Origin of the sequence: Flavobacterium adhaerens (genome assembly GCF_040045115.1) — a bacterium.
GTDB lineage: Bacteria > Bacteroidota > Bacteroidia > Flavobacteriales > Flavobacteriaceae > Flavobacterium > Flavobacterium adhaerens.
Genome location: NZ_JBDLZX010000005.1, coordinates 57,672 through 115,342 on the forward strand (window position 1 = coordinate 57,672; position 57,671 = coordinate 115,342).

At 33.8% G+C, this 57,671-nt stretch carries 48 protein-coding genes (2 of these 48 cut by a window edge); 19 read left to right on the forward strand and 29 right to left on the reverse strand.

Annotation, left to right across the window (positions count from 1 at the left end; all coding sequences use genetic code 11):
- Positions 1-683, reverse strand: the 5' portion of a protein-coding gene (locus tag ABEB18_RS08260) for a Nif3-like dinuclear metal center hexameric protein (RefSeq protein WP_348798782.1). Its footprint begins 415 nt before the window's first position; only the first 683 of its 1,098 coding nucleotides appear in the window; its start codon is at positions 681-683; its stop codon lies beyond the left edge, outside the window.
- Between the two features lie 364 nt (positions 684-1,047).
- On the opposite strand from ABEB18_RS08260, the gene lpxK reads away from it, so the two are divergent.
- Positions 1,048-2,064 (forward strand): tetraacyldisaccharide 4'-kinase, encoded by a 1,017-nt coding sequence (gene lpxK / locus ABEB18_RS08265; protein WP_348798783.1) that lies wholly within the window; start codon positions 1,048-1,050, stop codon positions 2,062-2,064.
- A 15-nt stretch (positions 2,065-2,079) separates the two neighbouring features.
- On the opposite strand, the gene ABEB18_RS08270 is transcribed toward lpxK, so the two are convergent.
- The 12 genes from ABEB18_RS08270 to ABEB18_RS08325 all read right to left on the reverse strand — a co-directional run bounded on the left by ABEB18_RS08270 (position 2,080) and on the right by ABEB18_RS08325 (position 14,153).
- Positions 2,080-4,251, reverse strand: coding sequence for a tetratricopeptide repeat-containing hybrid sensor histidine kinase/response regulator (locus tag ABEB18_RS08270; RefSeq protein WP_348798784.1), 2,172 nt, complete (start codon positions 4,249-4,251; stop codon positions 2,080-2,082).
- A gap of 251 nt (positions 4,252-4,502) precedes the next feature.
- Positions 4,503-5,510: a type I glyceraldehyde-3-phosphate dehydrogenase gene (gap, locus tag ABEB18_RS08275; RefSeq protein WP_348798785.1), complete on the reverse strand. Its 1,008-nt coding sequence runs from the start codon at positions 5,508-5,510 to the stop codon at positions 4,503-4,505.
- Positions 5,511-5,571: 61 nt separating this feature from the next.
- Entirely contained in the window at positions 5,572-6,471 is a 900-nt protein-coding gene (gene lipA / locus ABEB18_RS08280; RefSeq protein ID WP_348798786.1) for a lipoyl synthase, read from the reverse strand.
- A gap of 153 nt (positions 6,472-6,624) precedes the next feature.
- The gene (locus tag ABEB18_RS08285) at positions 6,625-7,455 is read right to left on the reverse strand and encodes an energy transducer TonB (protein ID WP_348798787.1); all 831 of its coding nucleotides are present in this window, start codon (positions 7,453-7,455) and stop codon (positions 6,625-6,627) included.
- Between the two features lie 254 nt (positions 7,456-7,709).
- Positions 7,710-8,261: an RNA polymerase sigma factor gene (locus ABEB18_RS08290; RefSeq protein ID WP_348798788.1), complete on the reverse strand. Its 552-nt coding sequence runs from the start codon at positions 8,259-8,261 to the stop codon at positions 7,710-7,712.
- The gene (locus ABEB18_RS08295; protein ID WP_348798789.1) at positions 8,252-9,358 is read right to left on the reverse strand and encodes a glycosyltransferase; all 1,107 of its coding nucleotides are present in this window, start codon (positions 9,356-9,358) and stop codon (positions 8,252-8,254) included. Before ABEB18_RS08295 ends, ABEB18_RS08290 begins: the two co-directional genes overlap by 10 nt.
- Before the next feature lie 205 nt (positions 9,359-9,563).
- Entirely contained in the window at positions 9,564-10,577 is a 1,014-nt protein-coding gene (murB, locus tag ABEB18_RS08300) for a UDP-N-acetylmuramate dehydrogenase (protein WP_348798790.1), read from the reverse strand.
- Positions 10,578-10,611: 34 nt separating this feature from the next.
- Positions 10,612-11,283: a DUF2461 domain-containing protein gene (locus ABEB18_RS08305; protein WP_348798791.1), complete on the reverse strand. Its 672-nt coding sequence runs from the start codon at positions 11,281-11,283 to the stop codon at positions 10,612-10,614.
- 10 nt (positions 11,284-11,293) lie between these two features.
- Positions 11,294-11,986 (reverse strand): thioredoxin domain-containing protein, encoded by a 693-nt coding sequence (locus ABEB18_RS08310; RefSeq protein WP_348798792.1) that lies wholly within the window; start codon positions 11,984-11,986, stop codon positions 11,294-11,296.
- Between the two features lie 76 nt (positions 11,987-12,062).
- Entirely contained in the window at positions 12,063-13,142 is a 1,080-nt protein-coding gene (recF, locus tag ABEB18_RS08315; protein ID WP_348798794.1) for a DNA replication/repair protein RecF, read from the reverse strand.
- Between the two features lie 155 nt (positions 13,143-13,297).
- On the reverse strand, positions 13,298-13,747 hold the full coding sequence (locus ABEB18_RS08320) for a hypothetical protein (protein WP_348798795.1): 450 nt from the start codon (positions 13,745-13,747) through the stop codon (positions 13,298-13,300).
- A 58-nt stretch (positions 13,748-13,805) separates the two neighbouring features.
- Entirely contained in the window at positions 13,806-14,153 is a 348-nt protein-coding gene (locus ABEB18_RS08325; RefSeq protein ID WP_348798797.1) for a heavy-metal-associated domain-containing protein, read from the reverse strand.
- Positions 14,154-14,692: 539 nt separating this feature from the next.
- Between ABEB18_RS08325 and ABEB18_RS08330 the strand changes: the two genes are divergently transcribed.
- The 6 genes from ABEB18_RS08330 (at position 14,693) to ABEB18_RS08355 (ending at position 21,126) form a co-directional block, all read left to right on the forward strand.
- Entirely contained in the window at positions 14,693-15,469 is a 777-nt protein-coding gene (locus ABEB18_RS08330; protein ID WP_348798798.1) for a tetratricopeptide repeat protein, read from the forward strand.
- A gap of 69 nt (positions 15,470-15,538) precedes the next feature.
- The gene (gene ribH, locus ABEB18_RS08335; RefSeq protein WP_348798799.1) at positions 15,539-16,111 is read left to right on the forward strand and encodes a 6,7-dimethyl-8-ribityllumazine synthase; all 573 of its coding nucleotides are present in this window, start codon (positions 15,539-15,541) and stop codon (positions 16,109-16,111) included.
- Between the two features lie 339 nt (positions 16,112-16,450).
- Positions 16,451-18,349 carry a DNA mismatch repair endonuclease MutL gene (gene mutL / locus ABEB18_RS08340; protein ID WP_348798800.1) on the forward strand — a complete coding sequence of 633 codons (1,899 nt, stop codon included), beginning with the start codon at positions 16,451-16,453 and terminating at the stop codon, positions 18,347-18,349.
- On the forward strand, positions 18,346-19,107 hold the full coding sequence (locus ABEB18_RS08345) for a rhomboid family intramembrane serine protease (RefSeq protein WP_348798802.1): 762 nt from the start codon (positions 18,346-18,348) through the stop codon (positions 19,105-19,107). The genes mutL and ABEB18_RS08345 overlap by 4 nt, the downstream gene beginning before the upstream one ends.
- A 40-nt stretch (positions 19,108-19,147) precedes the next feature.
- Entirely contained in the window at positions 19,148-20,008 is an 861-nt protein-coding gene (locus ABEB18_RS08350) for a rhomboid family intramembrane serine protease (protein WP_348798803.1), read from the forward strand.
- 71 nt (positions 20,009-20,079) lie between these two features.
- Complete coding sequence (locus tag ABEB18_RS08355) at positions 20,080-21,126, forward strand: endonuclease/exonuclease/phosphatase family protein (protein ID WP_348798804.1); 1,047 nt, start codon at positions 20,080-20,082, stop codon at positions 21,124-21,126.
- Positions 21,127-21,159: 33 nt separating this feature from the next.
- Here ABEB18_RS08355 and ABEB18_RS08360 read toward each other — a convergent pair whose 3' ends face one another.
- The 11 genes from ABEB18_RS08360 to dnaA all read right to left on the reverse strand — a co-directional run bounded on the left by ABEB18_RS08360 (position 21,160) and on the right by dnaA (position 31,679).
- The gene (locus ABEB18_RS08360; protein WP_348798805.1) at positions 21,160-21,783 is read right to left on the reverse strand and encodes a WbqC family protein; all 624 of its coding nucleotides are present in this window, start codon (positions 21,781-21,783) and stop codon (positions 21,160-21,162) included.
- Between the two features lie 73 nt (positions 21,784-21,856).
- A complete protein-coding gene (gene lepB / locus ABEB18_RS08365; protein ID WP_348798807.1) occupies positions 21,857-23,419 on the reverse strand; it encodes a signal peptidase I in 1,563 nt (520 codons plus the stop codon).
- 67 nt (positions 23,420-23,486) lie between these two features.
- Positions 23,487-24,194, reverse strand: a complete 708-nt coding sequence (dapB, locus tag ABEB18_RS08370; RefSeq protein ID WP_348798808.1) for a 4-hydroxy-tetrahydrodipicolinate reductase — start codon at positions 24,192-24,194, stop codon at positions 23,487-23,489.
- 45 nt (positions 24,195-24,239) lie between these two features.
- Entirely contained in the window at positions 24,240-24,800 is a 561-nt protein-coding gene (locus ABEB18_RS08375; protein WP_348798809.1) for a DUF5683 domain-containing protein, read from the reverse strand.
- Positions 24,800-25,699 carry a ParB/RepB/Spo0J family partition protein gene (locus ABEB18_RS08380; RefSeq protein ID WP_348798810.1) on the reverse strand — a complete coding sequence of 300 codons (900 nt, stop codon included), beginning with the start codon at positions 25,697-25,699 and terminating at the stop codon, positions 24,800-24,802. Before ABEB18_RS08380 ends, ABEB18_RS08375 begins: the two co-directional genes overlap by 1 nt.
- Before the next feature lie 4 nt (positions 25,700-25,703).
- Positions 25,704-26,471, reverse strand: a complete 768-nt coding sequence (locus tag ABEB18_RS08385; protein ID WP_348798812.1) for a ParA family protein — start codon at positions 26,469-26,471, stop codon at positions 25,704-25,706.
- Between the two features lie 237 nt (positions 26,472-26,708).
- Positions 26,709-27,590 (reverse strand): SDR family oxidoreductase, encoded by an 882-nt coding sequence (locus ABEB18_RS08390; RefSeq protein WP_348798814.1) that lies wholly within the window; start codon positions 27,588-27,590, stop codon positions 26,709-26,711.
- Between the two features lie 156 nt (positions 27,591-27,746).
- A complete protein-coding gene (locus ABEB18_RS08395; protein WP_348798816.1) occupies positions 27,747-28,874 on the reverse strand; it encodes a methionine aminotransferase in 1,128 nt (375 codons plus the stop codon).
- A gap of 78 nt (positions 28,875-28,952) precedes the next feature.
- Positions 28,953-29,675: an SAM-dependent methyltransferase gene (locus tag ABEB18_RS08400; RefSeq protein ID WP_348798817.1), complete on the reverse strand. Its 723-nt coding sequence runs from the start codon at positions 29,673-29,675 to the stop codon at positions 28,953-28,955.
- A gap of 104 nt (positions 29,676-29,779) precedes the next feature.
- Positions 29,780-30,247 carry a low molecular weight protein-tyrosine-phosphatase gene (locus ABEB18_RS08405; RefSeq protein ID WP_348798818.1) on the reverse strand — a complete coding sequence of 156 codons (468 nt, stop codon included), beginning with the start codon at positions 30,245-30,247 and terminating at the stop codon, positions 29,780-29,782.
- Between the two features lie 4 nt (positions 30,248-30,251).
- The gene (gene dnaA / locus ABEB18_RS08410; protein ID WP_348798819.1) at positions 30,252-31,679 is read right to left on the reverse strand and encodes a chromosomal replication initiator protein DnaA; all 1,428 of its coding nucleotides are present in this window, start codon (positions 31,677-31,679) and stop codon (positions 30,252-30,254) included.
- 183 nt (positions 31,680-31,862) lie between these two features.
- Between dnaA and ABEB18_RS08415 the strand changes: the two genes are divergently transcribed.
- Positions 31,863-32,267, forward strand: coding sequence for an acyl-CoA thioesterase (locus ABEB18_RS08415; protein WP_348798821.1), 405 nt, complete (start codon positions 31,863-31,865; stop codon positions 32,265-32,267).
- A gap of 30 nt (positions 32,268-32,297) precedes the next feature.
- Here ABEB18_RS08415 and ABEB18_RS08420 read toward each other — a convergent pair whose 3' ends face one another.
- From ABEB18_RS08420 to ribD, 3 genes are all read right to left on the reverse strand, one after another.
- Positions 32,298-32,921: an IMPACT family protein gene (locus tag ABEB18_RS08420; RefSeq protein WP_348798822.1), complete on the reverse strand. Its 624-nt coding sequence runs from the start codon at positions 32,919-32,921 to the stop codon at positions 32,298-32,300.
- A gap of 67 nt (positions 32,922-32,988) precedes the next feature.
- Positions 32,989-33,591, reverse strand: a complete 603-nt coding sequence (locus ABEB18_RS08425; RefSeq protein WP_348798823.1) for an HAD family hydrolase — start codon at positions 33,589-33,591, stop codon at positions 32,989-32,991.
- Positions 33,584-34,627, reverse strand: a complete 1,044-nt coding sequence (ribD, locus tag ABEB18_RS08430; protein ID WP_348798825.1) for a bifunctional diaminohydroxyphosphoribosylaminopyrimidine deaminase/5-amino-6-(5-phosphoribosylamino)uracil reductase RibD — start codon at positions 34,625-34,627, stop codon at positions 33,584-33,586. Before ribD ends, ABEB18_RS08425 begins: the two co-directional genes overlap by 8 nt.
- Positions 34,628-34,736: 109 nt before the next feature.
- Between ribD and ABEB18_RS08435 the strand changes: the two genes are divergently transcribed.
- Together ABEB18_RS08435 and prmC are read left to right on the forward strand one after the other, a co-directional pair.
- The gene (locus ABEB18_RS08435) at positions 34,737-35,228 is read left to right on the forward strand and encodes a GNAT family N-acetyltransferase (protein WP_348798827.1); all 492 of its coding nucleotides are present in this window, start codon (positions 34,737-34,739) and stop codon (positions 35,226-35,228) included.
- Between the two features lie 6 nt (positions 35,229-35,234).
- Positions 35,235-36,089: a peptide chain release factor N(5)-glutamine methyltransferase gene (gene prmC / locus ABEB18_RS08440; protein WP_348798828.1), complete on the forward strand. Its 855-nt coding sequence runs from the start codon at positions 35,235-35,237 to the stop codon at positions 36,087-36,089.
- Positions 36,090-36,224: 135 nt separating this feature from the next.
- Here prmC and ABEB18_RS08445 read toward each other — a convergent pair whose 3' ends face one another.
- The gene (locus ABEB18_RS08445; protein ID WP_348798829.1) at positions 36,225-37,469 is read right to left on the reverse strand and encodes an ABC transporter permease; all 1,245 of its coding nucleotides are present in this window, start codon (positions 37,467-37,469) and stop codon (positions 36,225-36,227) included.
- Positions 37,470-37,771: 302 nt separating this feature from the next.
- Between ABEB18_RS08445 and hisS the strand changes: the two genes are divergently transcribed.
- Positions 37,772-39,142, forward strand: a complete 1,371-nt coding sequence (gene hisS / locus ABEB18_RS08450) for a histidine--tRNA ligase (RefSeq protein ID WP_348798830.1) — start codon at positions 37,772-37,774, stop codon at positions 39,140-39,142.
- Between the two features lie 32 nt (positions 39,143-39,174).
- Here hisS and ABEB18_RS08455 read toward each other — a convergent pair whose 3' ends face one another.
- On the reverse strand, positions 39,175-39,867 hold the full coding sequence (locus tag ABEB18_RS08455; RefSeq protein WP_348798831.1) for a carboxylesterase family protein: 693 nt from the start codon (positions 39,865-39,867) through the stop codon (positions 39,175-39,177).
- A gap of 505 nt (positions 39,868-40,372) precedes the next feature.
- On the opposite strand from ABEB18_RS08455, the gene ABEB18_RS08460 reads away from it, so the two are divergent.
- The 8 genes from ABEB18_RS08460 to ABEB18_RS08495 all read left to right on the forward strand — a co-directional run.
- Positions 40,373-43,408, forward strand: coding sequence for a SusC/RagA family TonB-linked outer membrane protein (locus ABEB18_RS08460; protein ID WP_348798832.1), 3,036 nt, complete (start codon positions 40,373-40,375; stop codon positions 43,406-43,408).
- Positions 43,409-43,495: 87 nt separating this feature from the next.
- Positions 43,496-43,672, forward strand: a complete 177-nt coding sequence (locus ABEB18_RS08465; protein WP_348798833.1) for a hypothetical protein — start codon at positions 43,496-43,498, stop codon at positions 43,670-43,672.
- An 11-nt stretch (positions 43,673-43,683) separates the two neighbouring features.
- Positions 43,684-45,672: a RagB/SusD family nutrient uptake outer membrane protein gene (locus tag ABEB18_RS08470; RefSeq protein WP_348798834.1), complete on the forward strand. Its 1,989-nt coding sequence runs from the start codon at positions 43,684-43,686 to the stop codon at positions 45,670-45,672.
- A gap of 298 nt (positions 45,673-45,970) precedes the next feature.
- Positions 45,971-50,011 (forward strand): hybrid sensor histidine kinase/response regulator transcription factor, encoded by a 4,041-nt coding sequence (locus ABEB18_RS08475; RefSeq protein ID WP_348798835.1) that lies wholly within the window; start codon positions 45,971-45,973, stop codon positions 50,009-50,011.
- 368 nt (positions 50,012-50,379) lie between these two features.
- Positions 50,380-52,356: a DUF2264 domain-containing protein gene (locus ABEB18_RS08480; RefSeq protein ID WP_348798836.1), complete on the forward strand. Its 1,977-nt coding sequence runs from the start codon at positions 50,380-50,382 to the stop codon at positions 52,354-52,356.
- A 44-nt stretch (positions 52,357-52,400) separates the two neighbouring features.
- Positions 52,401-53,603 carry a glycoside hydrolase gene (locus ABEB18_RS08485; RefSeq protein WP_348798837.1) on the forward strand — a complete coding sequence of 401 codons (1,203 nt, stop codon included), beginning with the start codon at positions 52,401-52,403 and terminating at the stop codon, positions 53,601-53,603.
- Positions 53,604-53,634: 31 nt separating this feature from the next.
- The gene (gene lacZ / locus ABEB18_RS08490; RefSeq protein WP_348798838.1) at positions 53,635-56,718 is read left to right on the forward strand and encodes a beta-galactosidase, LacZ type; all 3,084 of its coding nucleotides are present in this window, start codon (positions 53,635-53,637) and stop codon (positions 56,716-56,718) included.
- Between the two features lie 513 nt (positions 56,719-57,231).
- Positions 57,232-57,671, forward strand: the beginning of a protein-coding gene (locus ABEB18_RS08495; protein WP_348798839.1) for a glycoside hydrolase family 43 protein. 697 nt of this gene lie beyond the right edge of the window; the window shows 440 of its 1,137 coding nt (coding positions 1-440); it begins with the start codon at positions 57,232-57,234; its stop codon lies off the right edge, out of view.

The following is a 57,671-nucleotide window of genomic DNA, read 5'->3' on the forward strand; positions in this document are numbered from 1 at the left end:
TCGGTAGCAACTTCTTCATAAATATGATTTTCGCGAAGTGCTTTTATAATAGCTGTTTCTAAGTGTTTGGCATAAACTACTTCTATTTTGGTTTCGGTACCTCTAGATAGAACACCTCTTTCTCCAATAGTTGGTTCGCTTTTTTCGTTTCCTTGATACGTAAAAGTCCCTTCGGAGTTAAAACTGCATTTGTCATAATTTCCAATGCTTCCTGCACCGGCATCGAATAGTGCATTTCTAACTTTCTCGGCATTATCGCGAATAGTATAGGTGACTAATTTTCGAATATGATTTTGTTTCGGAATTAAAATTTTGGTATTGATGAGTCCTAAAGTATCACAGAAAATTTTGTTGACTCCTTCTGGATGATTGTCTAAGGCTGTATGAACTGCATAAATAGCAATATTGTTTTTTATCGCTTTAAGTACGGCGCGCTCGACATAGTTTTTTCCAGTTATTTTTTTTATGCCAGAAAACAAAATAGGGTGAAAGCTAACAATTAAATTGCATTTTTTGGCTATAGCTTCGTCTATAACATTTTCTAAAGCGTCATGACAAACTAAGACACCCGTTGCGTTGGTGTTTTCATCTCCAATAATTAATCCAACATTATCAAAATCTTCGGCATAGGCTAATGGAGCCATTTCTTCAAGAATAGATATAATTTCTTTTATTGTACGCATCTTTTTTTTCTTTATTGGGATACTTTATTCTAAAATTTAACGATACAAATCTTTGGTTATTGTTTTGTATAATTAGTATTAGTGGTTTTTAAAATTTTCGTTCAAAGATAAAATATTATATTCTCGAATTGTCAATTTAAGCTGAAAAATTATAGTTAGAATTGGTGGTTTTTGTGCTTGTTTGAAACCAATTGATTTGTATTGTTTTAGTCTTAATTTTTAAATTATATTGCTACTTATTTTAGCAGTAAATCTCAAACCATAAAATTAGATTTTAAAGGGAACTGTTTTTTTGTTTGCAATGGATCCTTTTTTAGATTTGAGTTGTCTTTTTCTATTATTCTAAAATGTTTACTTTCGTGAAATGAATTTAATTCGAAAAATACTATTTCCGTTTGCTGTTTTATATGGCTTTATTACGAGTGTTCGCAATTTTCTTTTTGATATTAAAGTCCTAAAATCTTATTCGTTTGATGTTCCTGTGATTGCGGTGGGAAACCTTAGTGTGGGTGGAACGGGCAAAACACCACAGATAGAATATTTGATTCGGTTACTTTCGGATAAATATAAGGTAGCTACTTTGAGTCGAGGCTATAAGCGACAAAGTGAAGGTTTTGTTTTGGCTAATCAGAATTCGAGCGCACAAGAACTTGGTGACGAACCATTTCAATTTTATAAAAAATTCAAAAATATACTTGTTGCGGTTGATGCTAATAGAAAAAACGGAATCGAACAACTGCTTTCAGGATCGGTAAAACCAGACGTTGTGCTATTGGATGATGCTTTTCAGCACCGTAAAGTTAAGGCTGGTTTTTATGTAATGCTTACTGCTTATGGCGATTTGTACTGTGACGATTTTATGTTGCCGACAGGTAATTTGCGAGAGGGTAGAAGCGGTGCAAAAAGAGCGAATGCTGTTATTGTTACCAAGTGTCCGTCAAATTTGTCTTTGGAGGAACAAAATTCGATCAGGGAAAAATTGAGGCTTTCGGCAAGTCAAAGTTTGTTTTTTACTTTTATTGAATATGATAATATTGTTTATTCAGAAAATAATGAAAGAAAAGAGGCCGAGGTGAAATCAATAAATAAACTTCTGTTGGCTGGAATTGCAAAACCAGAGCCCTTTTTTGATTATTTAAAGTGTGATAATGATATCTGTTTGGCTTTTTCGGATCATCACAATTTTACCGAAAACGAGTTGTTGCAAATTAAAGAAAAAGCAAAAGGTAAAATTATTGTGACCACTGAGAAAGATTATGTTCGTTTAAAAGGAAGTCTTTTGAGTGAACAGCTTTATTATTTGCCAATAAAAAGTTCTTTTCTCTCTAAAGGGAAAAGTTTTGATGAGATGATTTTAAATTATATCCAAAAAGACAACTAAGTTTTTTGATTACGGCTATGATTTGCTAAAGTTCTGTGCGATTGTAGTGTAGAAATCTTCAGGGATAAACGGTTTTGTGATTACATCTGTCATACCAAAAGAAATTAACATTTCACGGTTTTCATTAAGAGAGATTGCTGTCAATGCAATGATAGGTGTTGTGACGTCAAATTCTCTAATTTGTTGTGTAGCTGTTGTCCCGTTAATACCTAATAAATGCACATCCATCAAAACCAAATCGTAAGTATTGGTTTTTAAAATTTGTATGGCTTCCTCTCCATTGTCTAAAATGGTACATTCCATTTCTTTTCTGGAAAGCATTTTTTGGGTAATCATTTGGTTGATTTTGTTATCTTCAACCAATAATATTTTTTTGTTTTTGAAAATATCCGAATTGTAATTTTTGCCTTTTTCGTTTATTTGAATAGGTTTTGTATCGGTTTTAAAATTCAATTCAAATGAAAAAGTAGAGCCTTTACCTACGACACTTTTTAATCGGATACGACCACCAAGCATGCGAACAAGTTTTTTTACAATGGTTAATCCTAATCCTGTACCTCCAAATTTTCGGTTAATCTCTACAGAACCTTGCGAAAAACTCTCGAATACTGTTTTTAGTTTGTCTTCGGGAATCCCTATTCCGGTATCAATAATTTGAAAATAAATCGCAACATTTTCGGCTGTTTGATTTCTTAATCTGGCAATCACGCTTATGGTACCATTATCGGTAAATTTTAATGCATTATTGATTAAGTTCATGAAAATTTGAGACAACTTGGTTGGGTCTCCAATTAGATTTTCTGGAATTGATGAGTCAACTTTAAGAACAAATTGATTGTTGTTTACAATAGCAATTTCTTTAAGCGAATTTTGAATGTCGCTCAATAGTTGTTTGAGGTTGAATGATATGTATTCAATCTCCATTTTATTAGATTCTATTTTGTTTATTTCTAATATGTCATTAATAAAATTAGTCAGATAGTTTCCTGAAAACTTTAGCGAAGTTAGGTAGTGCATCTGAGTTTTTTTTGGGTTTTCTTCTAGTAAAAGATGTGTAATCCCGTTAATAGCATTAAGTGGTGTTCTAAGCTCATGACTTACCGTTGATAAGAATTCGGCTCTGGCTTTTGAAGCTTCTTCGGCTTTGTTTTTGGCGGTTATCAATTCGTTGTTTTTCTCTTTTAATAACGAATTGGTTTGATTTCGAATAATATTGTTTTTGTATAATGATAAACTTAATAAGGAAAGAATAGAAATGATGGCAATTGCCAAAATGCTTATAAGTCTGGAGAATTTATCATCTTTTTCTTTTTCTTCTTTTTCTTTTAGGATTTTTTCCTGAATTCGTTGCGATTCCTTAAAGGCTTCATAGTCATTGATACCTAGTTTTTCATCATTTAATAAGGTAATGTGTTCTTTTAAATTCGAATATTTTTTCAAAAAAGTATAAGCTGTGGTTTTATCCAAAAGCTTGTCGTATATGACACTTAAGGCAAATAAAATGTTCGATTGTTGTTCTAGGTCTTTGGTTTTACTGTTGAGTTCGAATGCTTTGTTGTAATAGTTTAAAGCCAAGTTGTAACGCTTGTTTTTTTCTTCGATGTTTCCTATTTGATAAAAAGCTTCGGCTTTTGTATTTGGATAGGCATAGTTTTCTGGTTTGGCAGCAATTGAACTAAAGAGCGTTATTGCGGAGGATTCTTTTCCTTTTTTCTTCAAAAGAATCCCTTTTTGCAAGTTGATTTGGTCAAGGTTCTTGTAAAGATTTGAGCTTTTTTGGATTTCTTCGGCTTTGTTTATAGCTGTTTCGGCCAAATCATATTTCTTTTTTCCGATATAGACCAGGCCAATGTAGTAATAAGCATCGGCGACTTTTTCATTGGGTTTTTTTAAAACAACGTCGAATAGCGCTACACTATTACTGAAAACTTCGATTGCGTCATTTTCAAATTTTAGTTCGTAATATATTTTGGCTAAGTTGAAGGTTTGGTAGGCTTCTTCTAAGATATTGTTTTTCTTTTTGCAATAATTTATAGATTTCTGCGTGTATATTAAGACATTCTTATAATTGTTGTTTTTTTTGTTTTCGGCAGCTAGTTTTGTGTAATAGGCAACACTGTCTATAGCGCTCTTTTGAGGATATAGTACCGCAGGAAGGAATAACAGAAAAAAGATAAAATATTTCATATGTTGCTATTTGGGGATATGCTTTATCTTTCGATAGTAACTGTGAAGATTAGGTCTTTAATTCGGATTTATTTGTTTTTATTGTTCAAATATAGGTTAAAACTATGTATTTTAGAGTGTTTTGCTGTTGTTTGTGCAAAATGATTGTGAAAATTTTAAATAACAATGATTTTTTTAAGACAAATGTTCTGTGGTTACAGGGTTTAATCGTTTGTTCTCTGGGAGGTACTATTTTAGCGTTGGATTTATTTTTAACTTGTTTGTTTTGAGTTTAATAATAAAATTAAATCAATGATTCTTGATGAATACCCGATTTCGTTATCATACCAGCCTACTACTTTTACCATTTTGTCTATTACCGATGTAAGTTGAGAATCGAAAACACAAGAATTTTTATTGCCAATAATATCAATCGATACAATTGGGTCTTCGGTATATTCTAAAATTCCTTTCAAATGGGTTTCGGATGCTTTTTTGAAAGCGTTGTTAATTTCTTCAATAGTCACCGATTTTTTTACGTTGAATGTGATATCGGTCAATGAGCCATCTGGAACGGGTACACGAATACCACATCCACCCATTTTGTCATTAAGTGAAGTGAAAATTTTGGTCAATGCTTTTGCAGCTCCAGTAGTTGTAGGGACAATAGATTGGCTGGCTCCTCTGGCTCTTCGCAAATCTTTATGAGGCTGATCGTGTAAGCTTTGATCTGTTGTAAAAGAGTGTATAGTAGTAATGTAAGCTTGTTCGATACCGCAAAGTTCTTCGATTACTTTGATCATTGGTGCGGCATTATTTGTGGTGCAACTTGCATTGGATACTATTGTTTCGGTTCCGTCAAGAATCGAGTCATTGACACCTAGTACTACAGTTTTGATGTTATCTACTTCTGCAGGAGCAGACAAGATAACTCTTTTGGCACCAGCTAAAATATGGGTATTGATATCTTCAAAAGTTTTGAACTTTCCTGTAGATTCAATTGCAAAATCAATATGGATGCTTTTCCAATCTAAATTAGAAATATTTTTTTCGTGAAAAAATAAAAAATGCTTTCCATCAACAATAATTCCTTTGTCGTCATGACTTACAGTATAAGGCAAAACTCCGTGAATACTATCGTATTTTACCAAATGAGACATGGTTTTTTTGTCGGCAATGTCATTTATGGCAACGACTTCTATAGTTGGATGATTGAGTAGAAGACGAAATAAATTTCTTCCAATTCTTCCAAAACCGTTAATGGCGATTCTTGTTTTCAAAGTTCTTTATTTAATTCAGTTAATCGGTTAAACTAGTAAACGATTAACCGAATTAACTTTTTTAGAGTATATGTTTTTGCGCTTTATATGAAGAACGAACCAATGGACCGCTTTCGACATGACGAAAACCAAGTTCTAAGCCGTATTTTTCATATTTCTCAAATTGTTCAGGGGTGATGAACTCTTTTACTGGCAGGTGTTTTTTACTTGGTTGTAAATATTGTCCAATTGTAACAACATCTACATTGGCTGCTTTTAAATCTCGCATGGTTTGAAAAACTTCTTCTTCTTGCTCACCAAGACCTAACATAATTCCAGATTTGGTTCTGTTGATTCCTTTTTCTTTTAGGTATCTCAAAACTTCCATACTTCGATCGTATTTGGCTTGTATGCGGACTTCGCGAGTCAATCGGCGAACTGTTTCAATGTTGTGAGAAACAACTTCTGGATTGGCTTCTACAATTCTATCGATGTTTCTTTCGATTCCTTGGAAATCAGGAATAAGAGTTTCAAGGGTTGTGTTTGGATTCATTCTGCGAATTGCTTTTACAGTTTCAATCCAAATAATAGAACCTCCATCTTTCAAATCATCTCTGTCAACGCTTGTAATTACAGCATGTTTAATGTTCATGATTTTTATTGAACGAGCTACTTTTTCAGGTTCGTCCCAGTCAACCGTTTCGGGTCTTCCAGTTTTTACACCACAAAAACCGCAAGAACGAGTACAGATGTTTCCTAAAATCATAAAAGTTGCTGTTCCTTCTCCCCAGCATTCTCCCATATTAGGGCAACTTCCAGAGGTGCAAATAGTGTTCAGGCTATATTTATCAACAAGGCCTCTAAGTTCGGTATATTTTTGTCCTATTGGAAGTTTTACTTTTAACCATTTTGGTTTGGTTACATTCGTTTCTGCTCCACTTTGAGTTCCAATAGGTAATGTATTATCTAAAACAGTTTCCATATTCTAATTTTCAGATTGCAAAGATAAGCAATGTTGTTTTAGAATTTGGGTTGCATTTTTGTGAATTTTGATAAAAAGTGATTTGTTTATTGCTGAAAAAAAGCGAAAGTCGATTTAGCTAAACTGACTTTCGCTTTTTGGTTGTATTAAAAGTTAATTTGCTTGAATTGCTATGGGTAGATTGTATGAGGTTCTAACGGGCTTACCTTGATAAATACCAGGGCTCCATTTGGTTTTTAATGATTTTAAAACACGAATGGCTTCAGCTCCTAAGCCATGACCAGGATCTTTCAGTACTCTAATATCAGTCATACTTCCGTCTTTTTCAACAACAAAAGATACAGTAATACGTATCATGCTGTCCATTTCTAATTCTGGTTTTTCAAAATTAGTTCCAACATAATTATAAAATTTTTGAATTCCTCCAGGAAATTCTGGTTTTTTGTCTAGCGAAACACTAGGTAATATAGCGTTTGCGGGTAGGCTTGGTGCGCTTACTGCAGTTCCAGTACTTCCTGTTGTTTCAGTTCCTAACTCAGTACCTGATGTTCCAATAGTGTTTGAAACAGGATTGTCTTTGAGTTCGGTGTTCGTAGCTATAGGCTCAGTAGTAGCGGCAGTTGCTTGAACAATTTCAGGATTTGTGAGTTGTAATTTTGGTATTTCATTTTCTGTAACAGGCCTTTCGATGGCTGGTAAAGTAGCTTCTTCAGGTTTTGTGTCATTAAAAATGATTGGTTCATAGGGGGTTACTACCAGTATCTCATCATCGGGAATAATTGCGGGAATTTGATGATTTGGATTTAGGGCGTTATAAACCATTGGAATACTAATTGCAACTGTCAAAAGGGATACCCCTATGAAGAGTGCAAAAAAAGAGGTTTTGGTGTTTTCTTGACGTAAAGGATACGCTCCATATTCTTGATTGCGGTTTTCGAAAACTAGATTAATCCAAGTGGTTTCGAAGATGTTTAATTTTGACATAATTAATAGATTTAATGGTTAATAAGTAAGATTAAATCATAGGCTGAAAATATTTAATAGTGCAAACAAAATAGGAAGAACGTGTGTTTTTGAAAAATTTTGATAAAGATGTTAAAATAATATCAGTATGGTTAAATTTAATAAATAATATTGAATAAAACAATAGCTATTTAACAAATAAATTGTTTGATTTTAGAATTGAGTTTTATCAGTTGATACTGCTAAAAGAAGCGAAATTGGTTGGATGAATAAAGTTACCTTCTGTTTTGTATAATTTCTGAAAGTAGTTTTTTGGCTCGTAGTAGTTTGATTTTAACGTTGCTCAAAGGCTCGTCTATTTTGTTGGCTATTTCTTGATAACTCATCTCTTGAAAATAACGCAGTTGAATTACCTCTTGATAATGAGGTTTTAATTCTTTGATGTATCGCAGTAATTGAGAGAGATTTTGCTCTGTAATCAATACATCTTCTGCCGATGGAGCTGTGTCGGCCACATTATAAGCTGTTTGGTCTTGTTCGTCAGTAATTTCGATGAATAGACTCGATTTTTTTTTCCGAATTAAATCAATATGTACATTCTTGGCAATAGAAATTAGCCAAGTATTAAATTGATATTCTGGATTGTAAGTGGCAATTTTGTCAAATGCTTTAGAAAAAGTTTCTATAGTAATATCCTCGGCAGTGGTTTCGTTTTCAGTTCGTTTTAACATGAAACCGTAAACCTCATTCCAGTAATAATCCAACAGAAAAGTAAAGGCAATTTGGTTCCCGTTCTTGGCTTTTTCTATTTGTTCACTTATTTCCAATGTGCAGGTTTTGAAATGATATTGGTAAAAAAGACATTAATTTGAGTGAATATAAGTATAATTTCTATAATAGGATACCAATACATCACATCTTTTTCTTTTAATTTCCCTGCGGCAAAACCAAGTGTTAACCAAGTGAATAAATATCTAAACCCAATTAGGCTTACTACTATTATCCATTGATGCTGAAATGCTAATAAAACAATAGGTAATAATAAAAATAGCAATTGAGAACTAAAGAATAATCCTAATTGTATTTTGTCAAATGTCTTGTAATGTTTTGCGGTAGCGATGTGTCTTCTTTTTTGGATAAACCATTCTTTGTAAGAGGTTTTTGGTGCTGAATATGTAAAGCTGTCCACCGAGTAGCTAATGGTTGTGTTTTTAGAATTGGATGCTTGATTGATAAATAAATCATCATCACCCGAACGAATTTGAATATGATCTATAAAGCCATTTACGTTAAAAAATTCTTCTTTTTTGTAAGCCAAATTGCGTCCAACTCCCATATAAGGTTTGCCTGTTTTTGCCCAAGAAAAATATTGAACCGCAGTTAGCAAAGTTTCATATCGAATTATTTTGTTAAGGAATGAATTGGCAATTTTTTCATATTTTCCATATCCTAAAACAATTGTTTTTTCTCTTGTAAATTGCGCACTCATGTTGGTTATCCAATCTTTTGAAGTTGGATAACAATCAGCATCGGTAAATAATAAGTACTCTTTTTTGGCAGATTTAATTCCCAATGTTAGAGCATATTTTTTGTTACCCCAAAAGGCTTCGTTGTTTTTTACTTTTACCAAACGAATATTTGGATATTGTTTTTCGAATTCTTCAAAAATTTCCAAAGTATTGTCGCTTGAGGCATCGTCAATCAAAACGATTTCAAAGTCTGGATAATTCTGTTCTGCCAATAAAGGAACGTATTTTTTTACATTTTCTTCTTCATTTTTTGCACAAACGATAACCGAAATAGGAACGTTTTTTGGATTGACTACTTGTTTTTTTGCAAAAGAAAATTTGGCAAAAATAATTAGATAATAAAAAAGTTGTACAACAACTATAGCAATAAAAAAGTATAAAGTAATGTTTAGCATCTTTTATTTTTTGGCTTTAAAAACGATTACAAATGTACTTAGCAAATGTCAATTTTCAACACAAAAACGATAATTACTTTGAACAATTATTCATTTCTTTTGCTATTGCTTGAGATAGTGTTTTTTTGATTTTTTTTTACTTCTTTGATAATAGATTTCTAATTTTTATAAAAAAAACTACTGATTTGTTTTTATTATTTTTACTTTAAATCACATTTACTTCAGCTTCTATTTGTATTCCAAAAGTATCAAAAACGGTTTTCTGAACTGTCTTGGAAACAGCCAAGATTTCTTGTCCAGTTGCTCCTCCATAATTGACTAAAACCAAAGCTTGATTTTTGTGTACGCCAGCATTACCAAAACGTTTTCCTTTTAGACCAGCATGCTCGATAAGCCATCCTGCAGGTACTTTGACTTCGGTTTCCGAAATATCGAAGAATTTCATTTCGGGAAATTTTTGGTGAATAGGCTCAAAATCGGTCTTTAATAATATTGGGTTTTTAAAGAAACTACCGCTATTTCCCAATTCGGCGGGATCTGGTAATTTACTTTTTCGAATTGCAATTACTGCGTTGCTTACGTCTTTTAAGGTAGGAACTGTCACATTGTTTTTGGCTAATTCGGCTAGAATGTCTCCGTATTTGGTGTTTATTTTGTGATTGCGTTTGGTTAGTTTGAAAACCACTGAGGTAATAATATATTGGTCTTTTACTTCATTCTTAAAAATACTTTCGCGGTAACCAAAATTACATTCTTCATTGGTAAAAGTTCTCGTTTCTTGAGTTGCAATATTTACTGCTTCGCAAGAAACAAAAGTATCTTTGATTTCGGCACCATACGCACCAATATTTTGAACAGGAGTTGTTCCAACGTTTCCAGGAATTAATGACATGTTTTCTAATCCACCATAATTTTGTTCGATGTTCCAAAGTACAAATTGGTGCCAGTTTTCGCCTGCTTCACATTCAATCCAAACAAAATCATCATCTTCGTTTATGATTGTTTTTCCTTTTAGATCAACATGAATGACCAATGCATCTATATCTTTTGTCAACAACATATTGCTTCCGCCACCTAGGATGAATTTTTTTTCGCTTGGGTTTTCGACTAAGACGGTTTTCAGTTCAGCAACAGTATGTACAGCAACAAATCGTTTAGCTTTGGCTTCAATGCCAAAAGTATTGTAGTTTTTTAAAGAAAAATTGGACTGGATTTCCATGTGGAATTATGATTTATATATGTGTTTTTTAAAATTATTCGGTGTACAAAGCCCTTTCGATAAAATCATTAAAAGGTTTTAGAATCAACATTTTTTCGATAATTGTAGGAACAAAGTCTTTTTGAGTTACTAATTTAGAGTCAATCTTTTGAGTTGCGATAAAGCTTTTCAATTTTAAATGTTCAATTGCAGGATCTTCTTTGTCGTATCCTTTCGGAGGATTTTTTAGTGTTGTGGCTTCGTTTCTATCTAAATCTCCAAAGGTTGACTGAAACTTTTTGTCATTCAAAATATTGGTTAAATCATCGTAGAAAAAGTGAATTTCTTTTCTGATTTTCTGAATCTGTTCAGGTTCTGGACAATATATTCCTCCGCCAATGAAGCAATTTTCATTTTCGATATGCAAATAATAACCCGGAGCTTCTGTGTGTTTTGCTCCACCAGAAATCCAAATTCCTAAATTAGTTTTATAAGGAGATTTATCTTTAGAGAAACGAACATCACGATTGATTCTAAAAGTGCAATTTTTAACTTCCAGCATTTCGATTGAGGGGTCGTGAGGTTTTAAGGCATCAAGCAAAGATGCTATCAGTTGATGATAGTCTTTCTTTACGATTTCGTATCTTTTTTTATTGTCTAAAAACCATTCTCTATTATTGTTGGTTTTTAAATCTGCCAAAAAATCTAAGGTGTCTTTTGAGAGCATAGGCTGATGGTTATAACAGTTGTTTTTTTAAGTCTTTTTCGCTTACAAATCCTGATTGTTGCCATTTTACGGCTTTGTTTTCGTAGAGCACAAATGTTGGTAGTTCACTGATTTTTAATTCTTGCATTATGGTTTTGTTTTCGTCAGCATTTAGCCGAATAATAGTGACATTATTCGCCATTTCTTTTTGCATTTTCAAAACATAAGGTTCCATTTTTTTGCAAGGAGCACACCAAGGCGCATAAAAGCTAACCAATATTTTTTTGTCAGTATTTAATAATTTGTCGTATTCCTGCTTGTTGATTCCAATGATTTTGTTGTTTGGTTTTGCCAGTCCTGCAGCTTCCCATTTGAGCATTCCGCCGTCAAGATTGTAAACAGTTGTAAAGCCTAATTCGACTAATTTTTCAGAAGCTTTTAGACTTCGGCCGCCGCTTTTGCAATACACAAAAACGGGTTTGGTTTTGTCGTATTTGTCGGTTCTTACAACAAAGCTTTCGCTGAGCCAATTCACGTTATCGGAATTGTCGATATGTCCTGTAGCGTATTCTTCGGGTGTGCGAACATCTAGGATTTGGGCATTTGAATTGGTTTTTATTTTTTCAGAATAGGACTTAACATCAATAGTTTGAACCGCATTTTGGGAATGACAACCAAATGTTACTAATGTTATAAAAAATAAAAAAAAAGATTTTAATTGCATTGGGGTATATTTTTTTAATTGTTGTAAAAGTAAGCAATTTTTGCTGTCTGAATTTGGAACCAATCTTAAATAAAAATCACAAATTAAAAATAGTATAACTCTGTAAGGTGGCTTTTACAATGGTTTCGGTGCGTTCTGGGTGTGTGTCTGAAATAAAGAGTTGGCCAAAGGTATCGTTGTTAACCATTTCGATTATTTTAGAAACTCGGTTTTCGTCTAATTTATCAAAGATATCATCAAATAGAAGAATGGGTTTTACACCGCTCTGTTTTTTTAAGAACTCAAATTGAGCTAATTTCAGGGCTATTAAAAACGATTTTTGCTGTCCTTGTGAACCAAATTTCTTGATAGGATAATTGTCTATTTCAAAAGAAAGATCGTCTTTGTGGATACCAACACTGGTGTATTGCAACATTCTGTCTTTGTTGATGTTTTGTTGTAAAAGTGTCAGTAAATCATTTTCGAATAAATGACTTTCATAAATGATTTGAACGGATTCTTCTGATCCCGTGATATTATGGTGATGAAGGTTGAAAATAGGGACGAACTCTGCGATGAAAGCTTTTCTTTTTTCAAATATAAACTGTCCGTACTCGGTGAGTTGTTCGTTGTAAATAGATAACGTGTCATTGTCGTAAGTATGATTCAAAGCAAAATATTTTAACAAAGCATTGCGTTGACTCATTACTTTTTGGTACTGAATGAGATGTTGTAAGTAGTTTGCATCTAGTTGCGAAATCACGCTATCCATAAATTTTCTGCGGGTTTCGCTTCCATCAATAATTAAATCCCTATCGGCAGGCGAAATAATTACCAAGGGTATAAAACCAATGTGATCGGAGAATTTATCGTAGGCTTTTCCGTTGCGTTTCAAGACTTTTTTTTGACCTTTTTTTAGGCTGCAAATAATTTGCTCGGTTCTTTCGTTTTTGTCAAATTCGGCATCAATGACAAAGAATTCTTCTCCGTGTTTGATGTTTTGTACAGCCAACGGATTGAAGTAGCTTTTTCCGTACGACAAATGATAAATAGCATCCAAAACATTGGTTTTTCCGATGCCGTTTTTGCCTACAAAACAATTGATTTTGTTGTCGAATTCGAAATTGGCTTCGGAAAAATTCTTGTAATTGAATAAGGATATTTTTTTTAAATACATCGGAACGTCTTTCTGGAATTGCTGTTTTGAAGGGTTTTTGTGGCTGTTCAAAACGGCTGCAAATTATTGAAAAATATCGATATATTGGGAAAAGTGTTGCCGAAAATAATTGAATTTCTGAGGCAATCTGGAAGTTTTGTTTGTGTAAGTGAGGTTTATTTTTCGGTCCAATATTTTTCCTTCAAATGTGTCGTTGGCTGAATGTCACAACCTGATACAAATATCCTGAAAACGGGTTTGTCGATTCCGTAATAAGGAATCTGGTCTTCAAAATAAGTAATATTCATTTTTAGCAAGATATTTTTTAATTCTGTGATTTTGTCTTGATCGCTAGAAAAACCTATGCAATGTATTTCGGCCCATTTGTCTGAACTAATTTGGCCAAAAGCATATGCAACTATTTCGCTTTCTGTTTTAAAGTGTCTTATTTTTTGCTTTTTACCACGTTCTGTGAAGTACCAAATATAGAAGTCTTCTTTTTTTTGAATCTCATAACCTTCATAAATACTATTACCATTTATCGAGTAACTGTCAAAATTATAACAATTTTCTTTCATCCAGTTTTCTAGTTCGATTCTTGTTTTGGGCAAATAATTGTTTTTCATTTAGAAGTTTATAGGGTAAGTGCTTTTTTGGGTTATTTAAGATTTAATCGAAAGTTTTTTAGGCTTTTTTGCAGCAATCGTCCAGTTTTTCATAAGCTTGGCTGTCTGCTTTGATATCGTCTGCATCATACCCTAATTTTGAAATTGTAGTTTTGATGGTTTGTAAATCGGTTTTTTCAGCGTTGTAGTAAACAGTAATGGTCATGTTTTTTTCGTCTAGTTCGTACATTTTTACGCCCTTTATTTTGTAAAGACTCTTTTGAAAGTTTTTTCCGCAGGTTTCGCAAATTTTGCAATGATCACAGTTTAAAACAGTTTTTATGACTGCTTTTTGGTTTTTTTTGGATTGAGCCGAAACAGAAAAAGTTAGTAAGCCAAATAGGAGTGTATATAATATGTGTTTCATTTTTTTCTTTTTTTCAAATATAAAAAAAAATTGACTATAGATTTCTAGGGAGATAAAAGTTAAGAGTGAATCGGTGTGACAACTCATAAACAGAGTTTGTTTTTTATAGAATAAATTCTTCGTCAGTCATCTTTGCTGTTTTTGGAACGCCTTGAACATATTTATCAAAACCATTAATACGACCATGATTTAGGTCGAAATTCTGGAGGACTTGTTCCTGTTTTTCTTCGAAAATTTAAGATGTTGGTGTTTTTTTTGTTTTAGAAATTCAGGCTCAGACGACTATTTGTAAAGAATACTATAAAGGTTTGTGATGTCTTAAACCATTGTTTAAAATGATAGCAAGCATTTGGTTTTAATTGCTAAAAAAGCTCTTTTTGTCCAATCTTTGATGGTTTTAGAACAAAAACCTCGTGCTTGTTTTCGTAGTAAAAATGGGGGCTGATGAATATTTTTCTAAAAATTAAGATAAAATTCAAATTTTTTACGTGCATTAGAATAAAAATTTTATTTTTGCCGTTCACTAAATTAAATTTTAAATGGCTACTTACAATAAGAGAGGATATAAAACACCAAAAGAAAAGGAAGTTAAAGACGATGCGATTGAAGATGTAATGATTGATGAAAAAGACAGCGCTACAGCTGAGGTTTTTTCTAAATTAGATGAAACAGCTTCTAGAACTGAGGATTGGGTTGCTAAAAATCAAAAAATCATAATCGGAGTTGTTGGAGCTATTACGTTGATAACTGTTGGTTATTTTGCTTATCAAAAATTTATTGTTAACCCAAAAGAGGATGATGCTGCTAATGAAATGTTTGTTGCTCAATCTAATTTTGAAAAAGCAACTAATGGTGTTGCAAGTGATTCGTTGTATAAATTAGCATTAAATGGATCTGAAGGTAAATTTGGTTTTATAAAAATTGCCGAAGAATATTCAGGAACTGCTGCTGGAAATTTAGCAAATTATTATGCAGGTATTGCTTTCTTAAATACTGGTAAATTTGATGAAGCTATTACAGCTTTAGGTAAATTTAGTTCAAGTGATATTATTTTGAATGCTTTGGCTAAAGGAGCTATTGGCGATGCTTATTCTGAGAAAAATCAGCCAAAAGAAGCTTTAGAATATTATGTAAAAGCAGTTGAGGCTAGCAAAAATAATTTTACTACTCCTCGTTTCTTAATGAAAGCAGGAAAAGTGGCTTTGACTTTAGGAAATAAAGAAGACGCTTTGAAATATTTTACAGATATTAAAGATAATTTTGAAAACACACCTGAAGCTGCTGCAGTAGATGGTTTGATTGGATTGGCACAGTAATCTTGTTGGCAGAAGGTAGATAGCAGTTTTCTGCAATCTAAAATCTGCGATCTAAAACCTAAAATAAAGATGGCTACCGAAAATAAAAATTTATCTGAGTATGATAAAACAACAATCCCAAATGCGAAAGATTTTCGCTTTGGGATTGTTGTTTCTGAGTGGAATGATGTAATTACCGAAGGACTATACAATGGAGCCCACGCAGCTTTATTGGATAATGAAGTACTTCCTAATAATATTATTCGTTGGAATGTTCCTGGAAGTTTTGAACTGATTTATGGTTCAAAGAAGATGCTTCAAACTCAAAACGTTGATGCTGTAATTGCTATTGGATGTGTGATTCAAGGACAAACCAAGCATTTTGATTTTGTATGCGAAGGGGTAACGCAAGGAATAAAGGATTTAAACGTGCAAACGGATATTCCAGTTATTTTTTGTGTATTGACTGATAATACAATGCAACAGTCAATTGATAGGAGCGGTGGAATTCACGGAAACAAAGGAACCGAAGCAGCTATAGCAGCTATAAAAATGGCATATATACGCCAACAAGCTTCATTGACCCATGTTATCGATAGTCAACATTTGTTGTCATCTGGTGCATTACAAATAGAGAATTTACCTTTACAAATAGAAGAGTAAAAAACATTTTTTAAAATATTTTAGACCTATACTGTTCTTGAATAGTATAGGTTTTTTTATGTTTTTTTTGTGATGAGTTCTATTTTAATAGACTCTCTTAATTACTATATTTGATATTATTTGAGTTAAAAAAATAAACCATAAGAGTTGTTTCTAGTGCTGAGAAATGATTTTGATGTTAGTTTTTAAAGGGTTAGCACAACTAGTGAATTTGCTTATTTGTGAATAACAAACTGAGAAAAAACAACAGAAATTGTTTAAATTTGTATTCTTTGGTTTTAAATGGAAATTTAGAAATCAGCAATCAAAAAACGTTAATCTACAATCATAAATTTTTCAATGTCGAGTATAATTCAATTGCTTCCAGATCATGTTGCGAACCAAATAGCTGCTGGTGAAGTAGTACAAAGACCAGCTTCGGTTGTAAAAGAGCTGCTGGAAAATGCTGTTGATGCTAAGGCTACTGATATTAAATTGATTATCAAAGATGCCGGGAAGTCATTGGTACAAGTGATTGATAATGGTTGCGGAATGAATGTTACCGATGCTCGTATGTGTTTTGAGCGACATGCTACTTCAAAGATTCGTCAAGCCGAAGATTTGTTTTCTTTGCATACCAAAGGGTTTCGAGGTGAAGCATTAGCCTCTATTGCAGCGATTGCTCACATGGAAATGAAAACCAAATTGGACCAAGAAGAATTAGGGACACATATTGTGATAGAAGGGAGTAAATTTATATCACAAGATGTGGCAGTTTTACCTAAAGGAACTTCATTTGCGGTTAAAAATTTATTTTTTAATATTCCGGCTCGTCGTAATTTCTTAAAATCAGATACAGTAGAATATCGTCATATTATTGATGAGTTTCAAAGAGTAGCATTGGCTCACCCCAAAATACATTTTACCTTTTATCATAACGGAAATGATATGTATAATCTGCCTCCGTCGAGTTTAAGACAACGTATTGTTAATTTTTTTGGAGGTAAAACCAACGAAAAATTGGTTCCCGTTACCGAAGAAACCGAGATGATGACTATTCAAGGTTTTGTGAGTAAACCCGAATTTGCAAAGAAAAATAGAGGAGAACAATTTTTCTTTGTCAATGATCGATTTATAAAAAGTCCGTATTTACATCATGCTGTAATGGCTGCTTATGAAGGGATTTTGAAAGATGGTTCTCAACCGAGTTATTATTTGTATCTAACGGTTCCGCCAAATACGATTGATATTAACATTCATCCAACAAAAACCGAAATCAAGTTTGATAACGAAAGTGCGATGTATGCTATTTTAAGGGCTTCTATTAAGCACAGTTTGGGACAGTTTAACGTCGCTCCTGTTTTGGATTTTGATCGAGATGCAAATCTCGATACTCCTTATCATTATAAAAATATGGAGGTTGAAGTTCCTACAATTCAAATTGATAGGAATTTTAACCCTTTTTCCGAAGAAAAAACTGCGCCTGCAAAAAGTTATCCATCGTATAAAAAAACAGAATTATCTGTTGGTTGGGAAAGTTTGTATTCTGAAGTAAAAAATGATACTAGTATTGTTTCCAGAGGAAATGATTTTACTGTAGAAACTAATGAATTAACTTTCGAGAACAATGAATTTGCTTTTGAGAATGAAGAAGTAACTTCGTCATTATTTGATGAAGAAGAAGTAGAGCAAGCGGTTCAAAAAACATATCAAATTCATAAAAAATATATTGTTTCTCCTATAAAATCAGGAATGGTGATTGTAGATCAAAATAGAGCACATCAACGTATTTTGTACGAACAATTTTTATTGAATATGACTGTTCAGCATGCTTCGAGTCAGCAATTGTTATTCCCAATCAATTTGTTTTATTCGACTACCGAAATGGAGCTCATTGCTGAATTGCAACAATCGTTGGTGAATACAGGTTTTGTTTTTGAAGAATCAAATTCAGATCATATCGTAATTTCTGGTATTCCTGTAAATAGCACCGAGAGCGAAGTGGCTGCAGTATTAGAACAATTATTGAGTGATTTGCATAACGGAATCCCAGAAAATAGCTTTAGTCAAAATGATACTATTGCTAAATCAATGGCCAAAAGTTTGGCCGTCAAAACAGGAGAGTATTTAACCGAAAAAGAACAAGAGAATATTGTAAACGGACTTTTTGCTTGCAAAGATCCTAATGTTTCACCATTTCAAAAACCTACTTTCATCACCATGCGTGTGGAAGATTTAGATAAAAAATTTGCTTTATGATGAATATCACACCTACCGTAAAACAGCTGTTAATCATTAATATCCTTTTTTATATTGGATCAATGATTGTTGGCGAACCAGCTTATAAAATGCTTTCTTTGCATTTTTTTGAGAATCCTGATTTTCATGTTTGGCAGATTTTTACACATATGTTTATGCATGCTTCTTTGCCAAATATCATGCATATTGCTTTTAATATGTTTGCCTTGTATTCTTTTGGTTCGGCATTAGAACATTTTTGGGGTGGTCGAAAATTTGTGTTTTTTTATATTTCCTGCGGGTTGGGAGCTGCATTATTACATACAGGGGTTAACTATTATTTCTTTGAAAATGCCATCAATATTTTGGTAGAAAATGGGTATGCTAAAAATGAAATTTTAAAAGTTTTGGCTGATGGAAATTTTAATCCTCATTGGCAACAATTGTTGTCTGAGTCTGATTTTCAAGAATTTATAGGAACCTATATTGGAACTGTAGTTGGGGCATCTGGAGCTATTTATGGATTATTAGTTGCTTTTGCTTTTATGTTTCCTAATGCCGAATTGGCTTTGATGTTTATTCCAATTCCTATAAAAGCAAAATATTTTGTACCAGGAATTTTGCTTATTGATTTATTTTTAGGATTCAAAGGACAGTCCATTTTTGGTGCAGGAAGTACAGGAATAGCTCATTTCGCTCATATTGGTGGTGCTGTAACAGGATATTTGATGATGTGGTACTGGAAAAAAACACAGTTTAATAATAATCGTTGGAACTAGTTTTTGGCAAAATGTTTAATTGTTTGAAAAATTTAAGAGTATGAATATTCTAGATGATTTGAAAATGCAATATAGATCTGGAGGCATTGCCCTAAAAATGATCTATTGGAATATAGGTTGTTTTTTAGGATCCTTAATTTTCTTTTATCAATATTCTGTTGGGCAATTTGCTTTTCCTAGTTGGGTAGCATTGTCATCTGATGTGTCTTCATTGGTCTTTAAGCCTTGGACTCTTTTGACTTATGCTTTTTTTCATGATGGATTTTTACACATATTCTTTAATATGATAGTGTTGAATTTTGCGAGTTATTTATTTCTGACTTTTTTTACGACTAAACAATATTTAGGACTTTATTTTTTGAGTGCAATTTTTGCAGGATTAATTTTTGTTTTGGGATTTAATTTGATGCAATTAAGCGGTTCAATTGTAGGAGCATCAGCAGCAATAATGGCTATCTTGGTTGCAGCCACCACTTACAGTCCACTGATGCAGGTGCGATTATTATTGGTGGGTAACGTCAAATTGTGGCATGTTACAGCCGTAATTTTAATTTTAGATTTAATGCAGTTTCGTTTAGGGAATTCAGGGGGACATTTGTCACATTTGGCCGGTGCTTTTTTTGGATTTGTTTATGTGAAATTGCTTCAAAACGGAGTTGATTTAAGCAAAGGAGTTACTACTGTTTTTGATTTTTTTGCCAATCTTTTTAGAAAACCCAAAACACCTTTTAAAAAAGTCCATAAAAACTATCAAAAGCCAATCGAAAGACCTGTTTCTAAAATAGTTGTCAAAGATAAAAAACAACAACAAATCGATGAGATTTTAGATAAAATTAGCCAGTCTGGATACGATAGCTTGAACCAAGAGGAAAAAGAATTCTTGTTTCATGCAGGAAAATAGGTTAATTTTATAATAATATTATACTGTAAATCGAGAGCTTTTGAAGCTAAAAGTTCTAAATACATTAAAAAATGAAGAACCTTTCATGGTTTAATAAAGGAATGTATCTTTTGAATTTGGTACTTATAGTGCTAACATTCATTGCTTATTTACTCCCTTTTTTGGCACCCAAAATTTTCCCCTCTTTATCTGTACTAACCCTGTTTATGCCTGCCTTTTTTTTAGGTAATGGGTTGTTTTTTCTTTATTGGATGCTACAGCTAAAAAAAAGAATGATTTTATCAGGATTGGTTCTGTTGGTTGGAATTACTTTTTTTAACAAATTTTATAAGTTCTCTGCCAAACAACATACTGAAAGCGATAAAGATTTTACTGTGATGAGTTATAACGTGCGATTATTTAATGTGTTTAAATGGTTGGATCGAGACGATATTCCCGATGTAATTTTAGAATTTATCAATACACAGAATCCTGATATATTGTGTATTCAGGAGTTTTCTAACTCAGCCAAAATAGATCTTAAAGTTTACCCTTATAAATATGTTTTAATGGAGGGCAATCAAATTAAAACAGGACAAGCTATTTTTTCTAAATTTCCTATTATAGAGCAAGGAAATATTGTATTCCCTCATTCTAATAATAATGTTGTTTATGCCGATATAAAGAAAGGGAAAGATATTATTAGGGTTTATAATATGCATTTACAATCAATCAAAATTTCTCCTGATGTGAATGAAATTTCAGAGAATATTGATGCTATGGATCAACAAAAATCCAAATATCTTTATACTAGAATTAGTAAGGCCTTTAAACAGCAACAAGAACAAGCGGCTATTTTTAAGGAACATGAAAAAAATTGTAAATACCCCATAATTATTTGTGGAGATATGAATAACAGTGCTTTTTCGTATGTATATCGCAATATCAAAGGAAAACTTAAAGATAGCTTTGAAGAGGCTGGTGTTGGTTTTGGGGCCACATATAAGTTTAGATATTATCCTGCCAGAATCGATTATATTTTTGCCGATGAAACTATGGAAGTGAAACAATTTGAAAGTTTTTCTGAATTTCAAAACTCAGATCATTATCCTATAATGGCAAAGCTATCTATGGAATAGTATGAAATTTTTTTGTGTTTGGTGGCGCTTGTTTTATCTAACGAGCGTTTGATTTTTTAAATAATCCATTGCAAATTTTCCTTCATTAAACAACAAATCAAGAACACTTAAGTTGTTCAGGAATCCATGTTTGTCATCAAAAACTTGAGGGTAGGGTTCAAAAACACATTTGTCTTTTTTTCCATTTATCAAATAACGAAAATCAACAATTTCTGGATTTGAAATTTCGTGAAAGTATTCGTTTGTAGTGTTGAAATCAAGTTTTATTCTCAGGCATTTACACACAATTTCAAGAACTTCCATGTTAAGATCCATTAAGAAGGTGTGTTTTTTTTGGAAAATAGGAAGCAAATCGTCTTCAAAATATTCAAAAAAAGGAGAGCTTCTGTATGCGGCTTCTAAGGATTTGAAATGCTGTTTTTGCCAGTCAAATTCTTGTTCTATTTTGATCTCTTTTGTTTTTTGGTGATGTGTATTGGAGTGTTTGATTGGGATGTTCAATAACTGAACTCCGTTTGGACTATAGATATAAGTACGATTACGGTTAGTTTGTTTTTGAAAATTATCCTCCATTTCAAACGTAATGTTATCAGCTTGCGCCATAGCTGCAAATTGACTTATAGATGGGAAATAGGAGGGGTGTAGTATAATATCCATTTTTTAAAATGTTTAAAGTTTAAAGTTTGGGATGTTTTGTTAACTTTTATTCTCAAACTTTAAACTTTTTAACTTAAATATTTTGTTTGGCTTTTCTTTTTTTCCAAAAATACTCTCCTACAAAGAATGCAGCAAGTGCAATTAGAAAATATTTAAAATAAGATTGTGGTTGTCCTTCACCGTCAACAGTGGTAAACACCCTATCCCATCTTATTTTGTTAAGACCAGCTCCGTTTGTATCCCAACTTAGCCAGATAAAGATTGGTTTTCCTACAATATGGTTTTCAGGAACATATCCCCAATAACGACTGTCTTCAGAGTTATGGCGATTGTCTCCCATCATCCAATAGTAATCTTGCTTAAAAGTGTAGGTCGTGGCTACTTGGCCATTAATCAAAATTTTGTTACCCTCTACTTCTAAAGTGTTGTTCTCGTAATCTGTAATGATTGTTTGGTAAAAAGGTAAAGATTGCAAGTTTATGGTTACTGTTTTTCCTTTTTGTGGAATATAAATTGGTCCGTAATTGTCGCGATTCCATAATTTAGTATGTGGAAAAACACCATATTGTCCCGTTTCTGGAGTATGAGAAACATTGCGAATTACATTAACTATTCCTGGAACATTTTTTAATCTTTCAGCATTTGCAAATGTCAAGGCAGCAATTCCAATTGTGTCTTTTTGTTGACTGATATAGTTGATACCATCGGTAATATCCATGTCTCTAAATAATGCTTCAAAATTGATAGGTGTTTTGCCATCTAAAACAATTTTGTATGAAAACTGAGGTTTTGCACGTTCTGGCAAAATTAATTCTTTACCATTGATGAATATTATCCCGTCTTTTATAGCTAAACTATCGCCAGGGATTCCCACACAACGTTTTACATAATTTGATTTTTTATCAATTGGTTTGTCAACTCTAAGTCCAGAATGATCTCTAAATTTATAAACGGTATCAGTAGGCCAATTGAATACAACAATGTCTGTTCTTTCTATAGTTTGAAAACCTGGAAATCTCAAATAAGGCAATTGAGGCCAATTCAAATACGATTTTTTCTTTGTCAATGGGATAGTGTCGTGTACCATTGGCATTGCTACAGTTGTCATTGGAACCCTTGCTCCATAATTCATTTTGCTTACAAATAAAAAATCTCCAACTAATAATGATTTTTCTAATGATGAAGTTGGAATGGTGTAAGGTTGGATAAAATAGGTGTGTACAATTGTTGCTACAATAATCGCAAAAAGTAAAGAACTTATAGTGTCAGAAGTTTTGTTTTCAGGGTTTAAATCTCTGTCTTTTATGTAGTTAATCGGTTGTGAGTAGTTGATGTAAAAAACGTAAAAGCCTAAAGTTACTATTGCCAAGAAGCTATCTAAAGTTGTTTTTTTTCCAAAACTACGAACGGTTTCTACCCAAATTACGGGGAACATGATCAAATTGATTATTGGGATAAAAAGCAAGAAAGTCCACCAAGTAGGGCGACCAATTATTTTCATCAATACGATAGCGTTGTAAACAGGTATTGCAGCTTCCCAACTTTTTCGTCCAGCACTTTCGTATAGTTTCCATGTTCCTAAGAAGTGAATTACTTGTACTGCTAAGAAAAAAACAAACCAAAAATATAAAGTCATAATTTTAAATATTTGATGTTAAAAAATTGAAGTTAGAAAATCTTGAAATCAATTTTATTTTTTATGATTATTTTGAATTTATATTCAATACATCTTTCATAGAATAAATCCCTTGTTTGCCCGCAAGCCATTCGGCAGCAATCACAGCTCCTAATGCAAAACCTTCACGATTATGAGCCGTGTGTTTAATCTCTATAGAATCTATTTCAGAATTATAAGTCACAATGTGAGTCCCAGGAACAGTTCCAGTTCTTACAGCTTCTATATGAATTTCATTCTCTTTTGCTTGTTCTAATGTCCAGCTTTTGTAATTACTGTTTTCAATAATTCCATTTGCTAGAGAAATAGCTGTACCGCTCGGAGCATCAAGTTTTTGGTCATGGTGTATTTCTTCCATATCTACTTTGTAATGCTCAAATGGAGCCATGATTTTGGCAAGATATTCATTGAATTCGAAGAAAAGGTTTACTCCAAGACTAAAATTTGAACTCGAAATAAAACCACCGTTGGTAGCTTTGCAAAGCGCAATCATTTCGTCATAATGTTCTAACCAACCTGTTGTTCCAGAAACTACAGGGACATTTGTATTAAAACAACTTGAAATATTACTTACGGCTGCTGAAGGGACGCTGAAATCGATAGCAACATCGGCTGTTTCAAGTCCATCATAAGTGTTGAATTCGTCTTTTTTTAAAACAATTTCGTGTCCTCTTTCTAAAGCAATTCTTTCGATTACTTTACCCATTTTTCCGTATCCTAAAAGCGCAATTTTCATTATGTATATTTTTGATTTTTTAAAAAGAATCGAATATTATCGAATCTAAAAACGATAGTTAAGTGTTAGTCCAAAGTTTGACTTTAATGTTACAACATCTGGGGTAATTTCTGGTTTTACCGATAAAGTTTGATTGACGTTGAATTGTAATAATGCCGCATCTACATTGGCATCTATAATGTTTAGAACATAAAAACCAATTACAAAAAGTCCAGATAGAGATGCGTTTCTTTGGTAAAATTCTTGTGCAGAAATTAATTGAGTGTCTGTAAGATAGTCGTATTTTGGATCAGGATTCCCCGCTAAGCGACCTTTGTAAGCATCTCGGTATTCGTGGTATTTCTTTTTATTGTCAACATAAAAATACAAACTGGTTCCAATTGCTCCGTAAACAATTGGAATTTTCCAGTATCTTTTGTTGTATGCTTGACCTAAACCCGGTAAAATAGCCGAATAAAATGCTGCTTTTGCGGGAGTCAAAGGGTCTATTTCTACAAGTTTTAATGTGTCTTGTGGTTGTGCAACGCTTTCTTTTTTTGCTTGTGCAAAAATGGTTGCGTTTCCAAAAAGAAAAAGCAATAGACCTATGAATATGATTTTATTCACTACCCTTCAATTAGTTTTATAATTCTGTTGAAGTCTTCTTTTGAATGAAAAGGAATGGTTATTTTTCCTTTGCCATTTCCTGCAACTTTAACATCTATTTTGGTTCCGAAATAGTTGTTAAAAGTGCTAATGTCTTCAGTGTTAATTTCAAAAGAAGCACTCTTTGTTGGAGTTACGGGTTTTGGTTTAAGACTCTCATGATAGTTTTTTACCAAAGTTTCAGTCTCTCTAACCGAAAGGTTTTGGCTTACTATTTTTTGATAAATATCGGTTTGAACGTCATGATCTTCAATATTGATGATAGCACGACCATGTCCCATGCTAATAAAACCGTCTCGTATTCCTGTTTGAATAATTGGATCTAGTTTTAAAAGTCTTAGGTAATTAGAAATAGTTGAACGTTTTTTTCCAACTCTTTCACTCATTTGTTCTTGTGTCAACTGAATTTCATCAATTAGACGTTGGTACGAAAGTGCAATTTCTATAGGGTCTAAGTCATGACGTTGAATATTTTCTACCAAAGCCATTACTAATGATTCGTTGTCGTTTGCAATACGAATATAAGCAGGAACTGTAGTAAGTCCTATTAGTTTTGAAGCACGTAAACGACGCTCTCCAGAAATTAACTGGTACTTATTAAAGTCTAATTTGCGAACGGTAATGGGTTGAATTACCCCTAATTCCTTGATAGAGGTGGCAAGTTCACGTAGTGATTCCTCGTTGAAATTACTACGGGGCTGAAATGGATTTATTTCGATAGCATCAATTTCAAGCTCTATAATATTTCCGACAACTTTATCAGCGTTTTTATCTTCAACCGATTGGATATCGTTTTCTGGATCTTTTAATAATGCTGATAAACCTCTACCTAAGGCTTGTTTTTTTATTGCTTTTGACATACAACTATTTACTATTTTTCTTTATAATTTCTTGGGCCAAATGAATGTAGTTAACAGCTCCTTTGCTAGTTGCATCATAGTTGATAATGCTTTCTCCAAAACTAGGAGCTTCACTTAATTTTACATTACGTTGAATTACAGTTTCAAAAACCATATCATTAAAGTGTTTTTGAACCTCTTCAACCACTTGGTTCGATAAACGCAATCTCGAATCAAACATTGTTAATAATAAACCTTCAATGTCCAAATCGGGATTGTGAATTTTTTGAATACTTTTAATCGTATTCAATAATTTACCCAATCCTTCTAATGCAAAATATTCACACTGAATTGGAATAACAACTGAGTCCGAAGCGGTCAAGGCGTTTAGGGTTAATAAACCCAGAGATGGTGCGCAATCAATCAAGATGTAATCGTATTGATCTTTTACGCTTTCTAATGCTTTTTTAAGCATGTATTCTCTATTCTCTTTGTCAACTAATTCAATCTCAATTGCAACAAGGTCAATGTGTGCCGGTATCAAATCAACATTTGGAGAAGAACACTTAATCGCCGCCTCTGTAGGTGTATTGGTATGTTCTAAAATTTGATATGTTCCAATCTCAACAGATTCAACATCAATACCTAAACCTGATGTGGCATTTGCCTGTGGATCAGCGTCTATTAGTAATACTTTTTTCTCTAAAACACCAAGTGAAGCAGCTAAGTTGATAGAAGTCGTTGTTTTTCCAACTCCACCTTTCTGATTCGCAATCGCTATGATTTTGCCCATTTATTTTCTAAATTTTGAATGGTAAAAATACAATTATTTATGGGTTTTGAAAATGTATTTTGTTAACAAAAACAAATAGTTTTAAGTTATGACCTTATATTTTGATGAATATCTACGTTTGTGTCTGTTTTTATACGGGATAGCATAAAAAAGAGAACCAAATAGGTTCTCTTTTTGAGTGTTTTTTATCTGAATTATTTGTTTTTTTTATGTTGTTTATCGATTTATTTAGTTGTTTTAACGATTCTTTTTGGCTTTAATCATCATCTCTAATTGGTCCCAAAGTTCTTCTGGAATTGCTTCCAGTAAATTGAATTGTCCAGCTCCTTTTAACCATTCGCCTCCATCGATTACGATAACTTCCCCGTTGATGTAGGCCGAAAAATCCGAAACTAAATAAGCTGCTAAATTGGCTAATTCTTGATGGTCTCCAACTCTTTTTAAAGGCACTTTTTTTGACATATCAAATTTTTCCGAAAGATCTCCTGGAAGTAGTCGATCCCAAGCTCCCTTAGTAGGGAACGGACCTGGAGCTATTGCATTAGTTCGAATTCCGTATTTTGCCCATTCTACTGCAAGACTTCTGGTCATGGCTAAAACTCCAGCTTTTGCAGTGGCGCTTGGAACAACGTAGGCAGAACCTGTCCATGCATAAGTAGTTACTATATTTAAAACTGTTGCTGAAGATTGTTTGGTGTCTATCCAGTGTTTACCAAATGCTAGGGTACAATTTTTAGTTCCTTTTAGAACAATATCGATTACGGTGTCAAAGGCATTTGCTGATAAACGCTCTGTGGGTGAAATGAAATTTCCAGCTGCATTGTTTAGTAATACATCGACTTTGCCAAAGTTTTTGAAAACTTCTTGCAACATGTTTTCGACTTCTTCATAATGACGAACATCGCATTGTATTGGTAAGCAGATGCCTCCAGTTTCGGTTTCAAGCTCTTCAGCTGTTTTTTTTAATTTATCCAAATCCCTTGAAGTGATGGCCACCTTGGCTCCTAACTCTAGAAAATATTTAGTCATAGCTTTGCCTAATCCGCTTCCGCCTCCAGTAACTACAATGGTTTTACCTTGTAATGCGTTTTCTCTTAACATTTTATCGGTATAATTCATATCTTTTTTGTTTTGAATTGTAAATGTACTAAAATTAAAAATTATGCACGCATACTAAATTTAATTTATGGAGGTAGGACTTCAAAACCAGAATTTTTGTGAGTTCTTAATTGAAAGAAGTTGTGTGGGGTGGGGAGAGAAGGGGGTTGAATAGGCTTAAACTGAGCAGAGTCTTTTGGCTGCTTCTTCTAAAGTTGTATTGTCTTTGGCAAAACAAAATCGGATTAACTTTAAATCTTTTCCATCAGCATAAAAATTTGAAATAGGAATAGCTGCTACACCGTAATCTGTAATTAAGCGTTTGCAGAAATCAACATCGTTTTCATTTGAAATACCTGCGTATGAAACTACTTGAAAATAGGTTCCTTTGCACGGCATCAATTCAAATCTGCTGTTTTTTAATAACTCTCTGAAATAATCTCTTTTTTCTTGATAGAAACTACCTAAGTCTTTTACATTAACAATGTCTAAATATTCGCTTATTACTGCTTGTGAAATACTATTGACACTGAAAACTAAAAACTGATGCACTTTTTTGATTTCTGTCATTAAGTGTTCTGGAGCTATGAGATAGCCAATTTTCCAGCCGGTTATATGAAAAGATTTGCCAAATGAAGATGCTGTTATACAACGATTTTGCAATATAATTCGGGTATGAGCAGAAATGTGTTTTTCTTCAAAAGTGATATACTCATAAACTTCATCAGACAAAACGATGATGTCGGGATATTTGGAAAGGATTTTTTCTAATTGAAGAAAATCACTTTCAGATAATATCTTTCCAGTTGGATTATGCGGATTATTGATGATAATCATTCGAGTTTTCTCAGAGCAAGCCTTTTCTATAGTTCCCCAATTTGGAGTGTAATCATTATTTAATGCTACTCGAATAGGTTTAGCGTTGCAGAGTAAAACAGGAGATTCGTACGAATCATAACTTGGATCAAGGATAATTACTTCGTTATTTTCTTTGATTAATGCTAAAATTGAAGTGAAAATTCCCTGAGTGGCACCAGTAGTTATGAGAAGTTCGGTTTCAGGATTTATTATCCTGTTATAAGAATCCTGGGTAAGCTTTGCAATTTTGTTCATCAACGGAGGATAGCCTGCCATTGGTGTATATTGATGTACATTTTTCTTTGCTAATTTTGATATGATATTGGTTAGTCTATCATCGACAGGAAAATTTGGGAATCCTTGTGAAAGATTGATTGCGTTGTATTCAGTCGCCATTTTGGACATTACCGTAAAGATGCTTGTGGTTATTTTAGGTAGTTTGCTCATGCATGAATGAATTTAAAAGAGATTGTAAAAATAACTGCTTTATGTTTTCTCTTGAAGTTTCTGCTGAAGCAATTGTTTTTACATTTTATGAATAATAAAAATCGCAGGACGTTTATCAATATCAATTTTTAATTTTTTCCAATCTGAAACTTTTAATGTTTTGATGAATTCTGTTGGTAATGTAATATCGGCAGCAATGCACAGGTGGGTTGAAGGATTTAAAATCTGCAAAAGATCTTCGACTAATTTGTTATTTCGATAAGGGGTTTCAATGAAAAGTTGGGATTGATTTTTGTCATAAGATAATTTCTCAAAATGACGAATTGCTGATTTTTTTTCATCTTTATCAATCGGTAAATAGCCATTGAAAGTAAAACTTTGGCCATTCATTCCAGATGCCATCATGGCTAATAGGATAGAAGAAGGGCCAACCAAAGGAACTACCTGAATTCCTTTTTCGTGAGCCAATTTTACAATCACAGCACCAGGATCGGCAACACCTGGGCAACCAGCTTCACTCATTAATCCCATATTTTTTCCTTCTAATAAAGGTTTGATAAAGTCTAAATGTTCGCTGGTCTCTGTGCGTTTATTTAGGGTGAAAAGGATTAACTCGGATTGTTTTTTTTCTGGACTTACTAGTTTAATCGATTTTCGAGCTGTTTTTTCGTTCTCGACAATATAATGATTTATAAAATCTACGCTTCTTTTTATAGTTTGAGGAAAGACATCCATTGGGTCACAATCGCCCATTGTTGTCGGAATTAAATATAATTTTCCAAAAGGAGGCGTTGATTTCATAAGAGCTTTTCGATTTTTATAATGAGAAGTTTAATTTTTTTGTTTGAAAAATTGGACTTGGCTTCTTTTGGATTATTTAAAAATAATATAAGCGATACTTAATTTTAGGGGTGTTTGGTGATAAGTTTATCGGCAATTATATCGCATGCTTCGTCAAGCATTTTGTAAACTTGATTGAAGCCATTAGCCATTCCGTAATAAGGATCTGGAACGTCCACTTTTTCATTTGGGAAAACAGCATCCAGAATTAATTGAACTTTGTTTTTTTGGGTGTCATTTTGAGCTAAATGAATCACATCGTTGTAATTGCTGTTGTCCATTACATAGATGTAGTCAAATTCTTCAAAATCAATTTTCGAAAATTGTCTGCCTCTTTGGTTGCTGATGTCTAGACCATTCTTTTGTGCTGTTTCTATCGAGCGTTTGTCGGGAGCGTGACCAATATGCCATGAACCTGTTCCGGCAGAATCTACAATGAATTTGTTTTTTGGAAGTTTAGAGGCTAAAATTCCTTCGGCTAATGGTGAACGGCAAATATTGCCTAGACAAACCATTAAAATTTTAATTGGCATTGTTTTATAAAGTTAATTTTGAATTGATATCCTCGACGTATTTTTTAAATTGTTTGTCGGTTGTAACTAAATTATCAACTGTTTTGCAAGCGTGCAATACGGTAGCGTGATCCCGGTCTCCAATTTGAGAACCAATGTTGGCTAAGGATGCTTTGGTGAATTTTTTGGCAAAAAACATAGCGAGTTGTCTTGCTTGAACAACATGTCTTTTCCTTGTTTTAGATTGTAATGTCTCAATGTCCAGTTGGAAATAATCGGAAACAATTTTTTGAATGTAATCGATAGAGATTTCTCTTTTTACGTTTTTAACAAATTTCTCTACAACACTTTTGGCTAACTCTATAGTTACTTCTTTTTTGTTGAAAGAAGATTGTGCGATCAATGAGATAATAGCCCCTTCTAATTCACGTACATTGGTTTTGATGTTTCGAGCTACGTATTCTATGATTTCTTCAGGCATTTCAACACCGTCACGGTATAGAATATTTTTTAAGATCGAAATTCTAGTTTCGTAATCCGGTTGGTGTAACTCGGCAGACAATCCCCATTTGAAACGTGATAATAAACGTTGCTCGATATCTTGCATGTCAACAGGAGCCTTGTCCGAAGTTAAAATTACCTGTTTTCCGTTTTGGTGTAAGTAATTGAAAATATGGAAAAATACATCTTGAGTTCCTGATTTTCCAGAAAGGAACTGAACATCATCAATGATTAAAACATCGATCAATTGGTAAAAATGAATAAAATCATTTCGGTTGTTTTTCTTAACCGAATCAATATATTGTTGTGTGAAAATTTCTGCAGAAATATACAAAACCGTTTTTTCTGGATATTTGTCTTTAATTTCAACTCCAATAGCGTGTGCCAAGTGAGTTTTTCCTAAACCCACTCCACCAAAAATCAGTAAAGGATTGAATGAAGTTCCTCCGGGTTTGTTGGCAACAGCCATGCCTGCAGAACGTGCCAATCTATTAGAATCTCCTTCTAAGAAATTGTCAAAACTGTAATTAGCATTGAGCTGTGATTCGATTTTTAAATTTCGAATACCTGGAATGACAAATGGATTTTTTAATTCAGGTGAAAGGTTTTTGAAAGGAGCATCAACCTCTTGTGGTTTTACAGGTCCTCTGTTAGCACTTGGTAATTGTTCTGTAAAGGGTTGTTTGTTGCCATAAGTGTTCTCCATTTTGATTTTATAGAGTAACTTTGCATTTTTACCAAGTTCTTTTGTTAAGGCTACTTTTAATAATTTTACATAGTGTTCTTCTAACCATTCGTAAAAGAATTTACTTGGTACTTGAATATATAGCGCATTATCGGTAAGCTCAACTGACTTGATTGGTTCAAACCAAGTTTTGTATGCTTGATCTTGAATATTGTCCTTTATAAAGGACAGACAGTTTTCCCATACTGATTGTGCGGTCTTGTTCATATATCTAGTTAAATTATTGTATTATAGTGCTTATTGTCTTATAAAAAGGAGGTGAAAAATTTCCTTTTATCGGGATAACAAATATGTGAACAATTATCTGTAAAAAAAAATAATTTCGGTTATAATTTTTGAAAAAAATGTTGTAAGAAGCTTTTTTAAATTTAAATTTTTAATGCAAAATTAATGAAGGATCATCAAATTCAAGTAAGAGTTCGATACTCTGAAACGGACCAAATGGGAGTAGTATATCACGGAAATTATATTCCTTATTTTGAGATTGGAAGGGTCGAATGGCTTAGAAACAAAGGGATTTCATATAAAAAGATGGAAGAAAGTGGTATTGGGCTTCCAATAGTAAACATGAATATTAATTACAAAAAATCGGCAGTTTATGATGAGCTTTTAACGGTGCATACAGTTTTTAAAAGTCAGACGTCGGTGAAGATTGAATTTGATTGCGCCATTTATAACGAAGCGAAAGAGTTATTAACAACTGCCCAATTTTTACTGGTTTTTGTGTCGTTAAAAACGGGTAAACCAACTGCTCCTCCAGATTACATTTTAGAACTACTAAAATCTTTTGAATAATTGTCAAAATGAGTTCTTTTTAGTGAGAATTTAGAGTTTTTTTATGTCAATTTCAAATAAAGAACTAAAAGTGTCGAATACCAATTCGGCATTTTTTTTTCTGGTTTTTATTACAATTTTTCCAATTGGTAAGTTGGTGTCTTTGTTTATTTCCATTTCTTGATTAACGATTTCAAGCTTTTTTTCCTTGATAACGCGCATCACTTTATTCATGTTTAGGTAATCGAAAGTGATTTGAAAAGTAACATCAACTGTTTTTTCGATAATTTCACAAGTTTCCAAAGTAATTTGAGCCGATGTTTTGTATGCGGATATTAGACCGCCAACTCCTAATTTGATTCCGCCAAAAATCCTTACCACAACAACAAGGATATTGGTTAATCCAAACGATTGTATTTGCCCATATATTGGTGTGCCTGCTGTATTGCTTGGTTCTCCATCGTCGTTGGCTCTATACTGAATGGTTTCGGCTCCTATTTGATAGGCATAGCAATAATGAACTGCGTGAGGATGCTTTTTTTTTAAGTTTTCGATAATGGGTTTTACTTCGTTTTCGGACTCGATTGGAAAAGCATAACCAAAGAATTTACTGTTTTTTTCTTTAAATACTGTTTCTTCCGAAGCGAAAGCAATGGTGTTATAGGTGTCTTTCATTTTTCAAAAAGCAATATCAATAATACTATCAAATTTTAATAGAGGAATTTTATTTTTTCAATTGCTATTAAAGTATTTTTTTCTCAAACAAATCTACCACATCTTCTTGGCCAACTTGCAAATTCCAAACGTGAAGCCCTAAAGCTTCGGCAGCGTCTGTGTTTTCTTTTTTGTCATCTACAAATAAGACTTGTTCGGCTTGTAAACCGTTTTGTTCAAGGACAAAGTGGTAAATCTCGGCATTGGGTTTTCGCATTCCAATTTCAAACGAAAAATAAACTTTTTCGAAGCATTTGTAAAAAGCATTGTAAAATGCAGGTCCTACTTTTTGTTCAAAAGTAGCGATATGAATGGCGTCTGTATTGCTCAATAAAAACAAACGATATTTTTTAGAAAGCTTCTGGAGAAATTCTAATCTGTACATTGGGAAATCTGCTAATATGGCGTTCCAGGCTTTTAGAATATCTTCGCTAGAGGCATTGTCAGTGTGTTTTTGAATTCCAGATACAAAGTTTTCATCAGTTATTGCTCCTACTTCATATTGAAGATTTAATTGATTCAAATCCTCATTCCATTCCGAGACACCAAGTTTTTTCAAGCCATCTGCAGTGGCTTGTTTGTCTAAATTGATGAACACATCTCCAAAATCAAAAATAATCGCATTAATCATGGTTTCTATGTATTATAAGTTCGTCGTTTTGAATAAAGTGTTTTTCAGGATTGATTCTAGGAAGAGTTGGAGCTTTTATTCCTTCGGATAAAGTTGCTTTTCCTGTAAAAATTCGTGCTTCATCCCAAAGATTGGCATCAATAAAAGTTTGTAATGTTTGAAGTCCACCTTCAATAATAACCGATTGGATATTGTGTTTGTATAACGAAGTAAGAATCTGCTCAGAAATATTCTCTTTGAAATTAATTTTCTCAAAGACAATATTCTCCTTAAGTGCTAGTTTTTCGGAATTAGTAAAAACAATGGTATGGGTTGCATTGTCAAATACAGCGCTTTCTTTTGGGATTCTGTTTTTAGCGTCCAATATAATTCTAATAGGATTTTTCCCGAACCAATCTCTAGTATTTAATTTAGGATTGTCATCGATAACGGTTTGGGTTCCTACCAAGATTGCTTGTTCTTGAGTTCGCCATTTATGAGTTAGTTGTCTAGAGTAGGAGTTACTGATCCAGACAGGTTTTTTTTCATTTTTCGTCAAAGGAGCTATAAAACCATCTTGGCTTTGTGCCCATTTTAATATAATATAAGGTCTTTTCTTTTGGTGAAAAGTAAAGAAGCGTTTGTTGAGTTCGTTACATTCGTTTTCCAAAATTCCAACCGTAACATGAATGCCAGCTTCGATCAATTTTTTGATTCCGTTTCCTGATACTTTAGCAAACGGGTCAATGGTTCCAATAACAACTCTTGGAATCTTGTGTTTTATAATTAAGTCTGAACACGGTGGGGTTTTCCCAAAATGGCTACAAGGTTCTAGGCTTACATATATTGTAGCATTTTTTAATAATGATTTGTCTTTTACCGAGTTTATGGCATTAACTTCGGCATGAGCTTCGCCTGCTTTTTGGTGCCAACCTTCTCCAATGATTTTACCTTTATAAACGATGACACTTCCTACTAAAGGGTTGGGATAGGTAGTGCCGAGACCGTTCTTGGCAAGAACGATACAGCGGTTGATGTATTTTTCATGTAATTTCACTCTGCAAAAATAGTAATTTAGAAATTAGAATTTAGTTTTGAAACTTCGGATGTTTTACCATAGACATTAGTTATTTTTGTATTCTTTAAAATGTAAAATAAATCGTAAAATGAATAATTGGAGCATTAGAAAAATACAAAAAGAAGACAATCAGCAGGTTGCTCAATTGATAAGAAGTGTTTTTGATGAGTTAAATATTCCAAAAGTGGGAACTGCCTATGAGGATCCTTGTCTAGATTTGATGTATGAAGAATATGAAAAACCAAAATCGATTTATTATGTGGTAGAAAAAGAGGGGAAAATTGTTGGAGGTGCAGGCATTTCACCTTTAGCAAATGAAGCTGATATTTATTGTGAATTGCAAAAGTTTTTTTTCTCTCCTGAAATTCGAGGTATGGGAATTGGGGGCAAAATGATCGAAAAATGCCTACAGAGTGCACGTGATTTTGGTTTCGAAAAATGCTATTTAGAAACAATGCCCTTTATGCACGACGCCCAAAAGTTGTATAAAAAGTGGGGTTTCGAAAATATTTGTAGCCCAATGGGAAGCACAGGCCATACGAGTTGTCCTGTCTGGATGTTGAAAGATTTAAAACTATAATTTCGAATGAAGATAAGAGAATACAGAACTCATTTCATACAAACACTTTTACCTATTTATGGTCAAGAGGAAGCAGAGAGTTTTTTCTATTTAATTTTGGAAGCCAAATTAGGTTTGAAGAGAGTCGATTTGGCTCTGCAAGTCGATTTGGCTTTGTCCAAAAACGAATTGCTGATTTGGAATTCGATTTTAGAACAATTAAAGAAAGAGATTCCTGTTCAATATTTATTAGGTAAAACCAATTTTTATGGATTGGAATTTGAAGTCAATCCGAATGTTTTGATCCCGAGACCCGAAACCGAAGAATTGGTTGATTGGATTATTCATGATAATTTAAAAATTGAAAGATTGAAAGATTTAAAGATTCTGGATATCGGAACAGGAAGTGGTTGTATTGCTATTTCTTTGGCCAAAAATATTCCGAGTGCTCAGGTTTTTGCTCTTGATGTTTCCGAAAAAGCTTTGGCAACCGCCCAAAAAAATGCAGAACTCAACAGCGTAAATATTACTTTTTTACATCAGAGTATTTTAGAAACAGAAGATTTAGGTCAACAATTTGATATAATAGTTTCGAATCCTCCGTATGTTCGAAATCTCGAAAAAGAAGAAATCAAAAAAAATGTTTTAGATTACGAACCTCATTTAGCCCTTTTTGTAGAAGATCACGATGCATTATTGTTTTATCGAAAAATAGCCGAATTGGCTCAAAAGAACCTTTCGAATTCAGGACAATTGTATTTTGAAATCAACCAGTATTTAAGCAAGGAAATGATAGATTTACTTGAGAAAATGAATTTCAAGAATGTCGAACTTAGAAAGGATATTTACGGAAACGATAGGATGATGAGAAGTACGAATTAGGAATTACGAATTAGGAATTACGAAATTTCAGTCAGAAAAGATTAGTTTTAGTACAGCTTAAATTTTCTGAATATGGAGTACATCAAAATAATATTATACTTCGTAATTCGTAATTTTTAATTCGTAATTAATAAATCACTCATATCTCAGCGCCTCAATAGGATCTAGATTTGCCGATTTTATAGAAGGGTAGAGTCCTGAAACAATTGCAACGATAAAACTTGTTGTAAATGCTGCGATGATAGCCCCCCAAGGAATTACGAAGGCTAAATTCATTGCTGTTGAAATGGCAAAACCAATTAAGATTCCGAAAATAATTCCGACCAAACCACCAATTTGCCCAATCAGTAAAGTTTCGATAAAGAATTGAAATGCAATGGTAGATTTTTTGGCTCCTAATGCTTTGCGAACACCAATTTCTCTAGTACGTTCTGTTACCGAAACCACCATAATATTCATTAAAGCAATAGAAGACCCCAGAATAGTAATGATTCCAATGAGCCATGCCGCAAGATCCAGATAACCAGTTATTCCCATGATTGTATTGATCAAGTCGTCACTTCGAACAATACCAAAATTATTATCTTTTACAGGGCTTAGTTTTCGAACCCTGCGCATAGTGCTAATAGCATAATCTGTAGCTTGATCGAGCAATTCTTTTTTCTCGACCATCACACTCAAATTGTAGTTGATGTTTGGAGCTGTAAATAAAGATCGAGCCACTTGTATCGGAATGAAAACCCTTAAATCTTGACTGTTTCCAAAGGTAGAACCCTTCTCTTTCAATACCCCAATCACTTTAAATCGCGCACCACGTATAGAAAGTGTCTTCCCAATAGGGTTAACATCTTTCAGAATTCCTTTTAGAAAATCAGAACCAATTACACAAGAATACGTGTTGTTCGAAATATCAAAAGAGGTAAAATTTCTCCCTAAATTGGTTTCAAGGCCCGAATTCTTAAAATAATATTCGTCAACACCCAAAACACTAATTTCGGGATCCGTTTTCAAAGCTTCATATTTTACTTCGGCAGTTGTGGTAGCTGTAAAAGACAATGACGTTTCGGTCATTGGGTAATTGTACTTATTTTTGAATGCAACAGCTTGTGGGTATGAAATAATCGGATTTATGATTTCGCGTTCACCACCACCAACTCGACGACTAGTATTTTCGTATTGATTAATGTTAAAGGTATTAGCTCCCATCGAAGCAAAATCGGACGAAAGCGTATTGCCAAGAGCAGAAACAATGGTAAGAATCCCAACCAGTGCAGTGATTCCAATCGCAATAATCATCACGGTCAGTATGGTTCGCAACAATTGAGTTCGAACAGAGCCAAAAGCAATACGGATATTTTCTTTAAGTAATTTTAACATCATGGTAGTTTGACACGAAAATACACTTTTTGTTACAAAACAGATTTTGATATTTTTACAAATTTGTATAAGGAGCTATTACCAGCTGTCCACTGTATCTCTTGTGGCGAACACCGCCACAAGAGGATGCCGTTTAACTTCGTTGAATCTTCGATTTCCATCTGGGCTAGGTAATGGTTTTAAAGAGATATTTAAATTAAATCTCAAATTTTTCAGGAGTAATAATTTTAAAAATAAGATATTTGCAATCTATTTAGGATTTTGACCTTTTTATCAAAATCCAGAACTAAAATTCTAAATAAAAAATGGCATCAAAACCAAGTATTCCAAAAGGGACAAGAGATTTTTCACCTGCTGAGGTAGCAAAACGACAATATATTATGCAAATCATCAAAAGTAATTTTGAAAAATTTGGATTCCAACCTATAGAAACACCTTCATTCGAAAACTCCGATACTTTAATGGGGAAATATGGCGAAGAAGGAGATCGATTAATTTTTAAGATTTTGAATTCTGGAGACTATCTGTCAAAAGCCAATGCAGAGTATTTGGAAGCCAAAGATAGCACTCGATTAGCAGCAAGTATTTCCGAAAAAGCATTGCGTTACGATTTGACCGTTCCGTTTGCACGTTACGTGGTACAACATCAAAACGATATTGAGTTTCCTTTTAAGCGTTATCAAATACAGCCAGTTTGGCGTGCCGATCGTCCTCAAAAGGGGCGTTTTAGAGAGTTTTTTCAGTGCGATGCCGATGTAGTTGGTTCTAAATCCTTGTGGCAAGAAGTAGAGTTGGTACAATTATATGATGGTGTTTTTACAGCTTTAGGTTTGCATGGTGTTACCGTGAAAATCAACAACCGCAAAATTCTTTCAGGTATAGCCGAAGTGATTGGAGCATCGGATAAATTGATCGATTTTACAGTAGCTCTCGATAAGTTAGATAAAATTGGCGAAGATGGTGTAAAGAAAGAAATGATCGAAAAAGGAATTGCCGAGGAAGCTATCGAAAAAGTTCAGCCATTATTTAATTTCACAGGGTCTATTTCAGAGAAAATAGAAAAACTTTCGGTTTTATTGTCTTCTTCAGCTGAAGGGATGAAAGGGGTAGAGGAACTTCGATTTATTTGTGATAATGTTGTCAATTTAGGTTTGTCAACAGCCAGCTTAGACTTAGATGTTACTTTGGCCAGAGGACTAAATTATTATACTGGAGCTATATTTGAAGTAGCCGCACCAAAAACCGTTGCTATGGGATCCATTGGTGGTGGAGGGCGTTACGATGATCTTACGGGTATTTTTGGTTTAAAAAACATGAGTGGAGTTGGAATTTCTTTTGGGCTTGACCGAATTTATTTGGTTGTAGAAGAATTAGGATTGTTCCCAGAAGCGGTGACATCAACATCAAAAGCGTTGTTTATTAATTATGGCGAAAAAGAAGCTTTTTATTCGATGCAAGCTATTAAGGAATTAAGAGCATCAAATATAAAAGTCGAAATGTATCCTGATAATGCCAAAGTGGCTAAACAATTTCAGCATGCTGATAAAAGATTTATTCCGTATGCCGTAATTGTAGGAGATGAAGAAATGAATAACAATCTCTATAGCTTGAAAAATTTAATTTCAGGAGAACAGAAAAAAGTAAGTTTAGAAGAACTTAAATCAATTTTAAAGTAAAAATTATGAAAGGCTGCAAATGCAGCCTTTTTCTATGGAACGAATTTTGTTTTTTCCAACATCCAGTTGTAAATCACATCTTCTCTAAAATAACTTTCGACACTACCGTGATTTCCACCTTTGACGATCGTAAAAGTTAAGTTTGCATCTGGATTACAGGTTTGGATGGCTTTGACCATTTTTTTAGATTCCGAAATAGGAACGATATAATCTTTGTTTCCGTGAATTACCCACATAGGGATTTTAGAAAGGTTACACGCATCCTTAGTGTTTCCTCCACCACAAATAGCTACTGCTGCCGTTATTTTGTCTGGATATTTCCCTGCAAAATCAAATGTGCCATAGCCCCCTAAACTCATTCCGCAAACATAAACTCTAGATAAATCGGTATTGTAATTGTTTTGTACGTATTCTAGAAGTTGCAAAAGTTTGTCAGGATTCCAAGATCCATGTGCCAGTTGTGGAGCAATAACTATGGCTGGAATTTCTTTCCCTCTTTCGATTGCGCGAATTACACCATAACGTTTTACTCGATTCAAATCGGTTCCAGATAAACTTTTTCCATGTAGAAATAAAATGATTGGAGCTTTATTGTCTAATATTTCTTGTTTAGGGAGATTAATCCAAAACGGATAATCGGTTTGGTCGGTAATTGTTTTTAATTGTGCTTGAGTTGTTGTAATGAAGCAAAAGGAAAATAAAAAGAACAGGGTAATGAGGCGCATTGTTTTAATTAATGGTTGTGAGAATAAGTTCGCAAATTAAGTTTTTTATTATTATTCAAAACAATTTTTACTAAGGTTTATTGCATTTTTTACGACTTGAAATAACCAATGAAAAGGATTGTGTGTTCAAATACATCTGTTTTGAATAGAAAATTTTAAGGGAATTTTGGGATTAGAATTTGTTTTGAGTTAAATATTCTTGTAAAAATTAAATTGCATATTGTGTTGTTTGTTGGATATTTTTTTTTGATTAATTCAAAAAAACACAATATTTATTAAATAATTGCAAATACCCCCCTTTGTTAAGTTAAAATACCCCCCTGTGTACAGCTTACACTTCTAGTAAGTTTGCAACTAGAAATGTGAATTATATGTTAATGTGTTTTTAAAGCTTCAAAATTGAATCTGTTTTTTTTAAGCATTTTAAAAGTATCAGGACTATAAGGATAAATCTAAAAACTTTACTAACCAAAAACTAAAATTAATGATGACAAAAAGTATTAGGATGAAAAAGATTCCTGATGGTGTATCAAAATTTGATTTGAAAAAGAGACTGACCATGTTTTGTGTATTGGTGTCTTTATCGCAAGTGCATGCGTTTTCACCGAGTTTGAATTTTGATTCAGGATTACAGAATGTGCAACAGCAAAACACAATCAGTGGAATTGTAAATGATGAGAAAGGATTGCCTCTTCCGGGAGTGTCTGTTTTGGTAAAAGGAACTTCTAATGGAGCGGTTTCAGATTTTGACGGAAGATTTACAATAAAAGCAGATGCCAATGCGGTATTGGTCGTTTCGTTTATAGGATATAAAACGGTAGAAGTTGGTGTAAACAATAGAACTTCTATAACCATAAAAATGCAAAGTAGCACAGCAGAGTTGGAAGAAGTAGTTGTTGTAGGATATGGTAAAATGAAGAAAAAGGATTTAACTGGAGCTGTTGTACAGGTTAAACCTGAAATTTTGGACAACCAAAATCCACAAACGGTTCAAGATTTGTTAAGAGGAGTACCTGGTCTTAAAGTTGGGTATTCTGCTGATGCTAAAGGTGGGGGGTCTTTACAAATTCGTGGAAAAAACTCTGTTTATAGTGAAGGTGGTCATAATGATCCTCTTATTATTTTGGATGGTATGCAGTTCTATGGAGAACTTTCGGAAATAAATCCAGACGATATCGGACAGATGGATATTCTTAAAGATGCTTCGGCAGCAGCAGTTTATGGGTCTAAAGCAGCAGCGGGTGTAATCATTATCACGACCAAAAAAGGTAAAAAAGGAAAACCTACTGTAAACGTTACGAACACTTTGACGGTAAATACCAAAAGTGCTTATCGTGACGTATATTCTCCTGAAGGATATACAAAGTACCGTGAAGACTGGGAAACGGCTAAAACGTATGGCGTAAATACAGCTACAGGCGAGTACGAAGCTTATATAGCGAACCAAGTGGGGCAAGTGGGGTATTTTTCTAATCCTAATAATTTGCCTACAGGGGTAACACAAGACCAATGGTTGGCTTACCAACCAGCATCAGCAACACAAGGTAAAAGTTTAGCCGAAGTTTGGGGATTGCGTTTGGGTATTCAAGAAGGTTTGTTATTGAATAATTTTGTTTCTGGCAAAACACATGATTGGTACGATAGCACTTTTAGAACCGGAATTAACCGTGATAGTAATTTAAGTATTTCTGGTGCAAGTGATAATATGAATTATTATATGTCTGTTGGATACTTTAATGCCGAAGGTGCTATTCAAGGAAATGACTATTCTACGGTTCGTGCCAATATGAAATTAAACGGAAAAGTAACAGATTGGTTTGAAGTAGGAGCCAATGTTAATTTTCAAGATCGTACAGAAGGTGATATTTCTGTAGGTACAGGTACAAACTATTGGGATGCCAATATGTTGCGAAACAGTCCGTTTAGTGAGTTCACCGATGAAAATGGTAATTATGTAAGACAACCAATGGGGCCTACTATTGGAGGGTACAATTATTACTATGATCGTCAGTATATGGATTTAGAAAAAGGATTTACTGTACTAAATACAATTTTTAATGCCAAAGTGACTCTGCCTTTAGGAATTACGTACTCGTTTAACATTTCGCCTCGTTATGAGTTTGGATACAATCGTTATTTCCAATCGGCTGATCACGAGGGATGGAACGCTGCAAATGTAGGTGTCGATAGAGGTAATAGTAAACGATTTGACTACAATTTGAATAATACCATTACTTGGGATTATACATTTAACCAAAAGCATCACGTTATAGCTACTTTTGTGCAAGAGGCAGAAGAGCGTCGCTATTGGTCTGATATAACTTATGCTCGTAATATTCAACCATCAGATGCATTAGGATTCCACAACACTCAAAATGCGACTCTTGCGAATAGTAGTTTCTCTACAACTGATACACACCAAACAGCAGATGGATTGATGGCTAGATTGTTTTATTCATTTGATAATCGTTATATGTTGACAGCTACTGTGCGACGCGATGGTTATTCAGCTTTTGGAGCTTCTAATCCTTATGCAACTTTTCCTTCATTAGCTTTAGGATGGAATTTTGCTAATGAGAATTGGTTCAAATGGGAGGCTATGAGTTCAGGTAAGTTACGTGCTTCTTGGGGTAAAAACGGAAACAGATCTCTTAATGATCCATATGTATCATTAGCCAATTTAGGTTCAGGAACAGGTGCAACAATGGGTTATATTGATTCATCAGGTAATATAGTTGATACTAAGTATTTGGCAATTGACCGTATGGCAAATCCAAATTTGCAATGGGAAAAAACTACAGCGACCAATCTTGGTTTGGATTTTGGTTTCCTCAACGAGCGTTTAACGGGTACAATAGATGTGTATAAGTCGGTTACTCACGATATGATTATGGCGCAAAGATTGCCAGGTTTTACAGGATTCGGTTCTATAACAACTAATTTAGGTGAGGTTCAAAACCAAGGGATCGAAATCGCACTTAACTCTCTAAACATGAAGTTACCAAACTTCGAATGGCGTACAATGGTAGCATTTTCATATAACGAAAATAGAATCAATAAGCTGTATGGGGAAATGGAAGACATTTTGGATGCAGACGGAAATGTTATTGGGGCAAAAGAAGCCGATGATAAAAGCAACGGTTGGTTCATAGGAAAATCTATTTCAGAAATTTGGGATTACGAAGTGATCGGAATTTGGCAAAAAGACGAATGGCAAGAAGCTGAAAAATACGGACAACGTCCAGGTGATCCTAAAGTAGCTAACTATTATACTGCTGATGATAAAGCTGATGGAACTCCTGTTTATAACGATAATGACAAGGTGTTTTTAGGACAAACTGATCCGCCAATTAACTGGTCAATTCGTAATGATTTTAAAATTTACAGAAATTGGGATTTCTCATTCAATATCTACTCTTATATGGGGCATAAATCAATGGATGGTAATTACATGAACAATTACAATGCGGGAAGTTTATATACAAACAACTACAATCCATTTGTAAATCCGTATTGGACAATAGATAATCCAACTAATTAATGGGCAAGACTAGATGCTAGAGGTCCTGCAGGAGCTGGTACTAATAAGTTATACAATCGTGATTTTGTTAGGTTAAGTGATGTTTCTTTGGCTTATACTTTTCCTAAGGATTTAACCACTCGTATGCATCTTCAAAACTTAAAAGTATTTGCTTCGGTTCGTAACGTTGGAACATGGGCAGCAGATTGGGAGTATTTTGGAGATCCAGAAACAGGAGGTTTAGCGACACGAATGTTTAATATAGGTTTAAATATAACGCTTTAAAAATTTCAACAATGAAAATATATTTCAAAAATAAAATTTCAAAATTTGCGCCTTTAGTTGTTGTGGCTGCATTGTTTGGTTCTTGTTCAGAAGATTTTCTCGAACCTGATCCGTTATCGATTTACGAGCCTGAAACTACATTCTCCACCGAATCTGGTTTGCAAGCAACACTAGCAATGGCCGATAAATCTCTTAGAGGATTTTATACACATTACAATTATGCCAATAACAGTGTGCCTATTGGTACTGAGTATGTTTTTTCGGATATGGCAAAATATGGAAAAACAGATGCGAGTTCTACAGCTGCCGATTATGCTAATACTATAGTACCAACAGGTACTTTTGCGACGGCCACAAATGATGCCCTTTATCTTGGTTATTATTGGGACGAAGGATATAACGGAATTAAGTATGCCAATACAATTTTAACCTATATAGACCAAGTACAAGGTCTAGACGATGCTGTTAAGAAAAAGTATATTGGACAAGCTTATTTCCATAGAGCGTATCGTTATTTGAACCTAGTATATCAATTTGGAGATATTCCTTTGGTTACAAAAATCTTAGAGGTACCGAAGCAAAATTATTCTTCTACCAAAAAAGAAGCCATCATCGAAATGATTACGGCTGATATGGAAAAAGCGGTAGAGTACGTACCAGAACAATCACAATTAGCTTATCTAGGATTGGTTAACAAAGGGGCTTGTCGTCAATTGTTGATTAAATGTTATTTGGCTTCTGGAAAATTTGCCGAAGCTGAGGCACAAGCGGATATTTTAATCAATCAATCAGGATATTCATTGGTGCAAAATTCATTTGGAACTTTTGATGACGGAGGAAACCCAGATACTTGGAAAATTACTAGAAATGTAATTTGGGATTTGCATAGACCTGAAAACAAAGTGGTAGCAGGAAATACTGAGGCTATTATGATTTTACCTAATGCAGGAGCACAATCATTTATAGGATTTGCTACGATGAGGATTTTTGGTCCGTTCTGGAATTCAGCAAATATTAGAACACCTGATGGTAAAAAAGGCGCAGAACGTTATGCTAAAACAAATTCTAATTACAACACTAATTTTGATTTTGCGAGAGCATTAGGAAGAGGTATTGCGACTATCAGTGCGTCTTATTATTCGCAAAGCCCTATGTGGAAGGTAAATGGAGTTGAAGATATTCAGGATTTGAGACACAACAGTACTGTTGGGAATTGGGTTAAAATGGAAGACTTAAAATATAGCGATCCAACTTCGGCTTATTATAATACAAATTATAGAATGAAAGATGATGCAGGGAATTTGTTAGCGAAAGATTCAATTCGTGATTGGTTCGATTTCCCATTATACAAAATTTATTTGCATGATGTAGTAAACGAAAACAATCCAAATGCAACTGATTTTCAAGGAGCATCAACAGGTGCTGTAGCACACTGGTATTTGTATCGTCTGTCCGAAACGTATTTATTACGTGCTGAAGCCCGTTTTTACAGAGGAAATGTTGCTGGTGCTGCTCAAGACGTAAATATGGTGCGACAAAGAGCCAATGCTTCACAACTTTATACAACAGTTACCATAGGTGATATTTGTGCAGAGAGAGGTAGAGAGTTGTATTTGGAAGAATGGCGTAATGTCGAGTTAACTCGTATTTCACACTGTCTGGCTATGAGCGGCAAACCAGATGAGTGGGGTAATGTTTACAGTTTAAGTGATTGGGATAAACAAGCTGGGGTCGATAATTCTGGTGGTAGTTATTGGTACCAACGTATCGTACATTATACTTTGTACAATAAATATCCTGCTGGAATTGTGGTGCCAAACGGTACGAAGTTTTATACAATGAATAAACGAAATGTGTATTGGCCAATTCCTAATAGTGCTATCACTGCTAATACGAAAGGTAAGTTGAGTCAGAATTACGGATACGACGGTTATGACCCAAGTGTAAAAGTTTGGGATAATTGGCAAGATGCTGTTGCTGACGAAGATAAAACAGAATAGAGTTAATTAGTCAAGTTAAATCGAAAAGAAGGGTATAGTTATTTATATCCTTCTTTTTTTTGTTTTAGGGAGAGAGATAATATAAACTTAAAAAAGAAAATAAAACTGATAGGTACTGGTATGGATTGTTAGTGATGTTTTTTAAATTTGTTGATGAAAATTGATTATGTGTTAGCGATGTGTTGGATAAATTATTAATTCCGATAAAAATAAGCACTATTTTTTTAAAATTCACATGGTGTTTTTTCTGTTGACACTTGCATTCGTGTTGGGTCAATAACAAACAACAAAAACTCTTATGCAAAAAATATTTAAAACGATTGTATTTTTCTTTTTTTTCTCAACCACAATTTATGGACAGAGATATTTGGTGAAATTTCTGGATATATCACAAGGATTGTCTAACAATTCTGTTACCACTATTTACCAAGATAAAACAGGATACATTTGGTTTGGTACCTATGATGGTTTAAACCGTTACGATGGTTATGAATTTAAAGTTTTTCGAAACACAATACATGATGACAGTTCATTATCAGCCAATTTTATTTTTTGTATTGATGGTGATTCTAAAGGGAATATTTGGGTAGGAACCTCAAATGGTGGAAGCATAATAGATATTCGAACCAGAAATATTACGCAGTTATCTATTAATTCCTCGAATAATTTATTACGAGATGAAAATGTTACCCGTATAAAACAGTTTGGCAATAGCATGTTGGTAGGTTGTGAAAAATCTGGTTTGCTGGTTTTTGATGAGTTAACCAATGTAGGACAGCAAATTCCGTTGTATAAGAAGGGGAAAAGAGTCAAAAACTATCAAGTTACAGGAATAGAACCCGTATCTTCAAAAGGATTTTCATGGGTTTTTATAAAAGATTATGGTTTGTATAAATATTGGAGTGTTTCTAAAAAATTAGAAAATATTACCACTTCAAAAGTTCGTGCCAATGTTTTAAAACAAGATGATAAAGGTGTTTTGTGGGTGGGAACCGATGATGGTCTTTTTCCTTTTTATGAAAATAAGAAACAATACGGTGGTAACTTGCTTTCTACAAAAGCAATTGTTATCAATCTTTTGATAGACAAAAAGAAAGAGATCTATGTCGCTACTGATGGAGCAGGCGTTTTTAAAATCAATAAGCAAAATAAAGCCATTGCTTTTGAGGGAGACAACAAACAATCATTGCTTAAAAGTAATGCCGTTTGGGGATTGTATGAGGATAAAGATCAAAATAAATGGATTGCTACACTTCGAGGTGGGGTGAGCATGATTGCAAGTTCCGAACGGTATTTTAACCATGTAAAAACTGGTGGAAACAATCCAGCTTTGAATTATATACTGTCTTTTTGTGAAGATTCGGATAAAAAAATATGGATTGGTACTGATGGAGCTGGTTTAAGATTTTGGAATAGAGCCACAAACACATTTGAAAAATTCAATACTGATAAGCAAATTAATAGCGCATTTGTACCTGGAATTGTATCTGATTTTCAGGCTAATTTATGGGTGGCTACTTGGGATGGAGGTCTTATCAAAATAAACACCAAAAACCATAAAGTGCAGTATTATACTTTGTTGAACACTTTTACCAAACAACAAGAAAATAATATTTGGTTGGTTTTTAAAGATTCTAACAATACCATTTGGGCTACTACCAAAGAAGGGACTTTGTTTTATTATGACAAAAATGAGGATACATTTAAAGTTTTTCATCCTCATTTATCGGGGATACTTACTTTAACAGAAAGTCAAGATGGTAAACTATGGGCTGGGACATATTCAGAATTGATTCAGATTGATCCCAAAACCAGAAAATTCAAAAGAAACAAAATAGGAAATCCAATTCGATGCATACTCGAAGATTCAAAATCTAATTTATGGTTAGGAACTTCTGAAGGCGGATTGTTGTATTTTGATGCCAAAACCAGAAAATCAGAGCGATTTACCACCACTAATGGTTTGCCTTCTAATATTGTATTACGAATTTTAGAAGACAAAAAAGGATATTTGTGGCTGAGTACCTATAATGGTTTGAGTAGGTTTGATCCTGAAAAAAAAGTATTTAGAAATTTTACTGTTTCGGATGGATTGCAAAGCAATCAATTCAGTTACAACGCGGGTATTACACTATCAACAGGAGAATTTCTTTTTGGCGGAATCAATGGTTTTAATGTTTTTTATCCCGAAAAAATAAAAGATGTTACTACCAAATCGAGTGTGTTACTTGATGATATTCAGGTAAATAATGAATTGGTAGTTGGCAAAAGTGAGTATTTTGATTCTAATCATAAATCGGTTAGGGTTATGGAAGTGCCATTTGACCAAACCACCATTTCGTTAGATTTTGTGGCGATTAATTTTGCAAATGCTGACAAAATAGACTATGCCTATTTTTTAGACGGATGGGACGAACATTGGAACTACATTGGTAAAGACAGAAAAGCGCGTTACTCAAAACTACGTGAAGGAATTTATGAGTTCAAAGTAAAAACCACAAACAATTACAAGCAATGGGAACCTGAAAAAACCTTACTCGTTATTCGAGTTTTGCCACCTTGGTATCGTACTTGGTGGGCTTATTTATTGTATATGTTTTCTGTTTCAGGAATTTTGGCCTTGTACATTCGTTATACCAACGATAAACAGCGTTTGAAGTATGAAGTGAAATTGGCTCACATGGAAAGTTTAAAAGAAAAAGAGTTTTCCGAAAAACAAATTTCGATGTTTACCTATATCTCTCACGAGTTTAGAACGCCACTTTCTTTGATTATAAATCCTCTAAAAAAGGTAATCAAGAAACAAAATAAATCTGGCGAACCCATACCAGAGCTTGCCGTAGCCCATAGAAATGCCCGAAGATTATTAAGCTTAATCGATCAATTATTGTTATTCCGAAGAGCAGATAGCGATGCGGATCAATTGAGTCTAGCTGTTATCGATTTGAATAAATTATGCGATGAGGTTTATCAATGTTTTACCCAACAGGCAAAAACTAAAAAAATAGATTATAACATTGATCTCCCGAGTGAACCCATTATGATTATTGCTGATTATGAAAAAATCGAAATTTCATTATTTAATTTAGTTTCTAATGCTTTTAAGTTTACACCTGAAAAAGGAGCAATAGCATTGAGTCTGTCTCAAACCAATAGAGAAGCTATTATAAAGATAAAAGATACAGGTATCGGAATCGAAAATCAAGAATTGGATTATATTTATGACAAGTTCAGACAAGTCAATTTAAAAACCAGTCCAGGAAAAGGTTTTGGTATAGGTTTGTTTATTGTAAAGTACTTCATGGAAAAACATTTTGGTCAAGTAGAGTGCGAAAGCCAATTAGGAAAAGGGACCGAATTTACCTTAAAACTCAAAAAAGGAGATACGCACTTTGAAGGGTTACCTATTCATAATGAGAATGTAAAAATGTCTAAAATTGTTAAAGAGTTAAATGCAGAAAATCTTTATAACGAGGTTGAGCATGTAGCCGTAAACGAAAATGATACACTCATCGAAAAACTTTCTGTAGATGTGGTTTCGGATAAAAAATCAATTATTATAATTGATGATAATGATGAGATTAGAGAATATTTGGTACAACTTTTTGCTGAAAATTATATCACCTACAGTGCCAATAACGGGATTGATGGATACAAGATGATCAATAAGATATTGCCCGATATTGTTTTGAGTGATATTTCTATGGAAGGAATGAATGGAATTGAATTGTGTAAAATAGTAAAAGGAACACCTGCTACCAGTCATATCTTAGTTATTTTGCTCACCGCTGCCACAAGTTCCGAAATTCAGCTTCAAGGTATTACCGAAGGGGCGGATGATTATTTAACCAAACCTTTCGATGACGAAATTCTCAAGGCAAAAGTAGAAACTTTATTGCGAAACAGAGGCCAGCTGAAAAAATACTATTTAGAGAGTATAACTTTAAGCCCAAACGCCCAAAAAGTTCCTGTAGAATACAGAGATTTTTTAAATGAATGTATAACTGTTATCGAAAGAAACTTAGGGAATCAGAAATTTTCGATTCGAGAATTTTCTAAAGAAATGGGAATGAGTCATACCAAGCTATATTCTAAAATCAAAGAAATTTCAGGACAAACTTTAAATGGATTTATCCGATCAGTTCGATTGCGAAGAGCTGCCGTATTATTACTCACCGAAGATATTTTAATTTCTCATGCAGCATCACAAGTTGGTATGGAAGATATCAAATATTTTAGAGAACAATTTGTGAAATTATACGGAATGAACCCCTCGGACTTTATTAAAAAATACAGAAATTCCTTTAATTCGGAACTGAATGTTATTCAGAATTTGTAAAATCAACTTAACATTTGAGAGTATAAAAATTCAATTTTTTTAATATATTTTTTTTAAAAACACTATTTATGGTCTTAATTTTTGATTTTACATTGAAAAAACAGCTTTTACCCCCTGTTATTTGCGATTTGTCCCCCTTTCTGTTTTTTAAAAGACTTGTTAATTTGAAAAAAGAAACAGGAACTTCGATTATAAGGTTGCGATTCAAATTTGTTGACGAACTATTTGACTATAGTTATCCAAGTAATCAATTTCTTTTTTTTCATATTATGCCGAAAGTTGGTTTGGTCTAATAGCGTGGTTTTACATTTTACCTGTCTAAGCAAAGTGGTTTTTGTATTAGACAGGTTTTTTTCAAAATTAATTTTATGATGTATATATTTAGAAAACATATTTTCCTATTCTTTTGTTTGATGTCTGTGATTTTGACAGCACAACCAAAAAAAAATGATGGTTTGGCACAGAGAGAGTATTTGGTACAAACACTTGTCAAAATTGCTCATCCAGTTTTGGAGGCAACGGCCAATAATCGTCTAAAAACTGATCTTCCTATCGAAACCGCTCCAAAGGCTTATGGCGATCGTGATAAAGTTACTTATTTGGAAGCATTTGGAAGAACACTTTCGGGTATAGCGCCTTGGTTGCAATTAGGCCCAAGTCACACTACCGAAGGAAAATTAAGAAAAAAATACATCGATCTAGCGGTTGCAGGAATTACAAACGCTGTAAATCCTAATGCTAAAGATTATATAAATTTTACCGATGGCGGACAACCATTGGTAGATGCTGCTTTTTTGGCACAAGGATTATTGAGAGCTCCTATTTTATGGGAAAAATTAGATGAGGTTACCCGCCAAAATGTGATTAATGCCTTAAAAAGTACTCGAACTATTTCGCCTGCCTATATGAATTGGTTGTTGTTTACTGCTACTGTCGAGGCGGCTTTGCTAAAATATGATGGAAAAGCAGATATGGTTCGTATCGAATATGCAATGCTAAAACACAACGAATGGTATCTCGGAGATGGAACTTATGGTGATGGCAAAGATTTTCATTGGGATTATTACAATAGTTATGTAATTCAGCCAATGATGTTGGATATCATTAATGTTTTGAAAGAGAAAAAGCAGACTCTTAAATATTGGCGATACAAAAATGATTTTATTACGCAATCATCTAAATATTTTGAGCGTGCCAAACGTTATGCTGCCATACAAGAGCGCTTAATTTCTCCAGAGGGAACTTATCCAGCTATTGGTCGTTCGCTCGCTTATCGAGTTGGAGCTTTTCAGAGCTTGGCTCAAATGGCACTTTTGCAGGAACTTCCAGATGAGCTAAACCCAGCACAAGTACGATGTGCTCTTTATAGTATCATCAAAAAACAAATGGAAGCTCCAGGCACTTTTACCGATAAAGGTTGGCTAACTATCGGATTTTATGGTCATCAGCCCGAAATAGGAGAGCCTTACATCAGTACAGGTAGTTTGTATTTGTGTACCGAAGCTTTTTTGCCATTGGGTTTGCCTGAACAAACACCATTTTGGCAAGCTCCGAATGAATTTTATACCCAACAAAAAATCTGGAGTGGCCAAAAAGCAACTATCGATCATGCGTATTACGATAAACCAGAAACGGATAAGCGCAAATGGGAAACGGTCTTGGATAGTAACTCTTTTCTAAATCAAAAAACATTTAAAAAAGAGTGGAATCTATTTTATCCATGGGGGACAGATCACAACGGTACAGCTCGTATGTACAAGGATCAAATGACGATAGACAACGGAGTTTTGACAATAAAAGCGGATCCTGTAAAAAAATATGAGGGCAAAAGTAGTTCTACACCACATTTGGATATTAATTATCACAGTGGAGCAGTACATGCCAAACATCAAATATTGGTAAATGAAGCTTACCCAGTTTATACTATTTCGGGTGAATTTAAAGCACCAATAAAAAAAGGAACTTGGCCTGCTTTTTGGCTTACTGCCGTAAAAGGATGGCCTCCTGAGATTGATATTTTGGAGTTTAAAGGCGATGCAAACAATTGGCAAAATACCTTTATTACCCCTGAAAATTGTACAACAATTAAGAAAAATATTCCGGATGCTCTTGATAACTGGCACCAATACAGTATCGAATTGAATCGAATTGATGAAACACATACCAAAGTAACTTACTTTTTGGACGGTGAAAAAACAGGAGAACATTGGACAAATTTTACGAACCATCCTATGTGGTTAATTATTAATTTGCAAATGGAAGGCTCTTCGGGATCAATGGAAAAAGCAGAAAGTGTTACTTACATGGCACGAAATGTTACGATCAAACGAATAGCCAAACAATAAATTTTAGGAGTGAATATTTAACAGCCATTAATACCAACCAAATAATGAAAAAACAAGTATTTTTTATCATTGCCTTAGCAAGTGTCTTCAACGGATGTGTAGCTCAAAACAAAGCGAACAATCTCTCTAAAAAGATCGATGCTGCTTTGAAACAATCTTCAGAGCAATATCAATATTTAGCAACCAAAGTGCAACCTGGAGAATATCCGAAAACGTGGCATGAAAAAGATCAAAAATTAGAAACCAGTGATGCGGGCTGGTGGTGTAGCGGTTTTTATCCAGGAACTTTGCTGTATTTAGACGAAGCGAATAAAAATGCTGATTTAAAAAATGAAGCACTAGCTTTTTTGGATAATCTTAAAAGCGAACAATTCAATACCACAACACACGATTTGGGTTTTATGATGTATTGCAGTTTTGGAAACGCAGAGCGCCTTAACCCTAGTAAAGAATATGAGGCAATTTTAATGCAAAGCGCTAAAAGTCTTTGTACACGATATAACCCAATTGCAAAATGTATCAAATCATGGGATAGTGCGCCTTGGAACCACGCTTCTAAAGATGAAATGCCAGTTATTATTGATAATATGATGAATCTAGAATTGCTTTTCTGGGCGAGCAAACACAGCGGAGACAATACTTACAGAGACATTGCTATCAATCATGCCAATACGACGATGCAAAATCACTTCAGGCCTGATTATAGTTCGTATCACGAAATAGTTTACGATATCAATACAGGCAAAGTGACCAAAAAAATCACTAATCAAGGAGCTGCCGATGAATCGTCTTGGGCTAGAGGACAAGCTTGGGGATTGTACGGTTATGTGGTTATGTATCGCGAAACCAAAGACAAAAAATACTTGGAGCAAGCCAAAAATATTGCCAAATACATGTTGTCTGATGCCAATATGCCAAAAGATCTAATTCCGTACTGGGATTACAGCGCTCCGGGAATTCCAAATGCTTTACGAGATTCATCGGCTGCTTCGATAACTGCATCGGCACTTATAGAGTTGAGTGATTATGTAAATACGTCTCTTTCTAAAGAATATATGAAAGCTTCGGAAACAATGATCGAGAACCTAATAAGCGATCAATATTTGGCAGCGGTTAAAACCAATGGAGGATTTTTATTGAAGCACGGAGTTGGCAATATGCCTAATAAAACAGAAATAGATACGCCTCTTACTTATGGTGACTATTATTTGGTAGAAGCACTTTTGAGATATAAAAATAAGAAATAAGAAATAAGAATAATTATACGCAACAATTGATATGAAAAAAGTTTTAATGCTCTCATTATTACTGATTGCCGATTTGGTTTCGGCTCAACAAAATGAATGGGAGAATCCTCAAATTTTAGATCGAAACAAAGAACAACCTCATGCTACTTATGTAATTTATAGTGATGAAAAAGCTGCAATTGCCGCTGACGAAAAAAAATCATCTTACTATCAAAGTCTCAATGGGGCTTGGAAATTCAATTTGGTAAAAAATCCAAGCAGCAAACCAACTGATTTTTATGCATTGAACTTTAGCGATAACAGTTGGAAAGAAATTCAAGTACCATCCAATTGGGAAATGAAAGGATATGATATTCCAATCTATACCAACATTGTTTATCCATTTCCTAAAAATCCACCTTTTATAGGAGGAGATTACAATCCTGTTGGGAGTTACAGGAAAACGTTTACTGTTCCTGAGTCGTGGACGGGTAAAGAAATTATTTTACACTTTGGATCGATTACAGGATATGCACGTGTCTTTTTGAATGGAAAAGAAGTGGGGATGACCAAAGCGAGCAAAACGCCAGCTGAATTTAATATTTCTAAATATTTGACCAAAGGACAAAACCTATTGGCTGTTCAAGTAACTCGTTGGCACGATGGGAGTTATTTAGAAGATCAGGATTTTTGGAGACTTACAGGTATTGAGAGAGATGTTTATTTACAAGCTATACCAAATGCTGCTGTAAAGGATATCGAAGTGATTGCCAATTTAGATGATGCTTATACCAATGGTACTTTCAAAACTATTTTGAAACTTCAAAATTCAAAAGGGAAAAAAGGAACTAAGGAAACTTTCCGTTTTACTATTTTGGATGCTAAAGGAAAATCCGTTTTTACTGAAACAAAAGAAAGCGTAGCTAACAATGATGAATTAATTTTTACAGGAGCAATCGCTAGTGTTTTCAAATGGAATAGCGAAAATCCTTATTTATACAAATATGTTTTAGAATCAGGAAACGGTTCAGATAAAGCTTTTATCTCAGGAAATATTGGTTTCCGTAGAGTAGAAATTAAAGATGCTCAATTAATGGTAAATGGTTTACCAATTCAAGTGCATGGTGTAAACATTCACGAACACGATCCAATAAACGGTCACGTGCCTAATCGTGAGTTGATGATGAAAGATTTGGCATTAATGAAACAAAACAACATTAATACCATAAGAATGTGTCACTATCCACACGATTCCTATTTTTATGATTTATGTGATAAATACGGTTTTTATGTTGTAGATGAAGCTAATATCGAAACTCACGGAATGGGAGCCGAGTTGCAAAATAGTTTTGACAAAAATGTACACCCTGCTTATCTGCCAGAATGGGCTCCTGCTCATATGGATCGTATTAAGCGTGCTGTCGAAACTGGAAAAAACCATCCTTCAATCATTATCTGGAGTATGGGGAATGAGTGTGGTAACGGACCAGTTTTTTTCGAAGCCTACAAATGGTTAAAACAACGTGATCCAAATCGCCCTGTAATGTTCGAACAGGCTGGAGAAAAAGAAAATACCGATATTGTTGCGCCTATGTATCCGGGCATTAATTATATGAAAGAATATGCAGCTAGTAACAAACAGCGTCCTTTCATCATGTGTGAGTTTAGTCACGCAATGGGGAATAGTAATGGTAACTTTCAGGAATATTTTGACATCATTAATTCAAGTCCAAAAATGCAAGGAGGTTGTATCTGGGATTGGGTAGATCAAGGAATTACAACTCATGATAAAAATGGTACCGAATTTTTAGCCTATGGTGGCGATCTTGGGGGTAAAGATTTACAGAATGATGAGAATTTTTGTGCAAATGGATTAGTAAATGCGAATCGCATTCCGCATCCAGGTTTATATGAAGTGAAAAAAGTATATCAGGATATCAAATTCAGTTTCACAGACAATAAATTGACTATCAAAAATGAATATCATTATACCAATCTTTCTGATTTTAATTTCAAATGGGAATTACTAAAAAATGGTAAAATTGTTAAAGAAGGAAATTTAGACGTATCTATTGCTCCATTGAAATCGGAAACTTTTGCACTTAATTTAGCTATCGATGCTGAGGCCGAATATTATTTAAATGTTTTTGCTTTTACAAAAAACAATTCAGAGCTAGTTGCAAAAGGACATGAACAAGCTAGAGAACAATTTAAATTAAGTGAAGATAAATTTGTCGCAAATACAGCAATTGATAGAAAAATCAAATACCAACAAAAAGATGGTCAGCTAGTATTTTCTGCTAAAAATGGAGTTTCAGGAACATTTGATTTACAAAAAGGAACGTTGACCAATTACAAAAATGCGGATGGTGTAGAACGCATTTCAGCTTTTCCAACACCTTATTTTTGGAGAGCTCCAACCGATAATGATTTTGGAAGTAATATGCCAAAAACTTTAGGTGTATGGAAGGAAGCACACAAGGATTCAAAAGTTGAAAAAGTAACCGTTGGAAAACAAACGGCACAAGGGTTGCCTGTAAGAGTAGAGTTTACATTAGCTCAAGTTAATGTGTCGTATGGGGTAGAATATTTAATTCAAAATGATGGAAGCATCAAGGTTACTGCAACTTTAGATAAAAATGGTAAAGAATTACCAGAGATGCCAAGATTTGGAATGCGTATGGAATTACCAGGGTCATTTGAAAATTTAGAGTATTACGGACGCGGACCTTGGGAGAATTACAGCGACAGAAACACAGCTTCGTTTATGGGTACTTATTCTGACAAAGTTGCGAATCAATTTACATGGACGTATATTAGACCTCAAGAATGTGGTTATAAAACAGATACACGTTGGGTAAAATTAACCAATGCTGCTGGTAAGGGATTACAGATTACAGGTGAACAACCATTAGGATTTAGTGCCTTAAATGTTTCTGCAGAAAGTCTTGATGCGGGACCAAAAAAATCACAAACGCATACCAACGATGTAATTCCTACAGATAAAGTGTTTTTACACATCGATTTGAAACAAAGAGGCGTTGGTGGAGATAACAGCTGGGGAGCTTTGCCACACGACCCATACAGATTAACAGATAATAAATACAGTTATAGTTATACTATAAATTTATTGTAGAAAACTTTGGTGAAATTAGTTTTTGATTCTAATTTTCGTCAGTTCGAGTGATTTTCGATAGAAAATTGTATCGAGAACAAGAAAATTAGAGTCAAAAACGATTCTCGATATAAGTCACTTTGAGTACGGAACATATTGAGAAGTTTTGTTGTGTTTCATTACTCAAAAAAAAACTCGAATTGATGTTTTTAATAATTTCACCCAATGAGCTTTTATAGAAAGTTGAATATTTAAAACTCTATTTCATCAACTTTAATCGGAATGTGTGTTTTTAAAACGAAATGAACATAAAATAAAATACTCATTGGGTGAAATTAAAAACATCAATTCGAGTGTTTTTTATGTAGCGAAGCGAAATAAAAAATGTATCGAGAATCGTTTTTAATTTCACCCAACGGGTTTTTTAAAGAAAGTTGAATGTTTAAATCTCTAATTTTTCAACTTTAATCTAAAATGAATGAATTAAAACAGAGATAGCATTTAAATATGATACGGTATAAAAGTTATAATCGGATGAATAAATTAAAAATATCTTTTTCAATTTTCTTATTAATATGTTGTGGCTATGCAATTGCACAGACCCGAAAAGCAAATAGTTTTACCCCTGGCGAAATCTGGAAAGACTCAGATGGGGTACATATTAACGCTCATGGCGGCGGAATTTTATATCACAAGGGAATTTATTATTGGTTCGGAGAACATAAGGGCGATTCTAATAATGCCAAAGTTGGAGTTACCTGTTATTCTTCAAAAGATTTATACAATTGGAAAAATGAAGGTGTGGCACTCAAAGTTTCTACCGATCCAAATTCGCAAATTGTTAGCGGAAGCATTATCGAGAGACCAAAAGTAATTTATAATGCTAAAACCAAGAAATACGTGATGTGGTTTCATCTCGAATTCAAAGGTCAAGGTTACAAAGCTTCTCGTACGGGTGTGGCAACAAGTGATAA

Excerpts from the sequence above, each read along its gene's own strand:
- ABEB18_RS08475 (WP_348798835.1), top strand. The coding sequence starts at position 45,971 with ATGCAAAAAATATTTAAAACGATTGTATTTTTCTTTTTTTTCTCAACC.
- ABEB18_RS08270 (WP_348798784.1), bottom strand. The coding sequence starts at position 4,251 with ATGAAATATTTTATCTTTTTTCTGTTATTCCTTCCTGCGGTACTATAT.
- recF (WP_348798794.1), bottom strand. The coding sequence starts at position 13,142 with ATGTATTTAAAAAAAATATCCTTATTCAATTACAAGAATTTTTCCGAA.
- ABEB18_RS08385 (WP_348798812.1), bottom strand. The coding sequence starts at position 26,471 with ATGGGCAAAATCATAGCGATTGCGAATCAGAAAGGTGGAGTTGGAAAA.
- ABEB18_RS08480 (WP_348798836.1), top strand. The coding sequence starts at position 50,380 with ATGATGTATATATTTAGAAAACATATTTTCCTATTCTTTTGTTTGATG.
- ABEB18_RS08415 (WP_348798821.1), top strand. The coding sequence starts at position 31,863 with ATGAAGGATCATCAAATTCAAGTAAGAGTTCGATACTCTGAAACGGAC.
- ABEB18_RS08405 (WP_348798818.1), bottom strand. The coding sequence starts at position 30,247 with ATGCCAATTAAAATTTTAATGGTTTGTCTAGGCAATATTTGCCGTTCA.
- ABEB18_RS08310 (WP_348798792.1), bottom strand. The coding sequence starts at position 11,986 with ATGCAATTAAAATCTTTTTTTTTATTTTTTATAACATTAGTAACATTT.
- ABEB18_RS08350 (WP_348798803.1), top strand. The coding sequence starts at position 19,148 with ATGAATATTCTAGATGATTTGAAAATGCAATATAGATCTGGAGGCATT.
- ABEB18_RS08435 (WP_348798827.1), top strand. The coding sequence starts at position 34,737 with ATGAATAATTGGAGCATTAGAAAAATACAAAAAGAAGACAATCAGCAG.
- dnaA (WP_348798819.1), bottom strand. The coding sequence starts at position 31,679 with ATGAACAAGACCGCACAATCAGTATGGGAAAACTGTCTGTCCTTTATA.
- ABEB18_RS08285 (WP_348798787.1), bottom strand. The coding sequence starts at position 7,455 with ATGTCAAAATTAAACATCTTCGAAACCACTTGGATTAATCTAGTTTTC.
- ABEB18_RS08360 (WP_348798805.1), bottom strand. The coding sequence starts at position 21,783 with ATGGATATTATACTACACCCCTCCTATTTCCCATCTATAAGTCAATTT.
- ribH (WP_348798799.1), top strand. The coding sequence starts at position 15,539 with ATGGCTACCGAAAATAAAAATTTATCTGAGTATGATAAAACAACAATC.
- ABEB18_RS08305 (WP_348798791.1), bottom strand. The coding sequence starts at position 11,283 with ATGCTCTCAAAAGACACCTTAGATTTTTTGGCAGATTTAAAAACCAAC.
- ABEB18_RS08455 (WP_348798831.1), bottom strand. The coding sequence starts at position 39,867 with ATGCGCCTCATTACCCTGTTCTTTTTATTTTCCTTTTGCTTCATTACA.
- ABEB18_RS08320 (WP_348798795.1), bottom strand. The coding sequence starts at position 13,747 with ATGAAAAACAATTATTTGCCCAAAACAAGAATCGAACTAGAAAACTGG.
- ABEB18_RS08485 (WP_348798837.1), top strand. The coding sequence starts at position 52,401 with ATGAAAAAACAAGTATTTTTTATCATTGCCTTAGCAAGTGTCTTCAAC.
- ABEB18_RS08355 (WP_348798804.1), top strand. The coding sequence starts at position 20,080 with ATGAAGAACCTTTCATGGTTTAATAAAGGAATGTATCTTTTGAATTTG.
- ABEB18_RS08400 (WP_348798817.1), bottom strand. The coding sequence starts at position 29,675 with ATGAAATCAACGCCTCCTTTTGGAAAATTATATTTAATTCCGACAACA.
- ABEB18_RS08420 (WP_348798822.1), bottom strand. The coding sequence starts at position 32,921 with ATGAAAGACACCTATAACACCATTGCTTTCGCTTCGGAAGAAACAGTA.
- ABEB18_RS08325 (WP_348798797.1), bottom strand. The coding sequence starts at position 14,153 with ATGAAACACATATTATATACACTCCTATTTGGCTTACTAACTTTTTCT.
- lacZ (WP_348798838.1), top strand. The coding sequence starts at position 53,635 with ATGAAAAAAGTTTTAATGCTCTCATTATTACTGATTGCCGATTTGGTT.
- ABEB18_RS08345 (WP_348798802.1), top strand. The coding sequence starts at position 18,346 with ATGATGAATATCACACCTACCGTAAAACAGCTGTTAATCATTAATATC.
- hisS (WP_348798830.1), top strand. The coding sequence starts at position 37,772 with ATGGCATCAAAACCAAGTATTCCAAAAGGGACAAGAGATTTTTCACCT.
- ABEB18_RS08380 (WP_348798810.1), bottom strand. The coding sequence starts at position 25,699 with ATGTCAAAAGCAATAAAAAAACAAGCCTTAGGTAGAGGTTTATCAGCA.
- prmC (WP_348798828.1), top strand. The coding sequence starts at position 35,235 with ATGAAGATAAGAGAATACAGAACTCATTTCATACAAACACTTTTACCT.
- mutL (WP_348798800.1), top strand. The coding sequence starts at position 16,451 with ATGTCGAGTATAATTCAATTGCTTCCAGATCATGTTGCGAACCAAATA.
- murB (WP_348798790.1), bottom strand. The coding sequence starts at position 10,577 with ATGGAAATCCAGTCCAATTTTTCTTTAAAAAACTACAATACTTTTGGC.
- ABEB18_RS08390 (WP_348798814.1), bottom strand. The coding sequence starts at position 27,590 with ATGAATTATACCGATAAAATGTTAAGAGAAAACGCATTACAAGGTAAA.
- lpxK (WP_348798783.1), top strand. The coding sequence starts at position 1,048 with ATGAATTTAATTCGAAAAATACTATTTCCGTTTGCTGTTTTATATGGC.
- ABEB18_RS08425 (WP_348798823.1), bottom strand. The coding sequence starts at position 33,591 with ATGATTAATGCGATTATTTTTGATTTTGGAGATGTGTTCATCAATTTA.
- ABEB18_RS08445 (WP_348798829.1), bottom strand. The coding sequence starts at position 37,469 with ATGATGTTAAAATTACTTAAAGAAAATATCCGTATTGCTTTTGGCTCT.
- lepB (WP_348798807.1), bottom strand. The coding sequence starts at position 23,419 with ATGACTTTATATTTTTGGTTTGTTTTTTTCTTAGCAGTACAAGTAATT.
- dapB (WP_348798808.1), bottom strand. The coding sequence starts at position 24,194 with ATGAAAATTGCGCTTTTAGGATACGGAAAAATGGGTAAAGTAATCGAA.
- ABEB18_RS08330 (WP_348798798.1), top strand. The coding sequence starts at position 14,693 with ATGGCTACTTACAATAAGAGAGGATATAAAACACCAAAAGAAAAGGAA.
- lipA (WP_348798786.1), bottom strand. The coding sequence starts at position 6,471 with ATGGAAACTGTTTTAGATAATACATTACCTATTGGAACTCAAAGTGGA.
- ABEB18_RS08295 (WP_348798789.1), bottom strand. The coding sequence starts at position 9,358 with ATGCTAAACATTACTTTATACTTTTTTATTGCTATAGTTGTTGTACAA.
- ABEB18_RS08395 (WP_348798816.1), bottom strand. The coding sequence starts at position 28,874 with ATGAGCAAACTACCTAAAATAACCACAAGCATCTTTACGGTAATGTCC.
- ABEB18_RS08460 (WP_348798832.1), top strand. The coding sequence starts at position 40,373 with ATGAAAAAGATTCCTGATGGTGTATCAAAATTTGATTTGAAAAAGAGA.
- ABEB18_RS08470 (WP_348798834.1), top strand. The coding sequence starts at position 43,684 with ATGAAAATATATTTCAAAAATAAAATTTCAAAATTTGCGCCTTTAGTT.